At 58.7% G+C, this 56,522-nt stretch carries 53 protein-coding genes and 1 tRNA gene (2 of these 54 running past the window's edge); 37 read left to right on the top strand and 17 right to left on the bottom strand.

The features are described from left to right. Positions 1–1,434 carry the 5' end (the start) of a YdbH domain-containing protein gene (locus tag ACGHU1_RS11780; RefSeq protein WP_390587149.1) on the bottom strand. It extends 1,812 nt beyond the left edge of the window, so only the first 1,434 of its 3,246 coding nucleotides appear in the window; the start codon lies at positions 1,432–1,434; its stop codon lies off the left edge, out of view. 89 nt (positions 1,435–1,523) lie between these two features. Between ACGHU1_RS11780 and radC the strand changes: the two genes are divergently transcribed. The 10 genes from radC to ACGHU1_RS11830 all read left to right on the top strand — a co-directional run bounded on the left by radC (position 1,524) and on the right by ACGHU1_RS11830 (position 10,172). Then, complete coding sequence (radC, locus tag ACGHU1_RS11785; RefSeq protein WP_390587151.1) at positions 1,524–2,270, top strand: DNA repair protein RadC; 747 nt, start codon at positions 1,524–1,526, stop codon at positions 2,268–2,270. 115 nt (positions 2,271–2,385) lie between these two features. Further along, the gene (gene purB, locus ACGHU1_RS11790) at positions 2,386–3,696 is read left to right on the top strand and encodes an adenylosuccinate lyase (protein WP_390587153.1); all 1,311 of its coding nucleotides are present in this window, start codon (positions 2,386–2,388) and stop codon (positions 3,694–3,696) included. A 102-nt stretch (positions 3,697–3,798) separates the two neighbouring features. Beyond that, positions 3,799–4,188, top strand: coding sequence for a hypothetical protein (locus ACGHU1_RS11795; RefSeq protein ID WP_390587155.1), 390 nt, complete (start codon positions 3,799–3,801; stop codon positions 4,186–4,188). Further along, a complete protein-coding gene (gene pyrF, locus ACGHU1_RS11800; RefSeq protein WP_390587156.1) occupies positions 4,188–4,862 on the top strand; it encodes an orotidine-5'-phosphate decarboxylase in 675 nt (224 codons plus the stop codon). Before ACGHU1_RS11795 ends, pyrF begins: the two co-directional genes overlap by 1 nt. A gap of 9 nt (positions 4,863–4,871) precedes the next feature. After that, entirely contained in the window at positions 4,872–5,504 is a 633-nt protein-coding gene (locus tag ACGHU1_RS11805; protein WP_390587157.1) for a phosphoribosylanthranilate isomerase, read from the top strand. Between the two features lie 22 nt (positions 5,505–5,526). Beyond that, complete coding sequence (gene trpB, locus ACGHU1_RS11810) at positions 5,527–6,738, top strand: tryptophan synthase subunit beta (protein WP_390587158.1); 1,212 nt, start codon at positions 5,527–5,529, stop codon at positions 6,736–6,738. A 15-nt stretch (positions 6,739–6,753) separates the two neighbouring features. Then, on the top strand, positions 6,754–7,218 hold the full coding sequence (locus ACGHU1_RS11815) for a hypothetical protein (protein ID WP_390587160.1): 465 nt from the start codon (positions 6,754–6,756) through the stop codon (positions 7,216–7,218). 2 nt (positions 7,219–7,220) lie between these two features. Further along, positions 7,221–8,003 (top strand): tryptophan synthase subunit alpha, encoded by a 783-nt coding sequence (trpA, locus tag ACGHU1_RS11820; RefSeq protein WP_390587162.1) that lies wholly within the window; start codon positions 7,221–7,223, stop codon positions 8,001–8,003. 13 nt (positions 8,004–8,016) lie between these two features. After that, complete coding sequence (gene accD / locus ACGHU1_RS11825) at positions 8,017–8,868, top strand: acetyl-CoA carboxylase, carboxyltransferase subunit beta (RefSeq protein WP_390587164.1); 852 nt, start codon at positions 8,017–8,019, stop codon at positions 8,866–8,868. Positions 8,869–8,873: 5 nt separating this feature from the next. Continuing rightward, entirely contained in the window at positions 8,874–10,172 is a 1,299-nt protein-coding gene (locus ACGHU1_RS11830) for a bifunctional folylpolyglutamate synthase/dihydrofolate synthase (protein ID WP_390587166.1), read from the top strand. A gap of 12 nt (positions 10,173–10,184) precedes the next feature. Here ACGHU1_RS11830 and ACGHU1_RS11835 read toward each other — a convergent pair whose 3' ends face one another. Next, entirely contained in the window at positions 10,185–11,996 is a 1,812-nt protein-coding gene (locus tag ACGHU1_RS11835; protein ID WP_390587167.1) for an AmpG family muropeptide MFS transporter, read from the bottom strand. 68 nt (positions 11,997–12,064) lie between these two features. Here ACGHU1_RS11835 and ACGHU1_RS11840 point away from each other — a divergent pair, with 68 nt between their 5' ends. Genes ACGHU1_RS11840 through rsmD form a run of 3 tightly spaced genes read left to right on the top strand, consistent with a single transcriptional unit; the run spans position 12,065 to position 14,609 of the window. Continuing rightward, complete coding sequence (locus ACGHU1_RS11840) at positions 12,065–13,249, top strand: aromatic ring-hydroxylating dioxygenase subunit alpha (protein WP_390587169.1); 1,185 nt, start codon at positions 12,065–12,067, stop codon at positions 13,247–13,249. A gap of 20 nt (positions 13,250–13,269) precedes the next feature. Next, a complete protein-coding gene (locus ACGHU1_RS11845; RefSeq protein ID WP_390587170.1) occupies positions 13,270–14,049 on the top strand; it encodes a pseudouridine synthase in 780 nt (259 codons plus the stop codon). Further along, a complete protein-coding gene (rsmD, locus tag ACGHU1_RS11850) occupies positions 14,046–14,609 on the top strand; it encodes a 16S rRNA (guanine(966)-N(2))-methyltransferase RsmD (protein WP_390587172.1) in 564 nt (187 codons plus the stop codon). Before ACGHU1_RS11845 ends, rsmD begins: the two co-directional genes overlap by 4 nt. Before the next feature lie 34 nt (positions 14,610–14,643). On the opposite strand, the gene ACGHU1_RS11855 is transcribed toward rsmD, so the two are convergent. Continuing rightward, entirely contained in the window at positions 14,644–15,057 is a 414-nt protein-coding gene (locus ACGHU1_RS11855; RefSeq protein WP_390587174.1) for a hypothetical protein, read from the bottom strand. Positions 15,058–15,318: 261 nt separating this feature from the next. Continuing rightward, positions 15,319–15,624 (bottom strand): hypothetical protein, encoded by a 306-nt coding sequence (locus ACGHU1_RS11860; RefSeq protein WP_390587176.1) that lies wholly within the window; start codon positions 15,622–15,624, stop codon positions 15,319–15,321. Between the two features lie 171 nt (positions 15,625–15,795). Here ACGHU1_RS11860 and ACGHU1_RS11865 point away from each other — a divergent pair, with 171 nt between their 5' ends. Together ACGHU1_RS11865 and ACGHU1_RS11870 are read left to right on the top strand one after the other, a co-directional pair. Beyond that, positions 15,796–18,114: an ATP-dependent helicase gene (locus tag ACGHU1_RS11865; RefSeq protein ID WP_390587178.1), complete on the top strand. Its 2,319-nt coding sequence runs from the start codon at positions 15,796–15,798 to the stop codon at positions 18,112–18,114. An 83-nt stretch (positions 18,115–18,197) separates the two neighbouring features. Next, a complete protein-coding gene (locus tag ACGHU1_RS11870) occupies positions 18,198–18,371 on the top strand; it encodes a hypothetical protein (protein WP_390587180.1) in 174 nt (57 codons plus the stop codon). Between the two features lie 44 nt (positions 18,372–18,415). Here the strand turns inward: ACGHU1_RS11870 and ACGHU1_RS11875 are convergent, their stop codons facing one another. Both ACGHU1_RS11875 and ACGHU1_RS11880 read right to left on the bottom strand, forming a co-directional pair. Beyond that, the gene (locus ACGHU1_RS11875; RefSeq protein ID WP_390587182.1) at positions 18,416–19,858 is read right to left on the bottom strand and encodes a DEAD/DEAH box helicase; all 1,443 of its coding nucleotides are present in this window, start codon (positions 19,856–19,858) and stop codon (positions 18,416–18,418) included. Between the two features lie 188 nt (positions 19,859–20,046). Then, positions 20,047–20,667: a hypothetical protein gene (locus ACGHU1_RS11880; protein WP_390587184.1), complete on the bottom strand. Its 621-nt coding sequence runs from the start codon at positions 20,665–20,667 to the stop codon at positions 20,047–20,049. Between the two features lie 160 nt (positions 20,668–20,827). Here ACGHU1_RS11880 and ACGHU1_RS11885 point away from each other — a divergent pair, with 160 nt between their 5' ends. Continuing rightward, positions 20,828–22,270, top strand: coding sequence for an FAD-binding oxidoreductase (locus ACGHU1_RS11885; RefSeq protein ID WP_390587185.1), 1,443 nt, complete (start codon positions 20,828–20,830; stop codon positions 22,268–22,270). Positions 22,271–22,429: 159 nt separating this feature from the next. Next, on the top strand, positions 22,430–23,206 hold the full coding sequence (locus ACGHU1_RS11890) for a SapC family protein (RefSeq protein WP_390587187.1): 777 nt from the start codon (positions 22,430–22,432) through the stop codon (positions 23,204–23,206). 251 nt (positions 23,207–23,457) lie between these two features. Here ACGHU1_RS11890 and ACGHU1_RS11895 read toward each other — a convergent pair whose 3' ends face one another. Continuing rightward, a complete protein-coding gene (locus ACGHU1_RS11895; protein ID WP_390587188.1) occupies positions 23,458–24,468 on the bottom strand; it encodes an N-formylglutamate amidohydrolase in 1,011 nt (336 codons plus the stop codon). 165 nt (positions 24,469–24,633) lie between these two features. Between ACGHU1_RS11895 and cpdR the strand changes: the two genes are divergently transcribed. The 7 genes from cpdR to ACGHU1_RS11930 all read left to right on the top strand — a co-directional run bounded on the left by cpdR (position 24,634) and on the right by ACGHU1_RS11930 (position 31,197). Then, positions 24,634–25,023 carry a cell cycle two-component system response regulator CpdR gene (gene cpdR, locus ACGHU1_RS11900; RefSeq protein WP_390587190.1) on the top strand — a complete coding sequence of 130 codons (390 nt, stop codon included), beginning with the start codon at positions 24,634–24,636 and terminating at the stop codon, positions 25,021–25,023. Positions 25,024–25,127: 104 nt separating this feature from the next. Beyond that, positions 25,128–25,202, top strand: a tRNA-Val gene (locus tag ACGHU1_RS11905). A 115-nt stretch (positions 25,203–25,317) separates the two neighbouring features. Next, positions 25,318–26,013 (top strand): SDR family oxidoreductase, encoded by a 696-nt coding sequence (locus ACGHU1_RS11910; RefSeq protein ID WP_390587192.1) that lies wholly within the window; start codon positions 25,318–25,320, stop codon positions 26,011–26,013. A 143-nt stretch (positions 26,014–26,156) separates the two neighbouring features. After that, positions 26,157–27,377, top strand: a complete 1,221-nt coding sequence (locus ACGHU1_RS11915; protein WP_390587194.1) for an NADP-dependent isocitrate dehydrogenase — start codon at positions 26,157–26,159, stop codon at positions 27,375–27,377. 107 nt (positions 27,378–27,484) lie between these two features. Further along, positions 27,485–29,149 (top strand): GNAT family N-acetyltransferase, encoded by a 1,665-nt coding sequence (locus ACGHU1_RS11920; protein WP_390587196.1) that lies wholly within the window; start codon positions 27,485–27,487, stop codon positions 29,147–29,149. A 32-nt stretch (positions 29,150–29,181) separates the two neighbouring features. Further along, complete coding sequence (locus ACGHU1_RS11925; RefSeq protein WP_390587198.1) at positions 29,182–30,951, top strand: cation:proton antiporter; 1,770 nt, start codon at positions 29,182–29,184, stop codon at positions 30,949–30,951. A gap of 69 nt (positions 30,952–31,020) precedes the next feature. Continuing rightward, a complete protein-coding gene (locus tag ACGHU1_RS11930; RefSeq protein ID WP_390587200.1) occupies positions 31,021–31,197 on the top strand; it encodes a hypothetical protein in 177 nt (58 codons plus the stop codon). A 14-nt stretch (positions 31,198–31,211) separates the two neighbouring features. On the opposite strand, the gene alaS is transcribed toward ACGHU1_RS11930, so the two are convergent. From alaS to smpB, 5 genes are all read right to left on the bottom strand, one after another. After that, positions 31,212–33,872 carry an alanine--tRNA ligase gene (alaS, locus tag ACGHU1_RS11935; protein ID WP_390587202.1) on the bottom strand — a complete coding sequence of 887 codons (2,661 nt, stop codon included), beginning with the start codon at positions 33,870–33,872 and terminating at the stop codon, positions 31,212–31,214. Positions 33,873–34,074: 202 nt separating this feature from the next. Continuing rightward, a complete protein-coding gene (gene recA / locus ACGHU1_RS11940) occupies positions 34,075–35,139 on the bottom strand; it encodes a recombinase RecA (protein ID WP_390587204.1) in 1,065 nt (354 codons plus the stop codon). A gap of 138 nt (positions 35,140–35,277) precedes the next feature. Continuing rightward, positions 35,278–37,761 carry a response regulator gene (locus ACGHU1_RS11945; protein ID WP_390587402.1) on the bottom strand — a complete coding sequence of 828 codons (2,484 nt, stop codon included), beginning with the start codon at positions 37,759–37,761 and terminating at the stop codon, positions 35,278–35,280. A gap of 56 nt (positions 37,762–37,817) precedes the next feature. Beyond that, a complete protein-coding gene (locus ACGHU1_RS11950; protein WP_390587205.1) occupies positions 37,818–38,366 on the bottom strand; it encodes a DUF2062 domain-containing protein in 549 nt (182 codons plus the stop codon). A 219-nt stretch (positions 38,367–38,585) separates the two neighbouring features. Then, positions 38,586–39,068 carry an SsrA-binding protein SmpB gene (gene smpB / locus ACGHU1_RS11955; RefSeq protein WP_390587207.1) on the bottom strand — a complete coding sequence of 161 codons (483 nt, stop codon included), beginning with the start codon at positions 39,066–39,068 and terminating at the stop codon, positions 38,586–38,588. Positions 39,069–39,219: 151 nt separating this feature from the next. On the opposite strand from smpB, the gene ACGHU1_RS11960 reads away from it, so the two are divergent. Beyond that, on the top strand, positions 39,220–41,175 hold the full coding sequence (locus ACGHU1_RS11960; protein ID WP_390587208.1) for an alpha/beta hydrolase family protein: 1,956 nt from the start codon (positions 39,220–39,222) through the stop codon (positions 41,173–41,175). A 21-nt stretch (positions 41,176–41,196) separates the two neighbouring features. Here ACGHU1_RS11960 and dapA read toward each other — a convergent pair whose 3' ends face one another. Further along, positions 41,197–42,078, bottom strand: coding sequence for a 4-hydroxy-tetrahydrodipicolinate synthase (dapA, locus tag ACGHU1_RS11965; RefSeq protein WP_390587210.1), 882 nt, complete (start codon positions 42,076–42,078; stop codon positions 41,197–41,199). A gap of 109 nt (positions 42,079–42,187) precedes the next feature. Here dapA and ACGHU1_RS11970 point away from each other — a divergent pair, with 109 nt between their 5' ends. Genes ACGHU1_RS11970 through ACGHU1_RS11980 form a run of 3 tightly spaced genes read left to right on the top strand, consistent with a single transcriptional unit; the run spans position 42,188 to position 45,089 of the window. Further along, positions 42,188–44,131 (top strand): transglycosylase SLT domain-containing protein, encoded by a 1,944-nt coding sequence (locus ACGHU1_RS11970; protein ID WP_390587212.1) that lies wholly within the window; start codon positions 42,188–42,190, stop codon positions 44,129–44,131. A 9-nt stretch (positions 44,132–44,140) separates the two neighbouring features. Beyond that, the gene (greB, locus tag ACGHU1_RS11975) at positions 44,141–44,623 is read left to right on the top strand and encodes a transcription elongation factor GreB (RefSeq protein WP_390587214.1); all 483 of its coding nucleotides are present in this window, start codon (positions 44,141–44,143) and stop codon (positions 44,621–44,623) included. After that, complete coding sequence (locus ACGHU1_RS11980; protein WP_390587216.1) at positions 44,616–45,089, top strand: invasion associated locus B family protein; 474 nt, start codon at positions 44,616–44,618, stop codon at positions 45,087–45,089. Before greB ends, ACGHU1_RS11980 begins: the two co-directional genes overlap by 8 nt. 69 nt (positions 45,090–45,158) lie before the next feature. On the opposite strand, the gene ACGHU1_RS11985 is transcribed toward ACGHU1_RS11980, so the two are convergent. Continuing rightward, positions 45,159–45,824: an outer membrane protein gene (locus ACGHU1_RS11985; RefSeq protein WP_390587217.1), complete on the bottom strand. Its 666-nt coding sequence runs from the start codon at positions 45,822–45,824 to the stop codon at positions 45,159–45,161. 292 nt (positions 45,825–46,116) lie between these two features. On the opposite strand from ACGHU1_RS11985, the gene rlmN reads away from it, so the two are divergent. The 7 genes from rlmN to ACGHU1_RS12020 all read left to right on the top strand — a co-directional run bounded on the left by rlmN (position 46,117) and on the right by ACGHU1_RS12020 (position 51,548). Further along, on the top strand, positions 46,117–47,355 hold the full coding sequence (rlmN, locus tag ACGHU1_RS11990) for a 23S rRNA (adenine(2503)-C(2))-methyltransferase RlmN (RefSeq protein WP_390587219.1): 1,239 nt from the start codon (positions 46,117–46,119) through the stop codon (positions 47,353–47,355). Beyond that, on the top strand, positions 47,352–47,954 hold the full coding sequence (locus ACGHU1_RS11995; protein ID WP_390587221.1) for a class I SAM-dependent methyltransferase: 603 nt from the start codon (positions 47,352–47,354) through the stop codon (positions 47,952–47,954). Before rlmN ends, ACGHU1_RS11995 begins: the two co-directional genes overlap by 4 nt. Further along, positions 47,951–48,601: an MOSC domain-containing protein gene (locus tag ACGHU1_RS12000; RefSeq protein ID WP_390587223.1), complete on the top strand. Its 651-nt coding sequence runs from the start codon at positions 47,951–47,953 to the stop codon at positions 48,599–48,601. Before ACGHU1_RS11995 ends, ACGHU1_RS12000 begins: the two co-directional genes overlap by 4 nt. Positions 48,602–48,741: 140 nt before the next feature. After that, a complete protein-coding gene (locus tag ACGHU1_RS12005; protein ID WP_390587224.1) occupies positions 48,742–49,206 on the top strand; it encodes a glycine zipper 2TM domain-containing protein in 465 nt (154 codons plus the stop codon). Between the two features lie 122 nt (positions 49,207–49,328). Beyond that, on the top strand, positions 49,329–50,120 hold the full coding sequence (locus tag ACGHU1_RS12010) for an SDR family oxidoreductase (RefSeq protein WP_390587225.1): 792 nt from the start codon (positions 49,329–49,331) through the stop codon (positions 50,118–50,120). Next, positions 50,120–50,806: a cytochrome b/b6 domain-containing protein gene (locus tag ACGHU1_RS12015; protein WP_390587227.1), complete on the top strand. Its 687-nt coding sequence runs from the start codon at positions 50,120–50,122 to the stop codon at positions 50,804–50,806. The genes ACGHU1_RS12010 and ACGHU1_RS12015 overlap by 1 nt, the downstream gene beginning before the upstream one ends. Then, positions 50,799–51,548: a molybdopterin-dependent oxidoreductase gene (locus tag ACGHU1_RS12020; RefSeq protein WP_390587229.1), complete on the top strand. Its 750-nt coding sequence runs from the start codon at positions 50,799–50,801 to the stop codon at positions 51,546–51,548. The genes ACGHU1_RS12015 and ACGHU1_RS12020 overlap by 8 nt, the downstream gene beginning before the upstream one ends. A gap of 8 nt (positions 51,549–51,556) precedes the next feature. Here ACGHU1_RS12020 and ACGHU1_RS12025 read toward each other — a convergent pair whose 3' ends face one another. Continuing rightward, positions 51,557–51,997 (bottom strand): DUF1801 domain-containing protein, encoded by a 441-nt coding sequence (locus tag ACGHU1_RS12025; protein WP_390587230.1) that lies wholly within the window; start codon positions 51,995–51,997, stop codon positions 51,557–51,559. A gap of 86 nt (positions 51,998–52,083) precedes the next feature. Here ACGHU1_RS12025 and ACGHU1_RS12030 point away from each other — a divergent pair, with 86 nt between their 5' ends. Continuing rightward, on the top strand, positions 52,084–53,331 hold the full coding sequence (locus tag ACGHU1_RS12030; RefSeq protein ID WP_390587232.1) for a class I SAM-dependent methyltransferase: 1,248 nt from the start codon (positions 52,084–52,086) through the stop codon (positions 53,329–53,331). On the opposite strand, the gene ACGHU1_RS12035 is transcribed toward ACGHU1_RS12030, so the two are convergent. Further along, the gene (locus tag ACGHU1_RS12035; RefSeq protein WP_390587234.1) at positions 53,320–54,687 is read right to left on the bottom strand and encodes an acyltransferase; all 1,368 of its coding nucleotides are present in this window, start codon (positions 54,685–54,687) and stop codon (positions 53,320–53,322) included. The genes ACGHU1_RS12030 and ACGHU1_RS12035 overlap by 12 nt on opposite strands. A gap of 181 nt (positions 54,688–54,868) precedes the next feature. Here ACGHU1_RS12035 and ACGHU1_RS12040 point away from each other — a divergent pair, with 181 nt between their 5' ends. Further along, on the top strand, positions 54,869–56,098 hold the full coding sequence (locus tag ACGHU1_RS12040; RefSeq protein WP_390587236.1) for an argininosuccinate synthase: 1,230 nt from the start codon (positions 54,869–54,871) through the stop codon (positions 56,096–56,098). On the opposite strand, the gene ACGHU1_RS12045 is transcribed toward ACGHU1_RS12040, so the two are convergent. Further along, on the bottom strand, positions 55,982–56,522 hold the 3' portion of the coding sequence (locus ACGHU1_RS12045; protein ID WP_390587238.1) for a hypothetical protein. 389 nt of this gene lie beyond the right edge of the window; 541 of the gene's 930 nt are visible here — the last part of the coding sequence; its start codon lies off the right edge, out of view — the gene reads right to left on this strand; it ends in the stop codon at positions 55,982–55,984. The two genes, ACGHU1_RS12040 and ACGHU1_RS12045, sit on opposite strands and share 117 nt — an antisense overlap.

Consider the following 56,522-nt stretch of genomic DNA (forward strand, 5'->3'; position numbering starts at 1 on the left):
GCTCTGCTCAATTTGCAGCCTTGGTATCGCCAGCCGGTCGGCGCCCGCTGCGTACGGTTCCATACCCATCCGCAGCACCAGTGCCCCGCCCGCCGACTGCTCCATGCGTCCGTTGATTTGGGGAAGGCCAGCGCCTCCGGTTACGAAATTGCCGCTTAGCTGGCGGCCAGTGTCGGCGCTCGTCCAGTTGAAACGGGAAAGGGCAGCCAGCGTTTCTCCAGCCGCGTTTGAAAGCTGCGCGTCGGGCACAATCAGCGCGATACCATCCGGGTTTTTGCGAATAGTAACGCTGCTTGCGAAAGCGCCGCCTGCCATCGCCTCTTTGAAATTGCGCTGAAATTTCGCGAGCAGCGGTGCGGCCAGCGTTCCTTGCGCCGCGGTCTGCGCCTCATCAAGCGTAGCTTCGAACCCGCCAGCAAGCGCAATATTCTGCCCTGAAAGATCGGCGTCCCATTCGATTCTCGTAAAATCCGCGCCGCTTCGCAGCGCCCCCTCCGCCGAAACCTTACCTAGTCTGCCATAGGCGGTAGCGACTTGCTCCCCATCGAGATCGTGCCGGAGGTTCAAACCGCCCTCGCCCCAACCGAGCCGTATGTCGCCGCCAAGGGCCGCGATCCGCTGACCCTCATATCGAAGGTCCGACATGGACAGCGCCAAATCGCCTGAAACGGAACCAAAGTCAGCAGGCGCTGTGAAATCCGCCCCGATGTCCGCATCTGCAATCTGCGCGCCTTCGCAAGATAGATTTCTGAAGCGCACAGGGCCGCTAAAAAAAATCTCGCCGCCATCGGTCGCCACGTCTCCGAACACTGTGGCTGTTTGAGCAGAGCAATCTTGCGTGCCGAAACCGGGAGCGGTCGCGGCCAATGTCCCGGCAAACCCGCTTTGCAATGAACCGGCACCGTCCAATTTCGCGGCGATTGCACCGAATTCGCTCTCGATCAAAGCTCTGCCGTCTGAAATGCCCAGATCGAAATCGGGGAGCCCCGCCTCTTCCTCGGCTTCGGCAAAAATGATTGGATCTAGCGAGCCAAAGCTCAGCTTGCCGTCCAGATATGTGCCGTAGAGCCGCGCGCCCACAATCTCGGCGCCTTCGACTGTCGGCGTACGAAACCCGTAGTCCAAATTGATGGTAACGCGATCTGCGGTGAAATCAGGCTGCGCTGGATCACCAATCACAAGGTTTTCGATGATCTGGCGCTGCGGGTCGATTGCGATGATATCGTAATCAGCCTCGACTTCGTAGCCGGCCAGCAAGTCATTTATCACGTTACCTGCGATCTGTTCGCGGCTGAACCACGCCCCGATAAGAACGAGCGCGAACAAGATCAGCACAGACAGACTGATGCGCCAACGCCAGCGGCGAGGCCAAAGGCCCCGTTTGTAGGGTTCGCTATCCCCAACAGGTTCAGAATGCTGATCGCCTTCGACCATCGTTCATCTCACTTGCGCGTATCGCTGCGTAAAGGCAATGAAGATAAACGGGAATTTGACGCCCGCCTTGATTACACGAAGAGGACAGCTTGCCAGCAACCGGAGACAGTTTCGATTTCGGATCAGAGAACGCTGCGCTCGCCCCTGAGCCATCCGATTCGGGCAAGCAGGCAGGGATCGGGCACCGTGCCCGGCTGCGCGAACGCCTGCTGAAAGGCGGCGCAGAGGCGCTCGCCGATTACGAGGTGCTGGAATACCTGCTGTTTGCTGGAATTCGCCAGGGCGATACCAAGCCTGCGGCAAAAGCTCTTCTCAAACATTTTGGCACCCTTTCCGCTGTCCTCAACGCCGACCCAAAGGCGCTACAACGGGTCAAAGGTGTCGGTGAAACAAGCGCAGCTGCCCTCAAAAGCGTCGCAATCGCCGCTCGCAGAATGGCCCGCAGCGAAGTCTCGCAAAAGCCGGTGCTATCAAGCTGGCACGCGCTGATCGACTATCTATCAATCGATATGGCGCATCTTACGGTTGAGCGCGTCCGCGTGCTTTACCTCGATACAAAGAACCGTTTGATCGACGATCACCATGTTGGCGACGGTTCGATTGACGAGGCATCAATCCATCCGCGCGAAGTCATCCGCCGCGCGCTTGATGTAGGCGCGAGCGCGCTGATCCTTGTGCACAACCACCCCAGCGGCAATCCGGAACCGAGCCGTGCGGACATCCAGATTACGAAGAAAATCGCCGAAGCCGGGCATTTGCTGGGCGTTACCGTCCACGACCATGTTATCATAGGGCGCGAGGGGCATGTAAGCCTGAGAGCCAAGGGCTTGATTTAAGCGCGGCGCGCAACTGGTTACAGAGCAGTGCCACACACTTGCCAATTGCCCGGCTTCGCAATAGCCGCGCCATGAACACATTTCACCGCGTCAATCATGCCCAAGGAAACCCACGATGGTCCCGCGTTACGCCCGCCCGCAAATGTCCGCTCTATGGGAGCCGGAAGCCAAGTTTCGCATCTGGTTCGAGATTGAAGCGCATGCGACCCAGAAGCTGGGCGAAATGGGCGTTGTTCCAGAGAGTGCCGGCAAGGCGCTTTGGGACTGGTGGGCGACCGATCCGGTCATCGACGTGGAAGCGATCGACGCGATCGAAGCGGTCACAAAACATGACGTGATCGCATTTCTCACTTGGGTGGCAGAACAAGTCGGCGACGAAGCCCGCTTCATGCATCAGGGCATGACCTCCAGCGATGTGCTCGACACGACGCTTTCTGTGCAGCTTGCGCGCGCTTCCGACCTCCTGCTGGCAGATCTGGACGGCCTGCTTGCGGCGATCAAGACGCGCGCGGAAGAACACAAATACACGCCGACCATCGGGCGCAGCCACGGCATTCACGCAGAGCCTGTTACGTTCGGGCTGAAATTGGCGCAGGCGTATGCGGAATTTGATCGGTGCCGCGAACGGCTGATCGCCGCGCGCAAGGAAATAGCAACCTGCGCGGTTTCGGGCGCGGTCGGGACGTTTGCGAATATCGACCCGCAGGTCGAGGCGTATGTGGCCGAGCAGCTTAGTCTGGAAATCGAGCCGGTTTCGACGCAGGTCATCCCGCGTGACCGGCACGCAATGTATTTCGCCACGCTGGCGGTCATAGCCGGCTCCATTGAACGCTTGGCTGTCGAAGTTCGGCATTTGCAGCGCACAGAAGTGCTCGAAGCGGAAGAATTTTTCTCCAAGGGGCAGAAGGGTTCGTCGGCGATGCCGCATAAGCGCAATCCGATCCTGACCGAAAATCTCACCGGACAGGCCCGCATGATCCGCGCCTACGCCCTCCCCGCGCTTGAGAATGTGGCGCTATGGCATGAGCGTGACATTTCGCATTCTTCGGTCGAACGATTCATCGGTCCCGATGCGACGATCACGCTCGATTTCGCCCTCGCCCGGCTTACCGGCGTGATTGAAAAACTGCTCATATACCCTGAGCGGATGCAGGCTAACCTCGATTCCATGGGCGGGCTGGTCCATTCGCAGCGTGTGCTGTTGGCGCTGACGCAGGCCGGTGTCAGCCGCGAGGATGCATATCGCCTGGTCCAGCGTAACGCGATGAAAGTATGGGAATCGAACGGCGCGCTATCGCTGCTCGAATTGCTCAAGGGCGATGACGAGGTCACGGCGGCGCTCTCTCACGAGCAACTCGAAGAAAAATTCGACCTTGGATACCACTTCAAACATGTCGATACGATCTTTGACCGCGTGTTTGGATAAGGGGAAAGGTCCGCCGCTTATCCGCGCTTGCTAGACTCGCGCGGCAAAAACCTTACCCTCGCAGGGGTAAGCACGCTCTTTTGTAAAAGGAACAGGCTGCATATGCAGATCGTTCGCACCATAATCTGGGTCCTGATCTTCGCGATGATCGTGATTTTCTCCGCGTTCAACTGGACCGGTACGGAAATCACACTCTGGGACGGGATTATCTGGGAAACCAAATTGCCCGCAGTGGTCGTGATATCATTCCTGCTGGGATTGCTCCCCATGTGGTTATATCACCGCAGCGTAAAATGGAGCCTCAACCGCCGGATCCGCAGCTTGGAAAATTCGGTCAAATCGAATGCGCTTTCTAGGCGGCACGATCCAGCCTCGTCATCGCAAGTCTCGGCCACTCCCGCTGCCTTTCCGGCTGTGGATAAACCGGTGGATAGTCCGGCAAAGACTGGTGATACACTCACGCCCGGCAGCAGCGAAACGACAGGCGCGTAATGACCAATCCCGTATTCCTCGCGCTCGACATTCCCCAGATCGAGCCTGCAAAGGCGCTGCTTGAAAAGGTGAAAGCGCATATCGGCGGCGTTAAGCTGGGTCTTGAATTCTTTTGCGCCCATGGCAGCCACGGAATGCACGAAATCGCGCATATGGGACTGCCGATTTTTCTCGACCTCAAATTCCACGACATCCCCAACACTGTCGCCGGCGCGATGCAGGCCATTCATGTCTATGAGCCTGCCATCGTGACAGTGCATGCAAGCGGCGGACTGGCCATGATGGAAGATGCGAAAGCCGCGGCGGCAGAGGGTTGCAAAGTTGTGGCGGTGACCATGCTGACCAGCCTCGATGAAAGCGACCTTGCGCGGGCCGGTGTCGGCGGAACTCCGCACGACCATGTGATGCGGCTTGCGGATCTTGCTCAGGAAGCCGGCTTGGACGGGATCGTGTGTTCGGGGCAGGAAGTCGGCGAAGTGCACAAACGCTGGAAAGATGGCTATTTCGTCGTCCCCGGCCTTCGCCCTTCAGGCAACACGGTTGGCGATCAAAAGCGTGTCGTCACACCGCGAAAAGCGCGCGATGATGGCGCGAGCGTCCTTGTCATTGGCCGCCCGATCAGCCGCGCAGATGATCCGCAGGCTGCGGCCCGAGCGATCGAAGCAACACTTTAGAGCGCAGCGATGGCAATCAACGTGAAGATTTGCGGGCTGTCCACGCCCGAAACACTAGCCGCTGCGATTGACGCAGGCGCGACTCATGTAGGCCTGGTTCATTTCGAACCAAGTCCGCGCCATGTCTCTATCGAAGCGGCTGCACAGCTTCGTTCCGATGTTCCCGCACATGTCAAAACGGTGGTGCTGCTGGTCAATGCCGATGTGCAGACGACCGGCAAAGTGATCGAAAAGATTAAGCCCGATGTGATCCAATTTCATGGCTCAGAGACGCCTGAATGGATCAATCTGGTGCGCGAAAAAACCGATATCGAAACGTGGAAAGCTCTCGGTGTGAAAAACGCAGAAACGCTCGCCAAATCGGTGCGGTATCGCGGGGCCGTGGACAGGCTGTTGTTTGATGCCCCCGCAAAGGCTTTACCCGGCGGCAATGGCGAAACGTTCAGGTGGGATGTGCTCAAGGATTTCGACCACACCATCCCGTGGGGTCTGGCGGGCGGGCTGACACCAGACAACGTCGGAGATGCAATCCGCGAAACCGGTACGGACCTTGTCGATACATCGTCCGGCATCGAAAGCGCGCCAGGCGTGAAGGACGTGGACAAGATCGCCGCCTTCTGCAAAGCCGCGCTCGACGCGTAACCCCCTTTTCGAAGCTCGAGATATGAACTCACCCAACTCTTTCCGCACGCAGCCAGATGATCGCGGCCATTTCGGCGATTACGGCGGGCGCTATGTCGCCGAAACGCTGATGCCGCTGATCCTGGACCTGGAGCGTGAATACCGCGCAGCGCAGGCCGATCCAGCGTTTGCCGCCGAATTCGACGACCTGCTGAAGCATTATGTCGGACGCCCTTCCCCGCTCTATTTTGCCGAACGGCTGACGGAGGCGCTGGGCGGTGCGCAGGTCTGGTTCAAGCGTGATGAGCTGAACCACACCGGCGCGCACAAGATCAACAATTGCATCGGGCAGATCTTGCTAGCCAAACGGATGGGCAAGACCCGCATTATCGCGGAAACTGGCGCGGGCCAGCACGGCGTTGCCACCGCGACCGTTTGCGCGCGATTTGGCCTGCCATGTGTGATTTACATGGGCGCAGAGGATGTGAAGCGGCAGTCACCCAACGTCTTCCGAATGAAGCTGCTTGGCGCAGAAGTCGTGCCCGTGACCAGCGGCGGCGCGACGCTCAAAGATGCCATGAACGAAGGGCTGCGCGACTGGGTCGCGAACGTCCATGACACGTTCTACATCATCGGCACGGCAGCAGGCCCGCACCCCTACCCTGAAATGGTGCGCAATTTCCAAAGCGTGATCGGCACCGAAGCGCGCGCGCAAATGCTTGACCGCACAGGCCGCCTGCCCGACCTGCTGATCGCCTGCATCGGCGGCGGATCGAACGCGCTTGGCCTGTTCCACCCTTTCCTTGACGATGCCGACGTGAAAATGCTCGGTGTCGAGGCGGCAGGGCATGGCCTCGACGGAGACGAACACGCGGCAAGCCTGCTTGGCGGTGTGCCCGGCGTTCTTCACGGCAACAAGACCTATCTGCTGCAGGACGAGGACGGACAGATAACCGAGGGGCACTCGATCAGCGCAGGGCTCGACTATCCCGGGATCGGCCCTGAACACGCTTGGCTTAAAGAGAGCGGACGGGTCGAATACACCGCCGTGACCGATGATGAGGCACTCGAAGGCTTCCAATTGCTCTGCCGCACCGAAGGCATTATCCCCGCGCTTGAACCGTCCCACGCAATTGCGGCCGTCGCTGATCGCGCAAAGCAAATGAGCGAGGACGAGATCATCCTGATGAACCTGTGCGGGCGCGGCGATAAGGACATTTTCACCGTGGCTGAAAAGCTGGGGGTGGAGATTTGATGAGGGAAAGAAGCAGTGATCTTTGAAATATCTTTAGGATTGGCGCTGCTCGTAAACGATGCGTCAGAGGTCACCGACTTGAACCTGACTTGCGTCGGCGGCGGAATTGCCAACGTCCAAACCGGCGGCTCTGCAAATGCTTACGATAATTATGGAAACACTGTGACCGTAACTAGTAGGCGCGCCAATGTGGTCGAATATCAAAGTACCACTGATTTCAGGATCGTTGAAGGAGCAGCTGAGATGAGGCTTCCCAGAGCGCTTCTGCCCGCGTTAAGGGGGGGCGATGACGGTTGGTTCAAAGTGAAGAAGTACTCTGTGGATGACACAACAATTTCCGGCAAAGCTTCAGTTAACTTTGTGAATAACCCCGAATTCTCGATCAATCGCATTACTGGCGTTCTTACCGTAAACTCTAAGAACGGATCGTTTGCTGGCGAATGCAAGGCTTTCGATGCAAACGCGCAGCGAAAGTTCTAAATTTGACCCGCCTCTCCAACGCATTCTCCAAGCCCCACCCGGCTTTCGTCGCCTTCATCACCGCTGGAGACGGCGACACGGCTGCCAATCTCGATGCGCTCGTCGCTGGCGGTGCGGACGTGATTGAGCTGGGCATGCCTTTCACCGATCCGATGGCCGATGGCCCGGCGATTCAGGCGGCGAATTTGCGCAGCCTTGGCGCAGGTACGACCACCGCCGATGTGCTGCAAATCGCCACCGACTTTCGCGCGCGGCATCCAGACATTCCGCTGGTCCTGATGGGCTATGCCAATCCGATGATCCGGCGCGGGCCGGAGTGGTTCGCGGGCGCCGCCAAAAACGCGGGCGTCGACGGGGTCATCTGCGTCGATATTCCGCCGGAGGAAGACGATGCTCTTGGCCCTGCCCTGCGCGCTGAGGGCATTGCGCCCATCCGCCTCGCCACGCCCACGACGGACGCCGCGCGCCTGCCGCAGGTGCTCGCCGGGTCGGAGGGGTTTGTCTATTACGTCTCCGTCGCGGGGATCACGGGCAAACAGCAAGCCGCCATCGCGTCTATCGAGGACAACGTGGCCCGCATCAAGCAATCGACAGACCTGCCCGTCGCGGTCGGCTTTGGCGTTCGCACACCCCAACAGGCCGCCGAGATTGCCAAGGTCGCAGACGGCGTCGTAGTAGGCTCTGCCTTCATCGATCTGGTCGAGGAATTTGGCAGTAATGCCCCGGCCAAGCTACAAGAGCTGACAGCAGCAATGGTCGCCGCGATCAAAGACGCGCGCTCCTAAGGAAAATTGACGAATGAACTGGTTCACCCGCGTCCGCAATTCGCTCGGCTTCAATTCGGAAAAGAACAGCACCGAAAAAGACCTCTGGATCAAATGCAAATCCTGTCAGGAAATGCTGTTTGTTCAGGAATACGAGGACAATCTGCACGTTTGCCCGCGCTGCGAGCACCATGGGCGCATCAGTGCCGACAAACGGCTCGCGCTGCTGCTCGATGAAGGGTTTGAACTGTTACCGCAGCCGCAGGTGACTGAGGACCCGCTGAAATTCAAAGACAGCAAGAAATACACCGACCGGTTGAAAACCGCGCGCGCCAATAATCCGCACGATGATGCTTTCAGTGTGGGATCGGGCGCGATTGACGGACGACCGGCTGTTGTTGGCGTGCAGGATTTCAGCTTCATGGGCGGATCGATGGGCATGGCGGTCGGCATGGCGTTCTGCGCCGGAGCAGAGCGCGCGCTTACCCGCAATTGTCCGTATATCGTCGTGACCGCTGCGGGCGGTGCGCGGATGCAGGAGGGCATACTGTCCCTCATGCAAATGCCCCGCGCGACCGTGATGACACGGCGGCTTAAAAACGCAGGGCTGCCCTATATCGTCGTCTTGACTGATCCGACCACGGGCGGCGTCACTGCGAGTTATGCCATGCTGGGCGATGTGCAGATTGCCGAACCGGGTGCGCTGATCGGCTTTGCCGGGCAGCGCGTGATCCAAGATACCATCCGCGAACAGCTTCCCGAAGGATTCCAGCGCGCCGAATACCTGCACAAGCACGGGATGGTCGATATGGTCGTGCCGCGTCACGAGCTGAAAGACACGCTTGCGAATGTCATCGATTACCTGCAACCGCAGGCCGCAGCCTAACCCTTATGCGTGATCTTGGTCGGTCCGACGACCCCCGCGTCCAGGCGCAGCTGGACCGGCTTGGCAGTCTGAGCATTCAGCGCGATACGCTGGGTTTGGATGCAGTACGGACATTGCTGGCGCGGCTGGGCGATCCGCACAAGCGCCTGCCGCCGGTGTTTCACGTCGCGGGGACCAACGGCAAAGGCTCCACCTGCGCGTTCCTGCGCGCCATTCTGGAGGCGCAAGGATACACCGTCCACGTCACCACCTCGCCGCATCTGGTGCGATACAATGAGCGGTTTCGCATCGCTGGCACGCTGATCGAAGACGCGCGGCTGGCCGAATTGCTGGAGCAGGTCTTCGACGCAGCAGAGGGGCTCGGCTGCAGCTTTTTCGAGATTACCATTGCCGCAGCCTTCGTTGAATTTGCGCGTGTTCCGGCCGATGCCTGCGTCGTTGAAGTGGGATTGGGCGGCAGGCTGGATGCGACCAATGTGTTGGAGCCGGACGTGCTTGCAGCGTGCGGGATCGCGGCGCTCGGCATCGACCACGAACGCTTCCTGCTCGCGCCCGAAGACGGTGTGCCCGAAGAACCGATGGCGCGGATCGCATTTGAAAAGGCCGGAATTGCAAAGGCCGGAGTGCCGTTGGTGACCATGGGAAATGCCTATGCGCCCGAAGCGCAAGCGGCGATCAAATCGGTTGCTGCAGTCAATCAGGCAATTCTTTTTGAGGATTTCGTCAACTTCTACATCGACGATGCAAATTGCTACTACGTTGATCATCACAGCGATGAGACACAGCTCGCTCCTGCGTTAAACGGCGAACATCAATTCAAGAACGCGGGCCTCGCAATTGCGATGGTGCTGAATCAGGAAAAGCTGGCAATCTGCAAGCCGGCTATCGTCGAAGGGATCAATTCGGCAAGCTGGCCTGCACGATTGCAGCGTCTTTCCGAAGGTTCGCTTACAAAAATGGTGCCCGGCAAAAACGTCTGGCTTGATGGAGGCCATAATCCAAGCGCGGGCCGAGCCATCGCAGACGAGATCGGTTCCACCCACCTGATCCTCGGAATGCTTGACAACAAAGACCCGCGCGCCTTGCTCGATCCGCTTGGCGAGAAAGTCCGCAGCCTCACGATTGTTCCTGTCCCTGGGCACGATGCGCATCCAGCCAAAGCGTTCGGCCCCGATGCGAAAGCCGCAGCCGATCTCGAGGAGGCGCTGCTCAACCTGCCATCCGACGATTACCCCGTGCTGATCGCCGGTTCGCTTTACCTTGCAGGCGAAGCGTTAAGGCTCAACGATGAGATCCCGGTTTAGTCAGCGGCGGCCTCATTCTGCGGGCTGCGCTGCGACCTCAGGTGTAACCACGCCAGAGTTTGCTCCGGCTCGAGTCTGGCGGAACCACTCTGCAAGGCAAAGAACAACTGCAACCAGTCCGATAAACGTCGTCAGGACGAAGACGTCAAAATACCCCTGGTTCTGAATCATCTCGCCCAGCGCGCCGCGCCCTAATGTGCCGATCAGAAGCGTGAGCGATGATAGCAGCGCATATTGCACGGCAGCGTATTTTTTCGATACGATGGAGGACAGCCAAGCAATATAGGCCGCACCCGCAATGCCGATGGCGAGATTTTCAAACATGATCGTGAACGTCAGACGCGGCAATCCTTCCGATCCGAAAGGAGCGATGGTGCTGATAAACCAGCTAAACCCGACAACGTCACTCGCGGCTTGCATATACAGGCCCCCGATTGCGAGGTCGGCGTAAAGCAGATTGGTCAACGCCGCCAGCAATGCGCCGATGGTCAGCGTCAGCATCCGGCCCATCACCGTCAGCATATACCCGCCAAGTGCCAGCCCGGCGATAATCGCGCCGACGCCGAAAAACTTGGATGCAAACGCAACTTCATCGTTCGTGTATTCCAGCTCACCTAGATAAAACGGGTATGCAAACGTGCCCCAGATCGCGTCGCAAATCCGGTAGGTCAGCACCAGTGCCAGGATCAGGACAAGGCTCCAGCCGAGCCTTCCGACAAACTCCACCAACGGCACCAAAAGCGCGCGGTACAGGTGGTCGAGAGCGCCAAAGCTCATTGCGCTGGTGTCTTCGCCGACAGCGATGACATCGCGGCCATCGGCTTTGCGTTTGTACAGCCGGGCAGCGATGATTGCAGGCAGGACGATAGTGGCGAGAATGATCAGCGGCCCCATCTTGGCAGTGAATTCGGTCGGGTCTGGACGGCCCTCTGCGCCGAGCGGGAACATGCCGAGCATCCAGTTCAGATCGATCACCCGGTCGCTTCCCATCACGGCGAACTCATAGACCGGAAACATCGGCACGAAGCCGCCGAGTGCACGAACCATAAAAATGCCGAGGATCAGCAGCGCCCAGCCCCACAGCGCGATGACCTGCCAAAGATAGCGGTTGCGCACCGCAGAGCGCACTTCGCCTGCTTTGTAAAACTCGGCGAAATCTTCGGCGCTGGGTCCGATCGTGCCCGCTTCCTCGCGCTGTGCGTCAGGGGCAAACAACCCAACCGCACCAATCGCAAGCAGAATTGCGCCCATGAGCATATAGGTTTCCGGCCAACCGATGCGCGCGGCAATAATCAGGCCGAACGCACCGCCAACCAGCGCGGCAAGGCGGTATCCCATCTGGTAAACCGTAGAGAGAATATCGAGCGTCGCCTTTTCATCCGCGACATCGATCCGCCACGCATTGATGGCGATATCCTGAGTGGCGCTGGCCAAAGCGCCGATCCCGGCGAGCAGCGAGAACCATCCGAGCTGTGATCGCGGTTCCAAAACGCTAAGGGTGACGAGGATCGCGCCCAGGATCAGCTGCATCGGCACGATCCATTGCTTGCGTTTTCCCAGCCTGCGGAAGGCGGGAATATCGACCTTGTCCACCAGTGGCGACCAAATGAACTGAAATGCGTAGGCAAGCCCGATCAGCGAGAAGACGCCCATCGTTTCCAGATCGACCTCAGCCTCACTCAACCAGGCATAAAGCGTGCCTAGAAAGAGAGAGAACGGCAGACCGCTGGCAAAGCCGAACAGAGCCATAAAGCCCGTCTTGCGCTGGCCCATTGCCTTGGCAACGTCTGCCCAGCCGGGTTTTTCTGCTTTCGCCTGCGACATTCACGACCTTTCAGCGCAAAGAAATTTCTGCAACACTAGCTGCGGATAAGAGGAATAGGAACGCTGCGATGAACGCGCCCACAACGCCATCAACAGATACGGGCATCGAAAGTGCCGAAATTCTGCGCCCGACGGACGGTCAGCTGGCCTTGGCGGAGAATATCCGCGCAGGCACCGTCCGTGTAACGGATCGGATAGAGACGGTTCCTGCCAGCCGTTACACCGATCCTGCGCATTTCAAAGCGGAGCAAGAGGGGCTGTTTGAACGATTGCCGCAGGTGCTGTGTCCGTCTGCCCTACTGCCGGAGCCGGGTATGGCGGTGCCGCACGATGGCACGGGCCGTCCGCTGTTAATCACGCGTGACAAGGCAGGCGAGGTCCGCGTGTTCCTCAACGTATGCCAGCACCGCGGAACCAGGCTGGTCGAAGGCGATGATGTGCACTGCGCCAGCAAACTCGTTTGCCCCTATCATGCGTGGACATATGATCTTTCCGGCAAGCTGGTCGGGTTGCCCCGCCCCGAAACATTTCCGGACCTCGACAAAAGCGCGTTCGGTCTGAAACAGCTGCCGTCCTGCGAAGCGGGCGGATTGATCTGGTTTGCTCCAGAACAGGGTGCAGATTTCAGCCATGCAATGCGGCTTGGCGAGGATTTCAGCGCGTTTGGTGTTGATCGCAGCCATCTGTTCAGGCGCAAAACGCACACGGTAAAAGGCAATTGGAAGCTCATCATGGATGCCTTCCTCGAAAGTTACCATGTAACCCGCCTTCACGCCGGAACCATCGGTCCGTTTTTCAAGGATGGCATAACCAACGGCGACAATGTCGGCCCGCATATGCGCTCTGCAGTGGGTAGGCTTGAAGAGGTTGAAAATGTCGATTTCACCGATATGGACGCGTTGAGGCGGGTGGTAACTTTCGCCTATCAACTGCTCCCCGCGACGATCATCGTCCCCTCCCCCGATTACGTAAACGTCATGGTGCTGATGCCGCAGGCGCACGACCTCACGCTGGTCGAGGATTTCATGCTCATTCCCGAAGCGCCAGCCAGCGACAAAGCGCGCGATCATTGGGAGCGTAGCTGGACGCTGCTGGATGGGGGCGTTTTTGCAAGCGAGGATTTCCGCGCTGCCGAGCTTGGCCAGCAAGGTCTGGAAAGCGGGGCTGTGAGCGAAATTACGCTGGGCACTCTCGAAGGCGGGATCGCGCGTTTTGATGCGGCGGTGCAGGAATTCTTGCGGGCTGCGCGCTGAACGCCTAGGCGGCGCACATAATGCCAACCAACCCTAAACAGTCCGAAGATCGCCCAGAGGGTGATCGCATCGCCAAACTGCTCGCCCGGGCAGGGATCGCCAGCCGCCGCGAGATTGAGCGGATGATCACAGACGGGCGCATCACCTTGAACGGAAAACCGGTTGAAACACCCGCAACGTTCCTCACCAGCCTGAACGGTGTGAGCGTCGATGGGAAACCAGTCGCCGGTCCAGAGCCGACGCAGCTTTACTGTTTTCACAAACCGACCGGCCTCATCACGGCGGAAAGCGACATGGCGGGCCGTGCGACGATTTATTCCGCACTGGTCAATGCCATGCCCAAAGATGCGCCGCGTGTGATGCCAATCGGCCGGCTTGACCTCAACACAGAAGGGCTGCTGCTGCTGACCAATGATGGCGGTCTGAAACGCCTGATGGAGCTTCCTTCAAGCGGGGTGCCCCGCACTTACCGCGCCCGCGCATTCGGTGAAGTGACACAAGATGATCTGGAGTCCCTGAGCGAAGGGGTCGAGATTGACGGCATGCGCTACGGCTCCATCGATGCCAACATGGAAAGAGCGTCGGGCCGCAACCAGTGGATCGAAATGACGATTACCGAGGGGAAGAACCGCGAAGTTCGCAGGGTGCTGGAATATCTCGGCCTGAAAGTGAACCGCCTGATCCGCACCGCTTACGGCCCATTCCAGCTTGGCGATTTGCCGCGCGGGCAGGTTTCGCGGATTCGCAAGGGCGATCTCGACCGGTTCGTCAGCACGCTGAAGAAAACGGGCCGTAAATGAGGATCATTGCTGGCGAATGGCGCGGGCGAAAGCTTTCCTCTCCCAAAGGGGACGCAACCCGCCCTACCGCAGATCGCGCGCGTGAAACGCTGTTTTCAATGCTCGCCAGCAGGCTCGGCAATTTTGAGGAATTGCGCGTGGCTGATCTGTTCGCGGGATCGGGCGCGCTTGGGCTCGAGGCGCTTTCGCGCGGCGCAGCGCATTGCCTGTTCGTTGAACAGGACCGCGCGGCCATCGACACGATCCGCGCCAACATCGCCGCATTCGATGCACGCAGCCGCAGCACGGTGGAAGCTGTTTCCGTGATGCACCTTAGGGCTGCGCGCGAACCGTATGACTTATTGCTGCTCGACCCGCCTTATCAAACCGGGGCCGGTTCGGTGGCGCTGGACCGGTTGAAACGGCTGGGCTGGATTGGCCCTGCGACATGGATGGCCACCGAAACCGCGCGGGACGAGACGATTGACGTTGATGGCCTGTCCATCGACGCGGAACGCCGGGTCGGCAAAGGCAAGTTGACCTTGCTTCGCTTGACCGACCCGGACGCTACCGCCGGTTGAGCTCCTGTCACCGGCAGCAATCTGCGTGCGCCTGTTACCGCTGGGGCGGTGGCGGAGGCATTTCGTCAGCGGCATCGCCGCTTCCGCTTGCGCGACCCTCAAGGCTCTCCCACGCAGATTCGCGTTCTGGGCCAGTCATCGCTGTCAGGGATATCTTGTCCTCGTCAGTCAGACGCCAGAACAGGGACTGCCGCTCTGGCGGAAGGCTCCAGTAGTATTCCTGAGTGGATGAGGGCCACATATCGTAGGCCGCCTTTTGATCGGGCGGCCACGTGTCATATTCACCTTGAAATTCGGGCGGTACGGCGCCGGTATCGGATGGCGACACTTCATCTATAGGCGCTGTGCCGGGAGGCGGCGCGCCCTCTTGGGCGGTAGCTGGTGCGCCTAGAACGAAGCCAGCGGTTACAACTGCAATACCGGCAAGATAGATGTGTGATTTTCGCATGGGTTTCTCCTCAAAAAAAGACCCAAGCGAGACGAACTCCGCTGATTTAGCGGTATCAGTGCGGGTTGTCCCCTTCCGCGATGACCATTCCGGTATGGGCAAAAGCCGATGGAATTTATAGTGTTACACAGACCGGATGCCCGATAGGGCAAACGCCCGGTCGCCAATTGGTGCAAAAATAAGGCGGGCCGAAACCGCATCGCGCTTTCAACGAAAAAGGGCGGCACCGGGCCGCCCTTGTTCTTCGATTTTTAAGATGGATTACTTCATCTTGCTGGCGGGTTTGCCCGGCCAGTAATCCAGCGGGCGGTTGCCCCAGTTAAGCCCGGCCGCACGCGGGTTGATGCAGCCATCCTGATCGTCCTTCATGCAGACGTCATAAACCTTGCCGGAAACGCGCACCTTGGTCGCTTTGCCATTACTGTTGCGTTCCACAACCACGGGTGTTTCAGCCTTGGTCGAGTTGTCTGCGGTCGTCGCGTGATCATCCTTCGCGAGCGCCGGAGCGGTCGCGGCGAGTGCAGCGAGAGACAGTGTAGTGATGCCGGTTGCGATAAAGTTCTTCATGGTTTCAGCCTGTTGTCTAATGTGTGTTTGCGTAACCAATGATGGCACCCCGGCTTAGGTTCCGAAGTAATTTGAAAGCCCGGTTCCGGTGTCCGGATTTCAGGATGGCTGAAAACCGATTTATGGCGGTTGCGGGAATGATATTCGTTCCCTACCTGTTCGGGTGTATCCATGACCGATTTCGCTGCCCCGACGCCCGCAGATGGCGACAATGTTCCGGCTTCTGTTCCCGCGTACGCGGCCAGGCTGAACGATCCGCAACAACAGGCTGTCCTGACGACGGAGGGGCCGGTGCTGATGCTGGCCGGAGCAGGCACGGGTAAAACCGCCGCTCTCACCGCAAGGCTGGCGCATCTCGTTGCCACACGCCGGGCGTATCCCAGCCAGATCCTGTGCGTGACCTTCACGAACAAGGCCGCGCGCGAAATGCGGGAACGTGTCGCAGGGCACCTTGGCCCTCAGTCAGAGGGGATACCGTGGCTCGGCACGTTCCATTCGATCTGCGCGAAAATGCTGCGCCGCCATGCCGAGCTGGTCGGGCTGCAAAGCAATTACACGATCATCGACACCGACGATCAGCTGCGACTGCTCAAACAGCTGATTGCCGATAATGATCTGGACGAGAAACGCTGGCCCGCTCGCCAGCTCGCAGGATTGATCGACCGCTGGAAGAACCGGGGGCTAAATCCCGAAGACCTCGATGCGATCGAGAATGAAAGTTATGCCAATGGCCGTGGTCAGGCGATGTATCGGCTTTATCAGGACCGGATGAAGGCGCTGAATGCCTGCGATTTCGGCGATCTGTTGCTGCATATGCTGAACATTTTTCGCAAGCACACAGACGTGCTCGAAGATTACCAGCGCCGCTATCGCTACATCCTCGTTGACGAATATCAGGACACGAATGCAGTCCAGTATCTTTGGCTTCGTCTGCTGGCGCAGAGCCACAAGAATATCTGCGTTGTCGGCGATGATGACCAGTCGATCTATTCATGGCGCGGCGCAGAGGTCGCCAATATTTTGCGCTTTGAAAAGGACTTCCCTGGCGCGCATGTCGTTCGGCTCGAACAGAATTACCGTTCTACTCCGCACATTCTGGGCGCGGCGTCGGGCCTGATCCGCGCCAATAGCGAGCGGCATGAAAAGTCGCTTTGGACAGAGGCCAATGGCGGAGACAAGGTAAAGGTCATCGGCGTTTGGGACGGCCCCGAAGAAGCGCGCAGGGTCGGCGAGGAGATAGAGCGGCTGGAGCGCGAAGGGGCCAATCTCGATCAGGTCGCAATATTGGTCAGGGCGCAATACCAGACCCGAGAATTTGAAGACCGCTTCATCCAGATCGGCGTCAATTACCGGATCATCGGCGGCTTTCGTTTTTACGAGCGCGCCGAAATTCGCGACGCCCTCGCTTATTTGCGGGTCATCGCGCAGCCGCAGGACGATCTCGCTTTCGAACGTATCTACAACCAGCCCAAGCGCGGACTTGGCGCGAAAACGCTTGAGAAAATGCACCAGCACGCGCGCCGCACCGGTCAACCGCTCGCTGCCGCATCGCTGCAACTTGCCGATAGCGATGAACTGCCGAAACGCGCCGCCAACACCATAGGCGGCTTGATGCGGCAATTCCTTGCATGGCGGGACGTGGCCGAGACGGTCAGCCCATCCGACCTGCTGCGCCGGGTGCTGGAGGAAACCGGCTATAACGACATGCTGGCCAATGACCGGAGCGCGGAAAGCGCAGGCCGCGCGGAAAACCTGTCAGAACTCGCCCGAGCGATGGAAGAATACGAAACGCTCGGCGATTTTCTGGAACATGTAAGCCTAGTCATGGACAACGACCGCGGCGATCAGGAAGAAACCGTCACGATCATGACAATCCATGCCGCGAAGGGGCTGGAATTCGACAACGTTTTCTGTGTCGGCTGGGAAGAAGGGGTGTTCCCGTCCCAGCGCGCCATTGATGAAGGCGGTTTGGCCTCTTTGGAGGAGGAACGCCGGCTAGCCTACGTCGCGATCACCCGCGCAAAACGGCAATGCACGATCCTGCACGCGGCCAATCGCCGGATTTACGGTCAATGGACCAGCTCCATCCCCTCGCGCTTTATCGAAGAGCTGCCGGAGGAGCACATTGATCAGGAAACCACCATGACCGGAGGCGCGAGCCTGTGGCGGGCGAACTGGTCGGAGAACGATGATCCTTTCGCGCATGTCGCACGCGACCGCCCCGAACGGGCAACCACGCGCGGTCCCGGTTGGCAGCGCGCAGTGGCGAGCGGCTATGAGACCAAGCAGACACGCCTGCGAGAACCGGGGCGCTCAGCCGCAAGCTTTGCCGCCAAACCCCGCAGCGACATCGCCATCGGCGCGATGGTGCAGCACGACAAATTCGGCACCGGCTGCGTTGTCGATCAGGAAGGCAACAAGCTCGAAATCGAATTCGAGGACCACGGCACAAAACGTGTGATCGACAGCTTTGTGAAAGTGATTGAGTGATTTTGGCGCCCGTGCTTCGGGACAATAATTAACCTTCCGCGCGCACAACGCCCCTGCGCAATTCGCGCAAGGGAGCCATGTTCATGAAATTTGTTAAGCTCGAATCGCGCGGCGGCGACTATCTGGTTGTTGCCAACAACATTGCATGGCTGCGCACCGGTGAAAATGGCCAGACCAATGTCGGCATGGTGGGCGGTAGCCCGCTGCTCGTTACCGGCACAATTGAAGAAGTCGCGGCCAAAATTTCGGCTGACTGATTAACCTTACGCGGGTCTGCGCCCGCGCTGCTTGGCGCGCAGACCTACCCTTTGAAACCGACGTCGAGAAAACCCGGCTTGGGCCCGTTCCATTCGCCCGGCGCAACCGGCTCATCATCTTCGTCGCGGCGGCGCGAGCGCGGCTTGCTCTCACGCTTGGGCTGATCTTCGCCCTTGCTCCGGCGCGGGGCGCGCTCCGTCTTCGGAGCCTCGGACTGCTCGCTGCGCTCTTCGACAGGTTCGTCTTGCGGTTTCTTGCGGCGGCTCCGGCTCTTTTTCTCTTCAGCCGGTTTTTCGTCGGCGGACTTGTCTTCGGCAGGTTTCTTATCAGCCGTCTTGCCCTGCGATCCATCGGCAAGCTCGACGCGTACGTCCTCTTTGCCAAAGACCTTGATCTTGCTGCCGGTGAGTTTTTCGACGTTTGCAATCGCCTCTGCGTCTTCATCCGCGACAAAGGTGAAGGCACGCCCTTTCGCCCCTGCACGGCCAGTGCGGCCAATCCGGTGCACGTAATCGTCCGGGTGCCATGGTGTGTCAAAATTGAAGACGTGCGAGACGCCCTTTACGTCCAGCCCGCGGGCGGCAACATCGCTGGCGACAAGGATATTTACATCGCCCGACTTGAACCGTTCAAGTTCGGCGAGGCGCGATGACTGGTCCATGTCGCCATGGATCTCGCTGCTGCGAAATCCATCGCGTTGCAAGTATTTGTTGAGCTCGCGCACGGTGGTCTTTCGGTTTGAAAAGACAATCGCGGTTTCAACCTGATCGTTTTGCAGCAACCACTTCAGCGTTTCACGTTTCTGACGGGATTTCACCGGCACTTTAAACGCAGTGATATCGGCATTGGTCGATGCTGCGCGCGTGGTTTCGATCCGCTTGGGATTGCTCAGGAATTTCTTCGCCAGCTTCTCAATCGGAGGCGGCATGGTTGCCGAGAACAGCATGGTCTGGCGGGTGTCGGGCAATTTGTCGCAGATGAATTCGATATCGGGAATAAAGCCCATGTCGAGCATACGGTCCGCTTCGTCGATGACGAGCAATTCGCAGCCATTGAGCAGGATCTTTCCGCGCTCAAAAAGGTCCATCAAACGGCCCGGGGTTGCGATCAGAACATCGACACCTTCGTTAAGCGTCTTGAGCTGGTCACCCATCTGTACACCGCCAATGAGCAGTGCCATTTTCAGATCGTGGTTCTTGCCATACTTTTCGAAATTTTCCGCAACCTGTGCGGCCAATTCCCGCGTCGGCTCAAGGATGAGCGAGCGCGGCATCAAAGCGCGCCGGCGCCCGGAAGCCATCACATCGATCATGGGAAGGACGAAGCTGGCCGTTTTACCCGTGCCTGTCTGAGCGATCCCGATGAGGTCTTTCATCATCAGGACTGCGGGAATGGCTTCAGCCTGGATGGCGGTCGGCTCGGTATAGCCCGCATCGTCTACGGCTTTAAGCAATTCAGGCGAGAGGCCGAGATCGGCAAAGGTCATGCGTAAGGTAATGTCCGGATAGGGGCAGCGCGAAACTGCCCGGGTTTTTCCGCCATGCGCGAATTATATCGCCGCAGGCGCTGCGCCTCTGCGGAAAATTGGCGATAAAGTCAAGAAATCTGCGCATCTCCAAGAGGTACAGGCAGTATATGCAGCGGGGTAAGCAAAAACGGTGTCAGCACCGCGGCCTAGTTTTCGATCGCTACCAGATGGCGCATCCGCTCTACCTCGCACTTGGCACCGCTGCGCGATTGCAGTTTGTCACGGTCCACGCACAATTGCCCGTCCTCATTTTTCTCAACATAAAAGCCTGAGTAAAAATCGCGCGCACGGCATGCTTTTTCAAGATTTACGGAGATGATGCGCGCATCGCGCAGGAACAACAGCAGTCGGCTGCCGCTGCCGGTCTGAACGCCAGCGATCCGGCCAACCGGCAGGCATTTTTCCATTTCGCGCTCTTCGTATCGCGTGTTCAGCGCCCGCTGCGGCAACTGCGCGAGAAGTTCATTGGAGTTGCGCGATCTTTGAGGGGAAATCCGCACAATAACGCGCTGTTCGATGCGAATTTGCCGGGTCACCTGCTGTTCGCGAAAACTGTCGAGCGGCGCTGGCGAGACGGCGGGCTGCGCAGGATAGCGCGCTGGCAGCGTCACGCCCTTATGCTCGGCAGTGCGCGGAGACATATCCTGCTCAGCAGGGGCAGTGACGCTTTCCTTGATCAGGGCTGACCCTGCCGCCAGCTCACTGCCCTGCCCCAGTAAGGGCAAGAGCATCGCAAGCGGCGTTGCAAGGGCAAGCAGGCTGGGCATCAAAAAAACGGTCCTCCTGATCGGCATGTCACGATGAAAATGCGATCATGCGAGATCAAGGCCTCATCTAGCGGAAACGATTGAACGCTGGCTTAACTGCGGGCGCCGCGCGCCGCAATTGACTGGCGCAATAGTCCTGCATTGTGGCATAGGGGCAACAATGAACCGCCCCGTTTCCAACAAAGACACATTCCTGGCCAAAGCCGCCGACCTATTAGGCGATAAAGGGCTCAGCTGCGACGCATCCGACCTTGAACCGTGGGTGACCGATTGGCGTGGCAGATACACAGGACGCGCGCTTGCGCTCGCCTCTCCGGCATCGACATCAGAAGTTTCGAACCTGATGAAACTGTGCGCGCAGCACGGCATTCCCATCGTGCCTCAGGGCGGCAACAGCGGCATGGCGGGCGGCGCAACACCCGATGATAGCGGGACCGCCATCATACTATCGCTTCGCCGCATGAACCAGATCCGCAGCATGGATGCTGCATCCGGTCAGTGCGTGTGCGAGGCTGGGGTCATCCTCCAAACGCTTCACGATGCGGCGGAGGCGCAGGACATGCGCTTCCCCCTCACTCTCGGCGGGAAGGGGTCCGCCACAATCGGCGGGCTTGTCTCCACCAATGCAGGCGGAACACAGGTGCTTCGCCATGGCACGATGCGCGCGCAGGTTCTGGGGATCGAGGCGGTGCTGGCTGACGGGAGCGTGTTCGACAGCCTTACAGCATTAAAGAAAGACAATCGCGGGTTTGACCTCAAACAATTGCTGATCGGGTCAGAGGGCACTTTGGGCATTGTCACTGCGGCGACCCTGCGCCTGCTTCCCGCCACTTCAGCCAGAGCGACCGCGTGGGCCGGTTTGGGCTCGATTGGTATCGCCCGGTCATTGCTGCGGCACGTTGAGCGGAAGATGGGAGACACGCTTGAGGGCTTTGAGGTCGTCCCTGACCATTGCCTAGGCAGTGTGCTTTCGCATTTGCCGGATGCAAGGCCTCCATTGGGGGGGCATCATGCTTGGAATGCGCTGATCGAATGCGTTTCTGCCGAAGGGGACAGCGCCGCGCTGCGTGATCGGCTGGAACGGGCGCTTGGCGATGCGATGGAAGATGGTCTGCTGGAGGATGCCGCCCTCGCCTCCAATGAGACGCAGGCCGAGCAATTCTGGCTGCTGCGGGATTCGATCTCGGCTGCGGAACGCGCGCTCGGCCCGGCGATGCAGCATGATATCTCTGTCCCGGTCGACAAGATGCCGGAGTTTATCGAAATAGCGATCCTGCAGATTGAGCGTGATTTTCCCGGCACACGGGGCGCTGCGTTCGGCCATTTGGGCGACGGCAATGTCCATTTCCACATTCTCGCACCACAAGGGGCGGTTCCCGGAGAGTGGGAGGAGAACGAGGGAAAATCGGTCAGCACGCAGGTCTATGACCTCATTACACAGTGGGGCGGATCAATCAGTGCAGAGCATGGGATCGGGCAGATGAAAGTCGGCGAGCTTGGCCGGTTGGGCGATCCTGTCGCCCTGGCGATGATGCGCAGCGTAAAGCACGCATTGGACCCTGACGGACTGCTCAATCCCGGCAAACTTGTGCCGCAACCATAGACGCACCTCGCGTGCGGCAAAGCAGTCTGGGCACACCATAACGCCCATACCTTGCGCGGCGCGGCGTGGTCGCCTAAAGCGCGGCTCGAACGGCCGGATGGGGATCCTGGAGGGCCGGACCGCAGAACTTCAATCTTATTATATTTCCGGAGACTATTCATGGCCAGCGCGCCGCAGCCACAACTTCCGCTGTTTTACAACGATCTGCTTCCGCTCAACAGCCGCGATCACGCCGATTGGAAAGTCGGCGCATTTGAAAATGCAGATTTCCTCGCCAATACGCACGCGATCCCGCTGACCGTCGACGAATTCGTCGATGCACAGCGCAGCTATCCGATCGTCTTCACTGCTGGTGACAACCCGCTGCCGATCGCGCTGATGGGCCTTAACGAAGGCGTGAACACCTTCATCGGCGACGATGGCAAGCTGATTGAGCGCGTATACGTGCCCGCCTACATCCGCCGTTATCCGTTCCTGCTCGCAAAATTGCAGAAGGACAGCGAAGACATGTCGCTTTGCTTCGATCCGAGCGCCGGTGTCGTTGGCAAACGTGACGATGGCAACCAGCTTTTCGAAAACGGCGACGAGCCAACCGAATACACTAAAAGCGTGCTCGAATTCTGCCGCAAATTCGAAGAATCGGGCCAGCGCACCAAATCCTTCCTCGATGAGCTGAAGAAGCTGGACCTGCTGATGGACGGCGAAATCGCCATCACCCGCGCAGATACGCCGGACACACCATTCGTTTACCGCGGTTTCCGCATGGTCGATGAGAAGAAGCTGCGCGAACTGCCGGCAGACACCGTCGATGCGCTGAACAAAAATGGCATGGGCATGCTGATCCACGCTCACCTGTTCTCGCTCAATCTGATGCGCACCGTGTTTGAGCGTCAGTCTGCGCTAGGCAAGGTGCCCGCCCCGGCAGCTGCAAACTAATCAAACCAGACGACGCCCGATATTCGGGCATTCTGATACATTTTGATACGGCGGATCGGTCTTGAAACCGATCCGCCGTATTATTATTTTTACAGTGCAGGCGGTTACCCCCCCTCATAGACCGTCTGCAACTGCGCCTTCATGAGCGCAGACCTCCCTGAACCTTGGCCACCTCGTACGGGATTAACCCGTGCGGGGTGGTTTTTTTAGGGAACTGCTAGAGCGAGGACGCGGCTCCGCAAACGCGAAGCCTATTCGGCAGCTTGTGCCGTTTGGTCGCGGCTTCCGATGCGCGCTGCCTCTGCGCCCAATTCGCGCACCAGCCCGCACAGCATCATGGCAAGTGGCTCCAGCGCGGCGCTCGGCTCGGAAAGGGCATCGTCCAGATAGGTGGAGCGGCAAATTTCCAGTTGGATGGCATGTATACCGCGCGATGGCGAAGCATGGCGATCGAGCACATATCCGCCAGAATAGGGGCGATTATGTGCGGTCGCGCAGCCTCGCTCTTCCAGATAGCGGAACGACCGAGCGATAAAACTGCTCTGACACGAAGCACCAAAGCGGTCGCCCAAAACAACTCTCGGCGCGGGCTGCCCCGGACCCGGCTCCCTAAGGGGCGGCATCGAATGCAAATCGATAAGCAATGCAGCGCCCCAATTGTCTCGGATGCGATCCAGCTCGCTTGCAAGAAACGTGTGGTAGGGGCGGTGGATGCAGTCGACGCGCCGGTCCAGTTCATCCCGGTTCAGTTTTTCCCGCCAAATCTCGCCGAAACCCGGCAGCCGCCTTGGCACCAGGCCAAGGCCGCTTCTGGCCCGGTGGTTGGAGCCTGTCAGCACCGGCGCAGGTTTGCTTTTCCTGCGCCCTGGCCCCGCTATCATTTCCCAGTCGACATCATCGTGCGCCCGGTTCAGGTCGAGCATGGCGCGCGGCGCATGTGCGACCAGCAGACCGGTGCCTGTTGCCTTGGCGATCTCTACGCCCAATCGGTCGACAAACCTGTCTTCGAGCCGCAGTTGGCTTAGGTCCACATCGCGCAATTGTGCCAGCGTTTCGGATGGATAGACCCTACCCGCATGCGGAACCGCGATAAGGACGGGTAGCGGCATCGGTTGAGGTGCAACGTGCGTAAATGCAGGTCCGAATAACCCTTCGGCCGTGTGTCCGGCGACCGCACCGCCCTGCGTTCGCCGCATCGGCCTCCTGCCAGCATCGGAGGCAGCAGGGCCGCGCAGCCCCTTTGGTGATGAAGGATCACTCATGAATTGAAGTGCTGCCCGTTTTGCTCTCTTGAGTCAAAGCCTGCGATGGCGGCAAGGCGCGCGCTTTTGGCGGATTTGATTAATCCATCAGGCAATGCGTCTCAAATCCGGGCAACCTGTCGCAAAAGAAAGATTTCTTAAGTCTCGCTTGCTATCAGCCACGTCATGACATCGAATGCAAATCCGCGAATCCTCCTTGCCGAGGACGACGAAGCCATGCGCGTATATCTGGAACGCGCCCTGACGAAGGCCGGCTATGACGTAAGCGTCGTTGATCGCGGCACAGCGGCGGTCCCCATGCTGGAGGCAGAGCATTTCGACCTGCTTCTTTCGGACATTGTAATGCCAGAAATGGACGGGATCGAACTCGCCCAGCGGTGTGCGGAAATTTCGCCTCGCACAAAGGTCATGTTCATCACGGGCTTCGCGGCCGTTTCCCTCCGGGCAAGCCGTGAACAGCCCCACGCGAAAGTTCTGTCCAAGCCGTTCCACTTGCGCGATCTCGTGCTGGAAGTGGAGCGCGTGTTCGAGGACCAGCGCGAGGCGAGCCTTTAACGGCGCACTATTCGAAAAACCGCACTGTTAACGCTTGCACTGCAAACGTGCCCGCGTTAATGGGCCGCTCCCGTTCCGCAAATGAACGGCTCAACCGATGGCTGGGGCGTATAGCTCAGTGGTAGAGCACTGTATTGACATTGCAGGGGTCGGAAGTTCAACTCTTCCTACGCCCACCATCGTTTTCCTTTGATATCAGACCGCAACGCTGTTCGCCGCGGCAAATGCACTCGGCGTGGTGAAATTTGCATCCGGTTTCTCGGCACTTATGCCCTGCTTGTCCGTTATTGCGGCATGACTTCATCGATATTACTATTCGGAGCGACCGGCGATACCGGGCGCAGTGTGCTGGATCAGGCGCTTGAACGCGGATGCAAGGTCCGCGCTGCGGAACGCGATTTTCCAGAGAACTTTTGCAACCATCCCGACTTTGAAAAGCGCGAGGCGGATTTGCTCGACGGCGGACTCGCTGATCTTATGGACGGCGTGGATTGCGTTATCTCAGCCGTTGGTTTGCCGCGCGACCCGCAGACGCTGATCAATCCTCCTCCGCTCTATACAGAGGGCGCGGTCAGCATCATTCAGGCGATGCGAAAGACAAAGGTAAAACGCTTCGTCACGATCTCTGCAGCTTTTGCAGACCCGGACGCGGCGGTGCCATTCTGGTTCAAGACCGCCACTGCACCGCTTGACCGTATTTTCCGCCAGATGGGCGAGATGGAGCGGGTGCTGCGCGTATGCGACGATATCGATTGGACCGCAGTGCGTCCTGGCTGGCTGCTGAACCGGCCTCACACGGGTGATTTCGAGGTTTCCCTGGATGACATGCCCAAAGGCAAGCTGCGCACCCGGCGCCCTGATCTGGCGCAATTCATGCTCGATTGCGCGCTCGATTCAAAACATGTGCACGAGCGTCCTTTTATCGCGCGCGCAGAGAGCACCTTTCTGGAATCACCAGCGGCTCTCGTCGAAGAACTGCTGCCTTTCTGAAAGAGCCGGAAAGATTAGCGTGCCCCCGATGATTTCGGGCATGCCAACCTTGAAAGCCAGCGCACCTCTGCTAGAGCGCGCGTGAGGGATCAATACAGACATCCTATCGAACACACGTAGTCCAAAAGGATGAGGCGCTAGCCATGCAAAAAATCAAAGTACAAAACCCGGTCGTCGAGCTTGACGGCGATGAGATGACCAAGATCATTTGGCAGTGGATCCGCGAACGCCTGATCCTGCCTTATCTTGATGTGGACCTGAAGTATTACGACCTCTCGATCGAAAAGCGCGATGAAACCGATGATCAGATCACGGTGGACGCAGCGAACGCGATCAAGGAACACGGCGTCGGCGTAAAGTGCGCCACAATCACGCCTGACGAAGCCCGCGTCGAGGAATTCGACCTCAAAAAGATGTGGCGATCGCCCAATGGCACGATCCGCAACATCCTTGGCGGGGTGGTTTTTCGTGAGCCGATCGTGATCGACAACGTGCCGCGCCTTGTACCTGGGTGGACCGATCCGATTGTCGTCGGCCGTCACGCATTCGGTGACCAGTACCGCGCGACCGACACCCTGATCCCCGGCCCCGGTAAACTGCGCCTCGTATTCGAAGGGGAAGACGGCGAGAAAATCGACCTCGACGTGTTTGAATTTGAAAGCTCCGGCGTGGCGATGGCCATGTACAACCTCGACGATTCGATCCGTGCGTTTGCGCGCGCGTCGATGAACTATGGTCTGGACCGCAAATGGCCGGTCTACCTCTCGACCAAAAACACCATCATGAAAAAGTATGATGGCCGTTTCAAAGATTTGTTCGAAGAGATTTACGAGGCAGAATTTGCCGACAAGTTCAAAGAGGCCGGCATTACCTACGAACACCGCCTGATCGATGACATGGTTGCATCCGCGCTCAAGTGGAGCGGCAAGTTCGTTTGGGCTTGTAAGAACTATGACGGCGATGTGCAGTCGGACACGGTCGCACAGGGCTTTGGCTCGCTCGGACTGATGACTTCGGTCCTGATGACGCCCGATGGCAAGACTATCGAAGCCGAAGCGGCACACGGCACCGTCACCCGCCACTTCCGCCAGCACGAACAGGGCAAGGCAACATCGACCAACCCGATTGCGTCGATCTTCGCATGGACGCGCGGCCTGATGTATCGCGGCAAGTTCGATGGCACGCCCGATGTTGTCAAATTCGCTGAAACGCTGGAGCGCGTCTGCATCGAGACCGTCGAAAAAGGCCAGATGACGAAAGATCTCGCGCTGCTGATCGGCCCGGGCCAGAACTGGCTCACGACCGAACAGTTTTTTGAAGCGATCGTCACCAATCTCGAAGCAGAAATGCAAAACTGGGGCTGATCAGCCTCAACGAACAACGGAACCCGTGCCTGCGCACGGCGTAGAGAAAGGGCGGCTGTTCAATCGAACGTGCCGCCCTTTGCCTTTCCCATCAGGAACACTGCCCGATGCCCAAAGCCCCAGCCAAGACCCGGCTACCCAAAGCGCGTCTCGAAATCCGTCAGGCCATGCTGAAGGATGTGCGGGCCATCGGCGATCTTGTCCGCCGCGCCTATGCCGATCTACCCGCCTATACGCAGGGCGAGATCAGGGGGCAGATCAACAATTATTCTGACGGCTGCTTCATCGCAAAACTGGATGGGAAAATTGTTGGCTACTGCGCCAGCATGCGTCTGGATGAGGATGTTGCGCTGGCCGATCACACCTGGGACGAGGTGACGGGCAATGGATTTGGATCGCGGCACGATCCGACCGGCGACTGGCTTTATGGTTATGAAATGTGTGTCGATCCCGGCGTTCGCGGCACCAGGTTGGGACGCAGGCTTTACGAAGAACGGCGCGCGCTGGCGGAACGGCTGGATCTGAAAGGCATAGTCTTTGGCGGCCGGATGCCGGGACTGGCAAAGGCCATGCGGCGCAAAACGAACCGCGCGGAGACCCCCGAAGAATATCTGCAAAAGGTCATCGACACCAAGATCCACGATCCCGTGCTGCGATTCCAGCTTGCCAATGGGTTCGAACCGCACGGCGTCCTTCGCGATTATCTGCCAGAGGATAAGCAGTCGAAAGCCAACGCCGTCCGCATGGTCTGGCGCAACCCATATGTCGATATCGATTCCCCGCCCAAGCACCGCCTGCCGCGCGACGTGGAAAGCGTGCGCATCGCCACCTGCCAGCTGCAGGCGCGCGCGGTCGCGGATTTCGACGAATTCATGAAGCAGGTCGAATACTTCGTCGATGTCGCAGCCGATTATGAAAGCGATTTCATCGTCTTTCCCGAACTGTTCACGCTCATGCTGCTGAGCGCCGAAGACGAAGAGTTAAGCCCGCTTGAATCGATCGAGCTGCTGAGCAAATATACACCCAAAATCCGCCAGCGCCTCTCTCAAATGGCGCTGTCTTACAACATCAACATAATCGGCGGTTCGCACCCGACGCGCATGCCGGACGGTGACATTCACAACGTCGCCTATGTTTGCCTGCGCGATGGATCGATCCACGCGCAGGAGAAAATCCACCCCACACCGAACGAGGCATATTGGTGGAATATCAAAGGGGGCGACAGCATTGACGCCATCCCCACCGATTGCGGCCCCATCGGCGTACTCATCTGCTATGATAGCGAATTCCCGGAACTGGCCCGCCGCCTTGTCGATGAAGGCGCCCGGATCATCTTCGTCCCGTTCTGCACAGATAGCCGTCAGGGTTACATGCGCGTGCGATATTGCGCCCAAGCCCGCGCCATCGAAAACCAGTGCTACGTCGTTATGAGCGGCAATGTCGGCAACCTGCCCAATGTCGCCAATATGGACATTCAATACGCGCAAAGCTGTATCCTGACCCCTTGCGATTTCCCATTTGCGCGAGACGGAATCGCGGCTGAGGCGAGTGAAAATGTCGAAACGCTCACCATCAGCGATGTGAACCTTGCCGACCTCAGCTGGGCCCGCGCAGAGGGAACAGTGCAGAACCTGCATGATCGCCGGTTCGATCTTTACCGGATCGAATGGGACAAGCGGGTGGGCAATATCTCCGATCCCTTGGGCCTGCCCAATGAGGGTCAGGATGCTGCGGCCAAACCAATCGGCCCTTCCACCGCAGGCGGCGGATGACACGCTGACATTCTGCGGGTAAGCGATCAGACATGGCGGGCGAACTCACCCTTTCACCGATAATGTCGGACGCGCTGGTTATCCTCGGCGCGGCGGGCATTGTCATACCGGTGTTCGCCCGGTTTCGGATCACCCCGATCATCGGGTTCATCCTGATCGGCGTGCTGGTAGGACCATTTGGCCTAGGCACGCTGGTCCAGCAGATACCTTGGCTGAATTATGTCACAATATCTGACCCGGAACGATTACAGCCCTTTGCCGATTTTGGCATCATCCTGCTGCTGTTCGCCATCGGTCTTGAGCTGTCGTTCAACCGTCTTTGGCAGCTGCGAAAGCTGGTATTTGGCCTCGGCTCGTTAGAGCTGCTGATCATCGGAAGCATTTCAGCAGGGTTCTTTGGCTATGCCAGCGGGATGGAGACGACCTCGGCGTTGGCGCTGGGGTTTGCGCTCGCTTTCTCCTCTACCGCCATTGTGTTGCCGATTTCGGGCACAAAGTCCCCTGTTGGCCGCGCCGCACTTTCCATGCTGTTGTTCGAGGACATCATGATCGTCCCGATCATCTTCATCCTCGGCGCGCTGGCGCCCAATGCCGATGGCGATGGCTGGACCGCGCTTACCGAAACTCTGTGGCAAGGTGCACTTGTCATCCTGCTTCTGCTGGTGCTTGGCCGGTTCGCCCTGCCCCGGCTGTTTTCGCAGGCTGCGCGCACCAAGAGTCCCGAACTGTTTCTTGCCGCATCGCTGCTGGTGGTTATCGGGGCCAGCCTTGCCACGGCAGCCACCGGCCTTTCACCCATTGTCGGCGCGCTGATCGCAGGCCTGCTCATTGCTGAGACCGAATATCACAACGAGGTCGAAACGATCATGGAGCCTTTTAAAGGGCTCGCACTGGGTGTGTTCCTGATCACCATCGGGATGAGCATCAATATCCTAACCGTGATCGAAAACTGGAGCGAGATCGCGCTGGCCGTTGTCGGCGTGCTGACGTTCAAGGCTGTCGTCACAGGCTCTCTGCTGAAAATGATGGGCGCGCGGCGCAGCACTGCGGCTGAGACAGGCGTGCTCATGGCCAGCCCCAGCGAAACGACGCTGATCGTCTTGGCGGCCGCAACCAGTGCCCTCGTCATCGACACGGAAACCGCGCAATTCTGGCAAATTGTCACCGCGATCGGCCTCACCGTCACGCCGCTTCTCGCAAAACTGGGGCGCAGCATTGCACGGCGTGTTGAGACAGTTCCCGAACTTCCCGAGGAAGATACAGGCGAGGCGCGCACAATCATTATCGGCGGCGGACGTGTGGGCAGGCTGATTGCGGATATGCTGGTGACGCACGATCAGGCATATGTCCTTCTCGATTCCGATCCGGACATAATCGACCGGGCAAAACGCTTGGGGTACCGCGCAACATTTGGCGACGCGGCCCGCGGCGACGCGCTGGATCATCTCGGCATCGAAAATGCGCCAGCAGTGGTGCTTACTATGGACGAGCCGGTACTGGCACAGCGGCTCGTATCGAAACTTCGGAAGGAATATGCCGACCTGCTCATCGTGGCGCGTGCGAGAGATACCGACCACGCTGCGGAACTGTACCGTGCCGGGGCAAGCCATGCAGTGCCGGAAAACCTCGAAAGTTCGCTGCAACTTTCAGAAGCAGTGCTCGTCGATATTGGCGTTGCGATGGGCCCTGTCATTGCCTCGATCCACGAGAAGCGCGATGAATACCGGATCATACTTGAACGGGACGGTCAGCTGTCGGAACCGCCGAAACTGCGCACATCGACAACCGCGTCAGACACATAAATTGGGCTTCGGCAAGAAATCCTGAACCTTTTCAAAGGCCACGCGTTGGTTTGGTAGAAGGAGATAACGATGACCGATCCAACCAAACCAATCCCGAACGATCAAAAATTCAAACCGCAGAACGTGAAAGGCCCGCTGAAAGATAAGGCGCCGACATCTGATGATCGCGGACAGCCGGGCGATACCGGCGGCAATGACCTTTCCCAAGGAAGCGACGGTGTGACCAAGAAGACGCCCGACGCCTGATCGGCAGCTGCTGTTCAGCCCTGCAAAACGGCCTTTACAGCAGCAATCGCTTCATCGGCCTTATCGCCGTCCGGACCGCCGCCTTGCGCCATGTCCGGGCGGCCACCGCCGCCTTTTCCGCCAAGGGCTTCTACGCCGGCGCGGACCAGATCGACGGCGCTGAATTTGCTCGTCAAATCGTCTGTTACCGCCGACGCAATGCTCGCTTTGCCGTCATTGACCGCAATGATCGCCGCAACGCCTGATCCCAATCGCTGCTTTGTTTCATCCAGCAATGGGCGCAATTCTTTCGGGCTCAGGCCGTTTAGGATCTGACCGCTAAACTTGATCCCGCCGACTTCCTCATCAGCATTTGGCGCTCCACCCTCACCAGCGTCACCGCCGCCCAGAGCAAGGGCTTTCTTGGCCTGCGCCAATTCTTTTTCGAGCTTCTTGCGCTCTTCGAGCAATTGCCCGACACGGGCGGGAACGTCTTCCGGGGCCGCACGGATCACGCTTGCTGCGGCTTTCAAGGCTTCCTCGCGTTCCACCAGCCATTTGCGCGCCGGTTCACCCGTCAATGCCTCGATACGCCGAACACCGGAGGACACCGCGCTTTCCGAGATGATGCGGAACAGGCCGATATCGCCAGTGGCATTGACGTGCGTCCCGCCGCATAGCTCGACCGAATAATTGCGGCCTCCATCGCTGGCGCGACCCATTGAGAGGACGCGGACCTCATCACCGTATTTTTCACCGAACAGCGCAAGCGCACCTGCTTCAACTGCCTCATCCGGGCTCATAAGGCGTGTGGCAACCGGTTCGTTCGCGCGGATCTCTGAGTTCACTTCGGCCTCAACCGCGCTGATATCTTCTGGGCTCAGGCCTTTTGGATGCGAAAAGTCGAAGCGCAAACGATCCTCAGCCACCAATGAGCCTTTTTGAGTGACATGGCCGCCAAGCTGGTTGCGCAGTGCAGCATGGACAAGGTGCGTTGCAGAATGGTTCGCGCGAATCTGGCTGCGGCGTTCCTCATCGACATCAAGCTGCACATTATCGCCGATTTCGACCTTGCCGGCCTTGATAATAGCGTGATGTGCATGGAGCCTGCCCAGAGGTTTGCTCGTATCGCTCACTTCAGCCTTGAAACCTTCGATTGAAGTTATGGTGCCGGCATCACCGGTCTGGCCGCCGCTTTCGCCGTAAAAAGGGGTTTGGTTGGTCAAGATGACAGCCTCATCACCCTCGCTAGCGCTTTCGACTTCCGCCCCGTCCTTGACGATTGCGACCACGATACCTTCGCCCGATGTCGCGGCGTAGCCGGTGAATTCACTCGCACCTTCGCGTTCAGCGATGTCGAACCATACTTCGCCTGATGCCGCCTCCCCTGAGCCCTTCCATGCGGCGCGCGCTGCGGCTTTCTGCCGGTCCATCGCGGCGTCGAATCCAGCGCGGTCCACCCCGATACCGCGAGCGCGCAGCGCGTCTTCGGTGAGGTCGTAAGGAAATCCGAATGTGTCGTAGAGCTTGAACGCGGTTTCGCCGTCCAATTCGCCGCCGCTGCCGATATCTACGGTCGCTTCGTCGAGCAGCTTCAAACCTTTATCAAGTGTCTTGCGAAATTGTGTTTCTTCGCGCTCCAACACCTCTTCGATCAGCGCCTGACCGCGAACAAGCTCGGGATATGCCTGGCCCATTTCCGACACCAGGCTGGGCACAAGCCGGTGCATCAACGGCTCGCTCGCACCAAGCAGGTGTGCATGACGCATAGCGCGGCGCATGATGCGCCGCAGGACATAGCCGCGCCCCTCATTGGAAGGCAGCACGCCGTCTGCCATCAGAAAGCTGGTCGATCGCAGATGATCGGCAATCACACGGTGGCTCGCGAGGCGATCGTCCGTGCTCGCATCACCGGCAAGCTGGATCGATGCTTCGATCAATTCCTTAAACGTGTCGGTGTCGTAATTGTTGTGCACGCCCTGCATGACGGCGGCGATGCGTTCCAGACCCATTCCAGTGTCAATTGACGGGCGCGGCAAATCGCGGCGCGTCCCGTCTGCCTGCTGGTCGAATTGCATGAAGACGAGGTTCCAGATTTCGACAAAGCGATCGCCGTCTTCATCCGGGCTTCCCGGAGGACCGCCGGGAATGTGATCGCCGTGATCGAAGAATATCTCGGAGCAAGGCCCGCATGGCCCCGTCTCGCCCATTGACCAGAAGTTGTCGCTGGTTGCGATGCGGATAATCCGCTCTTCGGGAAGGCCTGAAATCTTGCGCCAGAGGTCGAACGCCTCATCATCCGTATGGTAGACAGTCGCCGTCAGTTTTTCAGCGGGCAATCCCCATTCGCGCGTGAGCAATGTCCACGCATTCTCGATCGCCTGTTCCTTGAAATAATCGCCGAATGAAAAATTTCCAAGCATTTCAAAGAACGTGTGGTGGCGCGCGGTGTATCCGACATTGTCGAGATCGTTGTGCTTACCCCCCGCCCGCACACATTTCTGCGAAGAAGCAGCACGCGGTCCCGGAGGCGTTTCCAGGCCGGTAAACGCGTTCTTGAACGGCACCATCCCGGCGTTCACGAACATCAAGGTTGGATCGTTGTAGGGAACCAGCGGCGCGCTGGGCACGGTCACATGATCGGCCTGGCCGAAAAAGTCGAGAAACGAGCGGCGGATATCGTTGGTGGACGTCATGAGCTGGCAGTTAGGCAATGCGCACGCCGGGGACAAGACACCCTGTGCATTGTCTCGGATCAAACGTGTCGATCAGTGTGATTGACCGTCCAGCTCGGCAACAGAAAAACCGGCGCCGCCAGCACCCGGATTATGGGCTGGCATGCGCCGGTTTCCCGGTCTTTCGGGCGCTGCAGCGATCGCAGACTTGCCCGCTTGAGGATCAGTCGTCAGGCTTCGCGTCCGGGCCCGCCATCATTTCCTCGGCAACCTCGTCGGTGCGGCCGCGAATAGCGGCTTCCAACCGGTCGCAAACTTCAGGATTTTCCTTGAGATAGGTTTTCGCATTCTCACGACCCTGGCCGATCCGAACGCTGTCATAGGAATACCAGCTACCCGATTTCTCCACGATATCGGCTTTCACACCCAGATCGAGGATTTCACCGATTTTCGAGATGCCTTCGCCATACATGATGTCAAATTCGACCTGCTTGAACGGCGGTGCGACTTTGTTCTTTACCACTTTGACACGGGTCGAGTTGCCGATCACCTCATCGCGGTCCTTGATCTGGCCAGTGCGCCGGATGTCGAGACGAACGGAAGCGTAGAATTTCAGCGCATTGCCGCCGGTCGTGGTTTCGGGATTGCCGTACATCACGCCGATTTTCATGCGGAGCTGGTTGATGAAGATCACCATGCACTTTGAACGGTTGATAGAACCGGTCAGCTTTCGCAGTGATTGGGACATGAGCCGCGCCTGAAGGCCAACGTGGGAATCGCCCATCTCGCCTTCGATTTCAGCGCGGGGGACGAGCGCCGCGACCGAATCGACCACCAATACATCGATCGCATTCGAGCGAACCAGCGTATCGACAATTTCGAGCGCCTGTTCACCGGTGTCAGGCTGCGAGATAATCAGTTCATCAATGTCGACGCCCAGTTTTCTGGCATAGACCGGGTCCAATGCGTGTTCGGCATCGACAAAAGCGACGGTCCCGCCATTCTTTTGTGCCTCTGCCAGAACATGCAGCGCCAAAGTTGTCTTACCCGAGCTTTCAGGCCCGTACACTTCGATGACGCGGCCTTTGGGCAGGCCGCCTATTCCAAGGGCGATATCCAGGCCGAGCGATCCGGTCGAAATCGATTCGACCTCCATCGCTTCTTTGGAGCCCAGCTTCATCGCCGAGCCTTTGCCGAATGCGCGATCAATTTGCGCGAGTGCGGCGTCGAGCGCCTTTTGACGGTCCACGTCTTTTTCCTTCTCTACCAGCTTGAGATTAGTAGCCATCGCACGCTCTCCTTCGCTTGCCTAGATGCGATCAGGAATTATCGACCGCCCCTTGTGGAGAGATTATGTATCGGATTTGTTCTCATAGAACAAGAGTGGAACAAAACTTTTTTAGAGCTCAGTTCAAAGACGCGGCGGTTAGCCCGTTGCTGCTTCCGCTTTTTGCTTGGCCGATTGCATCACTCCGCCAACCTTGTCGCTGATCGAGGATACGCTGAACGGTTTTGCGATGAAGTGCATATCCGGGATGTCGATATCCTTGCGCAGCTGTTCCTCGGCATATCCCGACATGAACAGGACCGGCATGTCAGGATGCAGCTTACGGATTTCCCGTACCATGGCGGGGCCGTCCATGCCTGGCATGACCACATCGGAAACGACGAGATCGAAGCTGCCACCTTGCTCTATCGCTTCAAGGCCCTCTTCTCCGCCGGGACACGCCGTCACGTCGTAGCCCGCCCGTGACAAAGCGCGTTCGGCGACGGCGCGCACCATGTCTTCATCTTCGACCAGCAGAACCCGGCCTCCGACCGACCAATCGGAGGAGACAGGTTCCGGCGCGGCGCGGCGTTTCGGCGCTTCGCCGCGATGGATCGGGAAATAGATCGTGAAGCGGGCGCCGGTCATCGTGCCGGACGAATCGGTAACGTTGTCGGCAAAGATAAATCCGCCCGACTGTTTGACGATACCGTAAGCCGTCGAGAGGCCCAGACCCGTGCCCTTGCCCTGCTCCTTCGTTGTGAAAAACGGTTCGAACAGCTTGGGAAGCACCTGCTGCGGGACACCGCCGCCTGTATCTTGGACAATGAGCACGGTGTAATCGGCAGTCGGCAAGATTTCCGAGCCGAGCTTTTGAACATCCTTTGCCTGAATGCTGCGGGTCAGGAGCGAAATCCGCCCTGGCCCGCGGCCATTCGACTGGATCGCATCGCGGGCATTCACCGCGAGGTTCATGATGACCTGTTCCAATTGCTGCGGATCGGCACGCACCGGGCCAAGGTCACGGTCATGCTGGACGAAATAGGTGATCTTCTCACCCAGCAGGCGCTTGATAAGGGGGCCGACTTCGCTGACGACATCGGGCAATTGCAGAATTTCGGGGCGCAAGGTCTGTTGCCGCGAAAAGGCGAGCAATTGCCGCGTCAGCGATGCTGCCCGGTTGGAATTCGCGCGGATCTGCTGGATATCATCGTAATCGCTATCGCCCGGCGTATGGCGCAGCAGCATCAGATCGCATGTGCCGATTATCGCGGTGAGCACGTTATTGAAATCGTGCGCCACACCGCCAGCGAGCTGGCCGACCGCCTGCATCTTCGTCGCCTGAGCGACTTGCCGCTTGAGCTGGTTTTCCTCGCTGGAATCGTTGAGGCTGAGCAGCACGGCCGCATCGCCAAGCCCTCTGACCCCGGCCAGCCCAAGAGACACCGGCTCATCAGGCTGCGAAGACAAACGCACGGCCATATTGCCGCTGGTGGCCGGGCCGCGTCCGTGGCGCCGCACCGCGTCGGACAAAGCGGCCTTGTCTTCGCGTACTGCCAGATCGGTCGGGAAAGCAGGCAGTCCGCGCCCCTCACGCTCGACAGATCGCAAAAACGCCTCATTGCCAAACAGGAAACGGCCATCGCGGTCGGTCATGGCGAGCCCCAGAGGAAGCTGCCCGAGCAGAGCCTCCAACTGGGCAACCCCCGCCTGCGAGGTTCCGTCCCAGCCCCCGCCAATGCCCACGCCGCTGTCGATCATCAGCATCAAGGTCGCGCTATCATCAGGGGACGACGCGCCAGCCATGGCGGGGTCCATCAAAGGCACATCGACGAGAGTCTGCGGAGTGCCCCCTCTACCCTCGCGCGCAAAATATATGCGGTCACGGTCATCGGATCGCAGGAAGGAGACGAAATCCTGCCCCACCAGAGTTGCGGTGGCGTCACCCGCGGCGCGCTCTGCGAAGCCTGCACTTACCGAACGCACTACGCCGGCCGCTGTCGTCAACGCGGTCTCAATGCCGGCACGCGTCAGCATACGCCCGAACGGCCCGGACAGATCGAGATCGTCCAGAACGTCGGCATCTTCGAGCGCAACGATGGAGAAACGCCAGATAAGGTGGTCCTCACCCCGCCCTGCCCTTACCGCTGAAACAGACCAGTTTGCGCCAGCCGAGCCGCTTTGCACGCTGTCTATTTCCGCCGAACCATCGCGCCATGCCTCCCGTGCGAGCCGGGTCATCGCTTCGAGGCCGGTGCGCTCAAAAGGGAGCGAAGGCGGCGCGCTGCTCGCCCCGAATGCCTTGATAAAGGCCGAGTTCGCACAGACGAGGCGATTGGCCCTGTCAGTAATCGCCACAGCCTGGGGGTTTTCGCCCGAAGTCTCTATCGCGGCGAGCGTCACTGACCAGTCTGGTGCGGAAAGCGCAGCCTCCTCAGGCTCTGCCTGCATCCGTTCAAACGCAAACAGGCCGCCTAGCAGCACCGAAACGCCAAGCCCGAATGTGAGCGCAAGCACCAGACTGGAAGTGGCAAGAAACAGCAGAAGGGCGCTGACAAAGACTGCACCGAACAATGCGCCAACGAATAGCGGCCCGCCAGAAGTCGGCGGCCCAGCCCCGTCCTCTATTGCGGCGAGCTGCATTTCAGTCAGACGTTTCAAGCGAACACAATCCCGGTTCTGGTTATTGCTCGCAGGCTTTAATTCGCCTTGAGCCGTTGGTCGAGACGCGCTTCCATCCGTTTCAGACGTTTTGCCCGGCGGCGCGCAATGATCACTCTCCACACCGCGCTGGAAAGAAGATATCCCACTGCGGCAGACAGGACCGCCAACACGATGAAGCCGAATGCTGTGACCCCGGCAAGCTCGAAAAAATCCGAAAGCCAGCTCCATGCCCCGCTTTCCAGCTGTTCGTTGGCATAACCGGAGGTCGCGGCATCAATCTGCAGCGTGAACGCCCCGACCCGGTTGGCGACCACTACCCAGACGGGCAGAGTAAACGGGTTCGTGACAAACGTGACCAGCGCGGCAAGCGGCATATTCGCCCGCGAGGGGAGTGCAAGAAATGCCGCCAGAAAAATCTGCCCGATCGGGATGATAAACGCGGAAAACAGACCGAGAGCCACTCCGCGCGGGACCGACCGGCGGGTAAATCGCCACAATTCAGGGGTGAGGAAACGGTGCGCGATGGGCGCCAGAAACCGGTTTCGCGCCATTTCTTCGCGCGTGGGCATATATTTTCGGATCATGTCCGATGCCCAGGTTTTCCTGCGCGGTGAGGCGGGGCGTTTCTGTGTCATGACGGCCCGCAGCCTGTGCGCCTCGTCTTGCTGCAAAGCAAGCGGTTAACATCAAGATACAGGTGTGCGGGCATGCGTGATCATATGGGTAGCGTAGCGCGTCTGACCAGTGCCTTAATCGCCAGTGCTGCCTAAAAATTTTAGGCCGGTGCTGGCGCGGCGGCTGGGTCAGCTGCGCTCGCGCATCACGCGGGCTTTATCGCGTTTCCAATCGCGTTCCTTGACGGAGGCGCGCTTGTCATGCGCCTGCTTACCCTTGGCCAGTGCAAGCTCCACTTTGGCGCGACCTTGCGCGTTGAAGTAAACCGACAGCGGCACGAGTGTCATGCCCTTGCGCTCAACCGCGCCGAACAGCTTTCCGATCTCGCGCGAATTCAGCAACAATTTGCGCGGACGGCGCGGTTCGTGGTTCAGCCGATTGCCGTGGCTGTATTCGGGGATATTGGAATTGATCAGCCAAACCTCGCCGTCTTTTACCTCGGCATAGCTTTCCGCAATTGTCGCCTCGCCAGCGCGCAAGGCCTTTACCTCGGTTCCCTGCAGGGCAAGGCCCGCCTCGAATTTATCCTCGATATGGTAGTCGAACCGCGCGCGGCGGTTTTCCGCCACGGTTTTCTGCTTGTCGAAAGTCTTGGGTTTGGGCCGTGCCATAATTCTGTTGCCTGTACGCGCAAGAACGACAGATGAAAACCCATGAAGCCGTTTGCATGAAAGCCAGACAAAGCTGTTGTTCTGTATAAGGAGTTGCGCCATTGTCGCCTCTAGTTAAGGGAATTGGGGCGGGGTCGTAACCATGCACAATGTGCGCAAGTTTTTTTCCATTTTTTCAGCAATTGCGGCTGGCTTGCTGGCAGCTGGCGTTCCCGCTGCGGCACTGGCCGACGATATTCCGCCGCTGTCTGCATATGGCGAACTGCCTGCAATCGAGAGAGCGGCGCTGTCTCCTTCTGGAGGCCGCATCGCAGCACTGGTTACGGTTCAGGGCAAACGATTGCTCGTCGCGTTTGATGAAAATTTGAACGTCGTTTCGTCGACCAATGTCGACACGATGAAAGTGCGCACTTTCGATTGGATCGGCGAAGATCAACTTTTGCTGACCTACGAAATCACCGAAGATCTCGGCTATAATTTTGCCGCTGACAAATACGACTTTGCCATCGCGGTCACGATCCCCATCGGAAATTCCGAAGCTGGCGAGACGGTCTTCTCCAGCCGCCGCGATCTGGTCGATTCCGTTTTCGGCAATTACGGCGTCCGGCAAATCGGCGGCAAATGGTACGGATTTTTCGGAGCTATCGAGCTGGTGCGCGGCACCCGCAATGAAATGAATTTTCGCCATGGCCGCCCCTACCTCTACCGCGTTGATTTGCAGGACCACTCCACCAAACGGATCGCGCTGGCCGCTGACAGCGATCACGATAATGACTGGTTGATCGACGCCAACGGCGATGTGGCTGCGACATATGATATCAATCTAAACAGCGGGCGCTGGACCATCCGCAATGCCAGCCGCAAGGTCATCGCAGAAGGACGAACCGAAGCTGGCCGCAGCGGCCTCATCGGACTGGGCAAGGGCGGCCAATCCGTCATTTACTACGAATACGACGATCAGAACCGGTCGCGCCGTTTCGAAGTGCCTCTGTCAGGCGGAACGCCGGAACGTTTTTTGCAGGGTGTCGATGTCGACCAGCTCTTTTTCGACGCACGCACAGGCTACATGACCGGTTACACCAAAGAAGATGATGCCAGCGATCCGGTGTTCGACGATCCCGCGCGCGCCGATGCTGTGCGGAAAATCCAGAACGCTTTTTCGGCATACAGCATGAGCATGATCGACTGGAGCGACAATCTGAACCACGTGATCGTCCGGACGACCGGACAGCAGGACAGCGGCAGGTGGTTCACCGTAGATGTCGCCAATCTCAGCGCTAAAGCTTTCGCCTATGAACGCTCAGCAATCGGTCCGCAGCATGTCGGCCCGTTTTCCACGTTCGAATACACCGCATCCGACGGCACCGAGATGGACGGCATACTTACCCTTCCGCCGGGCCGTGAGGCGAAAAATCTGCCGCTGGTCATGCTGCCCCATGGCGGACCGCACAGCTACGATAGCGAGCGGTTCGACTGGTGGGCACAGGCCTTTGCCTCACGCGGATACGCAGTGTTCCAGCCGAATTTTCGGGGATCAACCCATCGGGGAGGAGAGTTTCGCCGCGCGGGTTACGGCGAATGGGGCCGAAAAATGCAAACTGACAAATCCGACGGGCTGAAAGCTTTGGCAGATGCCGGCATCGTGGACCCTGATCGCGCCTGCATCGTCGGGGCAAGCTATGGCGGCTACGCTGCTCTTGCCGGGGTAACCTTGCAGAACGGCATTTATCGCTGCGCCGTGGCTGTGGCCCCCGTTACGGACATCCGCCGCATGTACCGTGAAGATTACACCGCCAGCGGCCAGACGCGCGTCACCCGGCAGGCGCTGCGCGAACAATTGGGCGAACCGGACCTGTGGAACGCGGTGTCACCGGAACGCTTTGCTGAAAACGCTGATGCGCCGATCCTGCTGATCCATGGGAAGGATGACACGGTTGTTCCCTACGTCCACTCGTCCAAAATGGCTGACGCTCTAAAAGACAAAGGCAAGCCGTATCAGCTGATCACGCTGGACGGAGAAGACCACTACCTGTCACTGTCGAAAACCCGTCAGCAGATGCTCAACGCCTCGGTCGAATTCGTTAAGAAACACAACCCCGCCGATTGAGGGTGGACTGATCCTTTGGGGTCAGATCAGACCTGCATGGTCGAGCGCCGCGTCCACCGCTTTGCGTGATGACGCGCTTGCACTTGTGATCGGTAGGCGAACGTCCGGCTCAAACCAGTCATGCACCTGGCTAAGGGCGTATTTGACTGGCGCGGGCGACGCGTCGGAGAACATCGCATAATGCAGCGGAAACAACCGGTCATTCAGCTCGCGGGCCTTTGCCAGGTCATTGGCTGCGATGGCTGCATGAAATTCCGAACACAGCGCGGGCGCGACATTGGCCGTGACCGAAATCGCGCCCTTCCCGCCTGCTGCGGCGTGCGGCAGCCACAATTCGTCATTTCCCGAAAGCTGGCAGAAATCGTGGCTTAAGCCCATGCGGTGATCCGCCACCCTTGAAAGATCGCCGCTTGCATCCTTGATCGCGATGATCTGTTCGGGATATTTTTTGACGAGTGCCACCACAGTATCATCCTCGATATCGGTGACAGTCCGGCTCGGCACATTATACAGCACGATCGGCAATTCGCAGTTTTCCGCAAGGTAACTGAAATGCGCGAGCAATCCTTCCTGGCTCGGCCGGTTGTAATACGGCGCGACGCACAGCCCGGCAGACGCCCCCGCCTTTTTTGCAAACGTCATGTGCAGGACCGCGTTCATCGTATCATTGCTGCCGCAGCCCGCGATCACAGGCACGCGGCCAGCGGCCTGTTCGATGCATACTTCGATTACGCGGTGATGTTCAGCGTTAGAAAGCGTCGATGCCTCCCCCGTCGTGCCGCATGGCACAAGAGCAGCGCTGCCGTTTTCGATCTGCCATTCGACAAGCTGTCTGAAAGCGGACTCATCGAACGATCCACCCCGAAAAGGAGTCGCCAGAGCCGGAATTGAGCCGCTGAACATTGTTTATTTTCCTGACTATACCAAGTAATCGAAGATATCGGGGCCTTATCGCTATTGCGGTGCCCTTTGTTAAGCGCCTGATAAGGAGACGATCGGCAAGATGTCCAGCATGGCCTTCAAATTCACTTCCTCCCCCCTCGCCCTCGCCGCTGTTGCAGCGGCTGCTCTCATCACGGTTTCCGCCCCTGCATCGGCGCAGTCACAAGGCAGCAACCTTGTCGCGCAGCAGCCGAGCGAAGTGAACGCAGCCATTGCAAAATGGGAAAGATTGCAAGCCAGCAGTGAACTTGGCTTTAGCGATTATGCAGGCTTTGTCCTCGCCTATCCCGATTATCCGCGCACTGAAATTCTCCGCATCCGCGCTGAAAACCAGCTGACAGACGAAGCCCCAGCGCAATCCGAGATCTTGCGGTTTTTCGATGCTCATCCCCCGCTGACCAACGCGGGGCGCGCGCGTTATGCTTTGGCATTGGCAGGCGTCCAGCGTCCCGAGGCATTGGAAGTTGCGCGCGAAGCATGGCGCAGCGGCACGATGAGCGATCCGTCCGAGGTGTATTTGCTGGGCCTGTTCGGCTCGCAATTCACGGACGCTGACCACATCGCACGTATGGACGCGCTGCTGTGGAAGGAAAATGCCGAGGCTGCGGTCCGGCAATTGGTCAACATTCCCGCCAGCGCACGCGACATGGCGTTGGCGCGTCTGGCACTGGTGCGCGGCACTACGCCCAGCGCCTCTGGTCTGCCGATCCCCGCAGATGCAATGCGCGATGCAGGCTATGTCCATAACCTTGTGAACTATTACCGGTCCAAACGGCAATTGCCGCAGGCTGTCCAGCTGTTGGTCAATCGTCCAACCGCGACCGCGCCTGCCTTGGAAAGCGAGGCAATGCTGGGCGATATCCTTGCAGTGGCGAAGTCTGCAAACGCTGCCGATACGGTCTGGATCGCGAGCAAGATTGATGACCTGTTTGAGCCGGGTCAGGACATTTCGCTTGGCTCTTTCCGCCTGCGTGATCGCTACACCGACCTGATGTGGATGGGCGGCACCAATGCCCTGTGGCGCCTGAATGACGGTTCGCGCGCTGCCCCTCTGTTTGAACGGTATGGCAAGGCGGCTCGCACCCCTCTCACCCGGTCAAAAGGTTTTTACTGGGCCGGACGCGCGGCGCGGCAGGCCGGACAGCAGGCTGAGGCGACACGCTATTTCGAAATGGCTGCCGCTTTCCCGCATTATTATTACGGCCAGCTCGCGCTCGGTGCGATGGGTAAGCCGATGCCCGACTTTAACGCGCTGCCCTCGCTCGCGATCGATGCATCCGCGCGCGCCGAATTTGAGAACAAGCCGCTGGTTAAAGCGATCAGGGCGATGGCAGAGAACCGCCGCGACTGGCGGACAGAGCGGCGTTTCTTCGAGGCAATCGGCGCAGATGCCGAAACGCCCGAAGAATTGATGCTGGTGCACAACCTTGCGCTGGAGACCGGGCTGGAAGAGATGGCCGTTGTTGTCGGGATGGAATCTGGCGAAAATGGTCTCGTCGGATTTGAGCGTGTCGGCTTCCCCACGGTCAATGTGCCGACCGTCAATGACTGGACAATGGTTCATGCCATCAGCCGGCAGGAAAGCGAATTTGACCGTTTCCGTGTCAGTCACGCCGGTGCGCGCGGGGTCATGCAATTGATGCCCGGCACTGCGCGGGAACAGGCGGGCAAACTGGGTATCCAGTATATGTCGGCAAATCTGATCGGGTCACCAAGCTATAATATCCGTCTGGGCGATGCCTATTTCGCGCGGATGATGAATTATTACGGCGGCGCCTACCCGCTTGCCGTGGGCGCTTACAATGCCGGTCCGGGCCGGGTGAACCAGTGGCTTCGCCTCAACGGTGATCCGCGCAAGGGCGAGATTGACTGGGTGACGTGGGTTGAGAAAATCCCCGCCAATTTCGAAACGCGCTATTACATCATGCGCGTGATCGGCAATGCGGTGAGCTATTCTCACATGTATCCCGAAGAAGCCGGTCTTCCGCGCACGGTCGATACGTTCCTGCCATAAAGCACGCTCATGGCGACAAAACCCGGACCACCGATAACGCCGCAAGGGATGGCGGCGCTAAAGGCGCGCTATGACCATTTGCTTGGCAAAGAGCGGCCGGAAATCGTGGAAATCGTCAGCTGGGCGGCAGGAAACGGTGATCGCAGCGAAAACGGCGATTACCTTTATGGCCGCAAACGAATGCGGGAGATCGACCGAGAATTGGCCTATCTGGCACGCCGGATGAAAGCCCTGCGCGTGGTCGATCCCTCCAACCAACCGGACAAGGGCCGGGTATTTTTCGGTGCACACGTTGAACTTGCTGATGAAGACGACGAACGCATCCACGTAACACTGGTCGGTGATGACGAGCAGGATGCCAGCAAAGGTCGGATAGGCTGGAAATCGCCGATGGCCCATGCTTTAAAAGGCGCATCTGTCGGGGATTTGCGCACCGTAAGGCTTCCCGGCGGGGTCAAGGAATGGGAAGTCATGGCAATTGATTATGCGTAAGATCGCCTGCCTTGTCGCCTTGATGGCCCTATCCTCCCCGCTTTCGGCGCAGGAAAGTCTCGGTGTCTATGTAGACTGGGCTGCATTCCGCGATGCCGATGGAACGCGTTGCTACGCCATCTCCAAACCTGTCGGAGATGGATCGAACGGCGCCTATGCCAGCGTCGCCAATTGGCCAAAGCGGGGCATTCGCGGGCAATTCCATATCAGACTTCCCGCCGCGCCTCGCGCCGCATCCGTGCGCCTTAGGATCGGCGGCAGGAATTTCAGCCTCGTCACGCGCGGACGCGACGCTTGGGCCAAGGACCGGCAGATGGACGCGGCAATCGTGGCGGCTTTGCGATCCGCACAGCGTATGACCGTATCAGGGCGCGACAAAAATGGACGGCGCTTTACAGCCCAGTACGACCTTGTCGGGATTGCGACGGCGATTGATGCCTCGATAGTGGGCTGCACCTCCGCCTGACCTTAGCGAGACGAAAAAAGGCCGGGCATCGCAGTGCGAGCCCGGCCCTCTTTTTGCGGCAAGTCTCGCTTAGAAGCGGAAGCCAAAGCCTGCGACGACCTGGTGACGATCAGTATCGATATCACCCAGTTCGATGTCGGGTGCATCGCCTTCGAAATCGATCTCGGCATCGCTGTAGTTTGAATAGCGATATTCGAGTTTTGCGAAGGTGTTGGTGCCAAACGCATATTCGACGCCTGCACCCAGACGGTAACCGTCGGTGTCGATCCGCTCATTGAATTCTTCACCGTCAAATGATGAATTCAGGTTGTAACGGGCGTTGGTGTAACCGCCCTTGGCGTAGACCATAGCCTGCGGGCTTACGAGTGCACCGACGCGCGCACCAAGATAGATGTCACGCCCAGTTTCAACGTCGCCGAGACCGAAACCTTCGAAATCACCGTCGTCGAATTCCGTCTCTGCGGTTGAATCTGTCAGTTCCGCCTCGACACCCAGGATGATACCGCCAGCGTTGTAATCGTAACCGACCGCTGCGCCGTAAACGAGACCGTCGATCGACTGGTCGTCATTCTCATTGAGTTCGTTATCGACGCTGCTTCCTGCGCGTGACGCATCGAAGCCTGCTACGACTTCAACACGGGGACCGGTGAAGGGATCGTCCGCACTCTGCGCCATTGCGGGCGCAGAAAAGGCGAAAATGGATCCTGCGATTAGAAGGGCTGCTGTTTTTTGCATTGTTTTCTCCGTTGTAGAATTCCCGGCTCGTTGACCGGTATGATAGTCTTAACGAAAGAAAGTGTCGTTTGGTTTCATGAATATTACACAACAAGGGGGTGTTGCAGATAGAGCACGGAAATGGCGATAAACGGTTGAAACCCGTCGATGAATTGCGTGTTCGCGTATGAATCGACGAGGCGAAGGCACAGTCGGGCGAGTCGCAGGAACGCATTCTTGACAGCGGCATTAGCGCGCGGGCCTGCGCACGCTTTGATTTATGCCGCCCCCACGCTTATATGACGGGACAATCATGTCAGACACCGAACTCATGCCGATCCCCGGACAGGTGGATCCCGTCCCCATCACACGCGAAATCACGCCTCGCGCCGATGGCCGCGTCGATCTGATCGGCCTGCCCAAGGCGCGCATACAGGAACTGTTCCTCGACGCCGGGCTGGACGCAAAACAGGCCAAGCTGCGGTCCAAACAGGTTTACCACTGGCTCTATCACCGCGGCGCAACCGAATTTGAAGCGATGACGGATATCGCCAAAACCATGCGGCCATGGCTGGCGGAACGCTTTGTCATCGGGCGGCCTCATATTGTCGAGGCGCAGCATTCCAATGACGGCACGCGCAAATGGCTGCTGCAAACCGACGACGGGCACGATTTCGAGATGGTTTTCATCCCGGATGCGGATCGCGGGACATTGTGCATTTCCAGCCAGGTTGGCTGCACCCTCAATTGCACGTTCTGCCATACCGGTACAATGCGCCTGGTGCGCAACCTGACCCCGGGGGAGATCGTGGGCCAGGTCATGCTGGCGCGTGACGCGCTGGGCGAATGGCCCAAAGGCCGGATGGACGGGCTGGAAGACAATGAAGACACCGGCCACTACACCGCTGATGGCCGCCTGCTGACCAACATCGTGCTGATGGGCATGGGCGAACCGCTCTACAATTTCGACAATGTTCGCGATTCCATGAAACTTGTGATGGACGGTGACGGTCTCGCCCTTTCAAAGCGGCGCATCACCCTCTCCACCAGCGGCGTTGTGCCGATGATGGAAAGGTGTAGCGAGGAAATTGGCGTCAATCTGGCAATCAGCCTGCATGCCGTGACGAAGTCAGTGCGCGATGAGATCGTCCCGCTCAACCGCAAATACGGTATCGAGGAATTGCTGCAGGCCTGCGCCGACTATCCAAAGGCGTCCAATGCCCGCCGCATTACGTTCGAGTACGTGATGCTGAAAGACAAGAATGACAGCGACGATGACGCGCGCGAACTTGTCCGCTTGCTCAAGCAGTATGATCTGCCTGCCAAGGTGAACCTCATTCCTTTCAACCCTTGGCCCGGCGCCGAATATGAGTGCTCCGACCCGGACCGGATCAGGGCTTTTTCAAATATCGTGTTCGAGGGCGGCATCAGCGCCCCTGTCCGCACCCCTCGCGGGCGCGACATCGATGCGGCATGCGGTCAGCTGAAAACGGCAGCGCAGAAAAAGAGCCGGGCCGAACGCGACCGAGAGGCCGCCGAAGCGGCGGAATGACTGACGACGCCACTCTCGCCTATTACGAGCGGGAAGCGCCGTTTTACAGGGTGAGCAGTTCGCAAGCTCCGAGCCGTCATTTGGCTCCGTTTCTCGCGATGCTGGAACCGCGATCGTCAATTCTGGAGCTTGGCTGCGGCGGCGGGCGCGATGCGGCCCACATGATCGAATGCGGTTTTCTGGTAGATGCAACCGATGGTACCGCTGCAATGGTCAAAAAGGCGAATGAGCGTCACGGTGTGAACGCTCGGCAAATGCGCTTTGACGAATTGTCCGCGACACACGCTTATGATGCGGTTTGGGCCCATGCCAGCTTGCTGCACCTGCCGCGCGCGGACCTGCCGCCGGTGCTGTTAGCGATCAGGCGGGCGCTGAAACCGGGCGGATGGCACTTTGCCAATTTCAAGCTGGGCGATGCCGAGCATCCTGATGAAGGGCGTGACCTGCTGGGCCGGTGGACGAACCTGCCTTCGCCGGAATGGCTCGAACAATCCTATCAAGCAGCGGGATTTTCAATCGACTCGATTGAACGCTACCGCGGCAACGGGTCCGATGGGACGCAGCGCGACTGGCTGGCTCTTACAGTGAGGGCATTATGAAACGAACAGTCTCCGCTATCTGCACCGGCACAGCGCGTCCGTACAACGGCGCAGAGACAAGCGCGATAGCTAAGCGCCCGCGCGAAGGGACCGTTCAAATCCTCACAGACGGCTTTGCGCCAGATGAACAGGCGGACCGCCGGGTTCACGGCGGCCCCGAAATGGCGGTGCATCTCTATCCACTCGACCATCACCATTACTGGCGGGAGCAACTCGGCGCTATCGCCTTGCTCGATGAACCCGGAGCATTCGGTTCAAACCTGGCAGTGAGCAATCTGAGCGAGCGCGACGTGCATATTGGCGACAAATTCCGTCTCGGCAGCGCGCTTTTGCAGATTAGCCAGCCGCGCCAGCCTTGCTGGAAGATCGAACACCGCTTTTCCGCGCAAACCGGAGCAGCAGGGATGGTTGCGCGTATCATCAAGACGGGCCGGTGCGGGTGGTATTTCCGTGTCATTGAAATCGGCGATACGATTGCAGGCGATACGCTGGAGCGGATTGAGAAGGGCGATGAAAACTGGAGCGTTCTCAGGGCTTTCAATGCTTTAATCGCAGGAAATGGCACGCAGATCGAGTTGGAGGAGCTCGCCGGATTGCCCGCCCTATCGCCCAAACTTCGCGAGCGCGCCAAGGCGAAACTGGCCTAGCGGATCGGCGCGCGCACGCAGTTCATCGCACACAATAATCGGTTCATCCGCTGGCCCGCCTTCCCAACGAGCCGTTCATCTAGCGTTCCACTAATCTGAACCAAATGGGGTGAAGTACTTCACGGGAAAGGCTTCGCAACATGAAAATACTCACTGCATTCGCTTCATTCGCTGCCCTCGCCGCCGTTTCGGCTCCGGCGCAGGCGGCTGAGATCGCTCCATCCACCATTGCGCCAGTAGAGATCGTTACCGGCTCGTCCTCCACGCAGCTCGCCAAGGATCCGCCGCCCCATGCGCGCGCCTATGGCCGCCGTGATCGGGACCGGTATTATGACCGCCGCGACCGCGTTTATGATCGCAACGGCTATTACGTCGAACCCCGCCGGGTCCGCCGCGGAGATCGCGTGTGGCAGGGCCGCGACGGCCGCTATTATTGCAAGCGTGACAACGGCACGACCGGCCTGATTATTGGCGCGGCGGGCGGCGCTTTGCTTGGCCGTTCCATCGACACGCGCGGCGACCGGACCATTGGCACGTTGCTGGGCGGTGCGCTGGGCGCAGTGCTGGGCCGCGAGATTGACCGCGGAAGCGCTCGCTGCCGTTAATTATCCCTGTCTTCAGGGTCGCAGGCGGCGCTGTCTCCCATATGGGCGGCAGCGCCGCTTTACGTTCAAACGGACACAGGCATGATTGAACCGCACTTCACGCGCTGATAAGCATACAGACAATGACCAAGCCAGCGGTATTGATAACAGGCGGTGCCACCCGCATCGGAGCCGAAATTGCCCGCGGATTTGCCGCAGCAGGCTGGCATGTGGTCATCCACTACAATTCTTCCGCTACCCCGGCAGAGCGATTGGCGGCGCAGCTGCCATCTGCGCAGATAATGCAATGCGACCTCAACGATGAGGGAGCCGGTTTCGCAATGATCCGCGATCTGGCGGGCACGCTGTCCGATTGGCGCTGCCTTATAAATTCCGCGTCGGTTTTTGATTACGACAGTGCAACCAAAATCAACTTTGCAACGAACCGGGTAGCGATGCAGGTTAACGCTCTCGCCCCCGCGCGCATGACGCAATCGTTTTTCGCTCACGCAAAAAGCGCAGGGCAGCGGTGTGTGATCCAGATCACCGATATGAAACTGGCCAATCCCAACCCCGATTTTTTCAGTTACACGATGTCGAAACACGCGCTCAGCGCGACCATCGGAATGCTCGCGAAAAGCGATCTGGGACCGGCGGGCCGTGTTTACGGGATCGCTCCGGGGGCCATTCTGGCCAGCCACGACCAAAGCGAGGATGAAACCGAAATATCGCACCGGCTCAACCTGCTAGGGCGCAAGACGGGCGCTGACGAGATCGTATCAGCGGCGCTTTACCTCGCATCAGGACAGCTCCGCAGCGGGCAGACGCTTTATATCGACAGCGGGCAGCACCTGCTGGATCAGGACCGTGATGTCATCTGGCTGGCCCGCGAAGAGGCGCGTCTGCGCCCTGCGCCGCAAAAGGAGACGAACTGATGGCGAAGAAACGGCACAGTCTGGCGGTGCGCCTGTGGCACTGGATCAATGCGGCGGCGCTGATCGTGCTGTTCATGTCCGGCCTCAATATCTCGAACGCGCACCGGTATCTTTACTGGGGCAATGCAGGCTTTGACCCGTCCGAAGCATGGACGAGCGTGATCCGTTTTCCCGGCTGGGCTACTCTGCCACAGAATTACAACCTGGCGGCAGCGCGTGACTGGCACAATCTTGCCGCGTGGCTGTTTGCCGTCGCCCTTCTCGCCATCTGGATCGCGATGATTGTGCGCGGGCATTTCTGGCGCGATATTGCGCTGAACAGGTCGGAATGGAGCGTGTCCGCCTTTGCCGCGGATATAAAGGCGCACCTTCGCGGAAAATTTGAACACGGCGATGCGAAATACAACGCCTTGCAAAAGATCGCCTACGGTCTGGTTTACGGGGTGATGCTGCCGATGATGGTGTTCACCGGCCTCGCCATCAGCCCCGGTTTCGAACCGGCGGCACCGTGGTTTGTAGACTTGCTGGGCGGCCGCCAGTCGGCGCGCAGCCTGCATTTCATATTTGCCTGGGCGGTGTTCGGATTTTTCGTAGTCCATATCGTCATGGTCCTGCTGTCAGGACCGATCCGGCAAATCACCTCGATGATTACCGGCAACCGCACAGAGGAGAGCGGACATGGCTGACCTGAAACGTCGGGGATTGCTGGCAGGGATCGCTGCGCTTGGCGCGGGTGCCTGCTCCAAGATTGCTGGCAGCGACACTGGGCAAAGCCTGTTCGACACCGCAGAAGAATGGCACCGCGCGGCGCATCGGACCCTTGCCGGGCGGCAGCGGCTCGCGCCTGAATTTTCGCGCGAAGACCTCTCGCCCAATTTCAAGGGCAACGGATCGCTCACAGTCGATAGCGACGCCTATCGCTCCGATCTGGCAAACGGGTTTGCGAACTGGCGTCTGGAAATTGGCGGACTGGTGGAGGCACCATTTAGCCTTTCGATGGAGGAAATCCGCTCCCTGTCCCAGCGAACCCAGATCACACGGCACGATTGTGTAGAAGGATGGAGCGCTATCGGGGAATGGACCGGCCCGCAGCTTTCAGACCTGCTGGACCGGGCCCGCGTCAGGCCAGAGGCGAACTTCATCGTGTTTCGCTGCGCTGACGTTCTGTATGAGCGCGAATATTACGAAAGCGTCGATATGGTTGATGCCTACCACCCGCAGACGATCATCGCCCATCTGCTGAACGGAGAGCCCATCCCAGAGAAAAATGGCGCTCCGCTCAGGATGCGTATCGAGCGGCAGCTGGGATACAAACACGCCAAGTATCTGACCGCTATCGAAGCGGTCGCCGATCTGGCGGACATTGGCGATGGCAAAGGCGGCTTTTGGGAAGATTACGGCAATTACCAATGGTATGCCGGCATCTGAAAACGGCACTAGTCCTTGGGATAGATGCGGTTCATCGCCGCCCAGTCTTTCGCAATCAGTTCCTCAAGCACGTCCAGATCAACATCGGCCAGCTTGTTGATGTAGAGACAACTTTTGCCGGTCTTGTATTTGCCGAGACGCGATAATGCCTCTTCACGCTCTTTCGCGGCTGCATCGTCGCAATAGCCGCCCATCAGATAGATCGAGTGCTTGGCTTTGCGCGGGCTGAAGCCGCTGCGCATCCAGTGAACATGGCGCCCGCTGTCATAGACGGTGCGGTAGTCGCCGTATCCAATCATGCTTGGCCCCCAAAGCTGCGGCTCGGTCCCAGTCACCCTGCGGAAAATCGCATTGAGCACGCGCGCTTCTTCGCGTTTCGCCTCTGGCTGCACCGCGTCGATAAACGCATCGACTGAGGCATTGGTCGGAATGGTTTTCGCGTTTGCCATGTTTCCGTAGTAAACCATCGTTGACAGCTAGAAAAGCGGCGGCATTCTTGATGCGGCCCCAGACACACCGATGATGAGGTTTTTCAATGAGTAAGGCTCTTCTGCAAAGATTTCTAAGCCGCGGCGTGACACGCGGACGGCTTGGCGTTGTGTTCGCCGATGGCAGCGCGAGCGTCTTTGGTGAACCGGCTGACGGCTTTCCCGAGGTTGTAATCCGCCTGACAGACGGCAAGGTGCCGCGCGATATCGTTATGGATCCGCGACTGGGCGCGGCAGAAGCGTTCATCGACGGACGGCTCTTGATCGAAGAGGGCGATGTCATGGACCTCGTCACACTGCTCCGCGCCAACAATCCGTGGGACAAAGGCGGCGAAATCGGCCCTCCAAAACTGCTGAGGCGCATCTTAAACCGCGCCAGCTACACCGCAGAGCGGGTCAACAACGCTGTAAGCTCCAAACAGAACGTCGCGCACCATTATGACATCGGAAACGATCTGTACGCGCTGATGCTGGATAGCGAGCATTGGCAGTATAGCTGCGCCTATTGGCCTTCGGACGATATGACACTGGGAGAGGCGCAAACAGCCAAGCTGGCGCATATCGCAGCGAAGCTGGCGATCGAGCCGGGTCAGCGCGTGCTGGACATCGGCTGCGGCTGGGGCGGAATGGCGATCTATCTTGCGCAGCATTACGACGTGCACGTCACCGGCATTACCCTATCCGAAGAGCAGGCGCAGCTTGCAAGGGAGCGCGTGAAAAAGGCAGGCGTCGAAGACAAGGTCAGCGTAGAACTCGTCGATTACCGCGACTTTGCCGCCGAAGGCCGGACATTTGACCGGATCGTGTCGGTGGGCATGTTCGAACATGTCGGCCAGCCGCAATTCGAAACGTTCTTTCAGGCCTGCGCCAACCTTCTCACCGATGATGGCGTCATGTTGCTCCATACAATCGGTCGCTTGGGCGGACCCGGTTCAACCGACGCTTTCACGCGCAAATACATCTTTCCCGGCGGATACATCCCGGCCCTGTCGGAAACTGTCGCCGCCTCGGAGAAATTTCGCCTGATCGCAACCGACGTCGAAACGCTCCGGCTGCATTATGGCAAGACGATCCGCCAATGGTATGCCAATTGCCTCGCCAACAAAGACGCAATTGTCGCGCTGTATGATGAGCGGTTTTACCGAATGTGGACGTTCTATCTGGCAGGCGCAGCCACCGTTTTTGAATATGGCAGCATGTGCAATTACCAGATCCAGTACGCCCGCAGCCGCCATGCCCTCCCAATTTCTCGAGAGTACATCGCGGCTGAGGAGAAGCGGCTTTTACGAAGCTGAACCGCTGGCCGGCTGCCGGTTCTTGATGAAGCGGTAGATCGGACCAAAACCCAGAAACGCTGCGCCAACAAACGGGAACGCGACGACCCACAGCCGGATACCCGATAGGCTTTCCGGGCTGGCAATGGAGATCGCGGCGGTCATCGCCAGACCGATGCAGATCAGCAGAACGCCGATTGCAACGCGTATCTTGGGCACGACCCGCCCTCCGCGAACCGGTCCGAATGACCGTTCATGCCGCGCAAAGATCGCAATCATGGGTAGCAGCGCGAGGATATAGAGCGCGAACCATACAGGACGGGTAAACCACCATTCGGCGGTCCCCGGAAACACATCAAGACCAACACCGCCAGCGGCCCATGCAAACACCATCACCAGCACAAACGCGGTCAGATGCCACAGATAAACGGTCATGATCATACCGTTCATCAGCACTGTTGCGGTCCAGATACCGACGTTCTCCAGCATCGCCCGGCCCGCAGGCTCAAGCGTGAGAACCAGGCCCGCCTGCATCACGCCAAGCGTCAACAGGGCGACAGTAGGCGGCATTGAATTGGTAATCTCTGCACCCGGCACGCCGATCATGGCGACCGGATACGGCCCAAAAACAGTAAGTGCGATCAAAACCGCAAGCGCGGCGGCAAACCACGCGGGCGCCCTTAATCGGCCCTCAAAAACGCCGTCATTCCATGCAAAGCCAAGCTGGTGAATGCCCACCCACACGAACAGGAAATTGATAAAGTTGATGTACGGGACATCCTGCGAAAGCGTCAGCCAGTCCACCAGCACCGCGCCCGCTGCCAAGGCAAAGAAACTTGCCAGACCAAACCGTTTCCACGCGCGGTGCGTGATCGGCGTCAGCGCGGTGACCAGCAGGTACACGGCAAGGAACCAGACCGGGATCAACGCCAGCTCTGTCGCCATGCGGACCTGCGATCGCTCCATCCCGGCCTGAGTCATGCCCACGGCCAGCGCTGCCCATAGGACGAGAACGGGGAAAACGGGCGTAATCAGGCGCTGCACACGGCTGGCGAACCAGTCGCGGTAAACGCCGCTGCGCCCCTTTTCCGCCTTGCGCAGTTGCGCCTGCCAGCTCACGCCGTTGGAATATCCGCCCACAAGGAAGAAGATCGGCATGACCTGAAATCCCCAGGTCAGCCACTGCGACCACGGCAGAATACCGAGCAAATGCCCGCCCTGAACATCGCCTTGGCCGTCAATATATGGGGCCGCGACCAGCCAGTGGCCGACAACCACTGCAAGGATGGAGAGCGCACGCAGGAAATCGACCCAGCGATTACGCTCTGGCGGGGCCAGCTGCGCCATCTCGCGCGCTTTGCTCCACATCGTCAGCATTGCATTCTCCCATCCCGTTCAAGGCGAATATCGGTGAGAGCGACTGCTACGGCAAGACCCTTGCCCTGCCGGCCCCGCAGCACCCCTGAATTACCAGCGCGACCATGCGCGCCAATTGGATGATTGCCTACAGCCTGACACGCTGGTAGCCGCCACCACGAAATCCCGGAGAAAACCGATAATGTCCGAAAGTAAACGTCAAGATATCAAACGCGTCGTTCTCGCTTATTCCGGCGGGCTGGACACCAGCGTTATCGCCAAATGGCTGACGGTCGAACGCGGGCTGGAAGTGGTGACCTTCACTGCCGATCTTGGCCAAGGCGAAGAGATTGAGCCCGCACGCGACAAGGCGCGATTGATGGGTATCCCTGACGAACACATCTATATCGAAGACCTGCGCGAAGAGTTTGTGCGCGACTATGTCTTCCCGATGATGCGCGCAAACGCCCGGTACGAAGGGGACTATCTGCTCGGCACATCAATTGCCCGGCCGCTCATTTCCAAGCGTCTGGTTGAAATCGCGCATGAAACCGGCGCCGACGCGATTGCGCACGGTGCAACGGGTAAGGGTAACGATCAGGTGCGTTTCGAGCTTTCAGCTTATGCACTCGATCCGAATATCGAGGTCATCGCCCCTTGGCGCGAGTGGGATCTGACCAGCAGAACGGCGCTGATCGCATGGGCCGAGGAGCATCAGATTGCTGTTCCGAAGGATAAACGCGGAGAGGCCCCGTTCTCTACCGACGCAAACCTTCTTCACACGTCGTCTGAGGGCAAAGTGCTCGAAGATCCATGGGAAGAGACGCCCGATTATGTCTATTCGCGCACTGATCATCCCGAGAATGCGCCCGATACACCCGAATATATCGAAATCGGCTTTGAACGCGGCGATGGCGTATCGCTCAATGGTGCTGCGATGAGCCCCGCCGCCCTGCTGGCGGCGCTCAATGATCTCGGACAGCGTCACGGTATCGGTCGGCTCGATCTGGTGGAGAACCGCTTCGTCGGCATGAAATCGCGCGGCATGTATGAAACGCCGGGCGGCGAAATCTATGCCCGGGCCCATCGCGGGATCGAACAGATCACGCTCGACGGCGGGGCAGCGCACCTCAAAGACGAGCTGATGCCCAAATATGCCGAGCTGATTTACAACGGATTCTGGTTCAGCCCCGAACGCGAGATGCTGCAGGCCGCGATAGACCTGAGCCAGGAGAAGGTATCAGGCACGGTCCGGCTTAAGCTTTACAAGGGCCAGGCCAGTGTCGTCGGGCGCAAAAGCGAGCATTCGTTGTATTCAGAGGCGCATGTCACTTTTGAAGATGATGCAGGCGCATACGATCAGCATGATGCAGAAGGCTTTATCAAATTGAACGCCCTGCGGCTCAAACTGCTCGCCAAACGGGATGCGTGATCGTTTTAAGGCGAGTCGCGCGTCCGATCGGGTTCCAATCAAGCCGATATTGCGCTGAAAACAGGCGCTGGGGCGACGTTTCTGGAAGCCAAAATCGGCGAATGCGACGAATTGATGACTTTTCCACTGCCGTCCACAAGTGATCTGGGCAAAAGTGGATAACTCGGCCTTGCAACTCTTGCGAAGTTGGAGATTCGGGCTCAATTTCAACTTGTCTTCGAAACGAGAAGGCTTCGAGAAACAGCCCGCAAGGTGCTGGATTTCAAAGACTTCAGAAGGTCGAAGATGCGTTGGCGACTGTCCACGCGCTGTATTAGAGACGATATGCAAAAGGCTTCGGCCAAAGGCAAATCGGATTGTTTGAGGACAGAGCGAAACGACGCCATCGGATAGACCGAAGATCTGGTCAGCGATTGAGGAAGCG

Origin of the sequence: Erythrobacter sp. MTPC3 (assembly GCF_042854385.1) — a bacterium.
Classification (GTDB): Bacteria; Pseudomonadota; Alphaproteobacteria; order Sphingomonadales; family Sphingomonadaceae; genus Erythrobacter.

Bases quoted from the DNA above. Each gene is read 5' to 3' on its own strand.
- ACGHU1_RS12030 (WP_390587232.1), top strand. From the start codon at position 52,084: ATGAGTAAGGCTCTTCTGCAAAGATTTCTAAGCCGCGGCGTGACACGC.
- alaS (WP_390587202.1), bottom strand. From the start codon at position 33,872: ATGACGTCCACCAACGATATCCGCCGCTCGTTTCTCGACTTTTTCGGC.
- ACGHU1_RS11930 (WP_390587200.1), top strand. From the start codon at position 31,021: ATGACCGATCCAACCAAACCAATCCCGAACGATCAAAAATTCAAACCG.
- ACGHU1_RS12005 (WP_390587224.1), top strand. From the start codon at position 48,742: ATGAAAATACTCACTGCATTCGCTTCATTCGCTGCCCTCGCCGCCGTT.
- ACGHU1_RS11985 (WP_390587217.1), bottom strand. From the start codon at position 45,824: ATGCAAAAAACAGCAGCCCTTCTAATCGCAGGATCCATTTTCGCCTTT.
- purB (WP_390587153.1), top strand. From the start codon at position 2,386: ATGGTCCCGCGTTACGCCCGCCCGCAAATGTCCGCTCTATGGGAGCCG.
- dapA (WP_390587210.1), bottom strand. From the start codon at position 42,078: ATGTTCAGCGGCTCAATTCCGGCTCTGGCGACTCCTTTTCGGGGTGGA.
- ACGHU1_RS11925 (WP_390587198.1), top strand. From the start codon at position 29,182: ATGGCGGGCGAACTCACCCTTTCACCGATAATGTCGGACGCGCTGGTT.
- ACGHU1_RS11995 (WP_390587221.1), top strand. From the start codon at position 47,352: ATGACTGACGACGCCACTCTCGCCTATTACGAGCGGGAAGCGCCGTTT.
- ACGHU1_RS12010 (WP_390587225.1), top strand. From the start codon at position 49,329: ATGACCAAGCCAGCGGTATTGATAACAGGCGGTGCCACCCGCATCGGA.
- ACGHU1_RS11795 (WP_390587155.1), top strand. From the start codon at position 3,799: ATGCAGATCGTTCGCACCATAATCTGGGTCCTGATCTTCGCGATGATC.
- accD (WP_390587164.1), top strand. From the start codon at position 8,017: ATGAACTGGTTCACCCGCGTCCGCAATTCGCTCGGCTTCAATTCGGAA.
- ACGHU1_RS11885 (WP_390587185.1), top strand. From the start codon at position 20,828: ATGAACCGCCCCGTTTCCAACAAAGACACATTCCTGGCCAAAGCCGCC.
- ACGHU1_RS11855 (WP_390587174.1), bottom strand. From the start codon at position 15,057: ATGCGAAAATCACACATCTATCTTGCCGGTATTGCAGTTGTAACCGCT.
- ACGHU1_RS11870 (WP_390587180.1), top strand. From the start codon at position 18,198: ATGAAATTTGTTAAGCTCGAATCGCGCGGCGGCGACTATCTGGTTGTT.
- ACGHU1_RS11865 (WP_390587178.1), top strand. From the start codon at position 15,796: ATGACCGATTTCGCTGCCCCGACGCCCGCAGATGGCGACAATGTTCCG.
- ACGHU1_RS11950 (WP_390587205.1), bottom strand. From the start codon at position 38,366: ATGATCCGAAAATATATGCCCACGCGCGAAGAAATGGCGCGAAACCGG.
- ACGHU1_RS11945 (WP_390587402.1), bottom strand. From the start codon at position 37,761: ATGCAGCTCGCCGCAATAGAGGACGGGGCTGGGCCGCCGACTTCTGGC.
- smpB (WP_390587207.1), bottom strand. From the start codon at position 39,068: ATGGCACGGCCCAAACCCAAGACTTTCGACAAGCAGAAAACCGTGGCG.
- ACGHU1_RS11840 (WP_390587169.1), top strand. From the start codon at position 12,065: ATGAACGCGCCCACAACGCCATCAACAGATACGGGCATCGAAAGTGCC.
- rlmN (WP_390587219.1), top strand. From the start codon at position 46,117: ATGTCAGACACCGAACTCATGCCGATCCCCGGACAGGTGGATCCCGTC.
- ACGHU1_RS11845 (WP_390587170.1), top strand. From the start codon at position 13,270: ATGCCAACCAACCCTAAACAGTCCGAAGATCGCCCAGAGGGTGATCGC.
- ACGHU1_RS11875 (WP_390587182.1), bottom strand. From the start codon at position 19,858: ATGACCTTTGCCGATCTCGGCCTCTCGCCTGAATTGCTTAAAGCCGTA.
- ACGHU1_RS11895 (WP_390587188.1), bottom strand. From the start codon at position 24,468: ATGAGTGATCCTTCATCACCAAAGGGGCTGCGCGGCCCTGCTGCCTCC.
- ACGHU1_RS12025 (WP_390587230.1), bottom strand. From the start codon at position 51,997: ATGGCAAACGCGAAAACCATTCCGACCAATGCCTCAGTCGATGCGTTT.
- greB (WP_390587214.1), top strand. From the start codon at position 44,141: ATGGCGACAAAACCCGGACCACCGATAACGCCGCAAGGGATGGCGGCG.
- ACGHU1_RS11920 (WP_390587196.1), top strand. From the start codon at position 27,485: ATGCCCAAAGCCCCAGCCAAGACCCGGCTACCCAAAGCGCGTCTCGAA.
- ACGHU1_RS12000 (WP_390587223.1), top strand. From the start codon at position 47,951: ATGAAACGAACAGTCTCCGCTATCTGCACCGGCACAGCGCGTCCGTAC.
- ACGHU1_RS11830 (WP_390587166.1), top strand. From the start codon at position 8,874: ATGCGTGATCTTGGTCGGTCCGACGACCCCCGCGTCCAGGCGCAGCTG.
- ACGHU1_RS12015 (WP_390587227.1), top strand. From the start codon at position 50,120: ATGGCGAAGAAACGGCACAGTCTGGCGGTGCGCCTGTGGCACTGGATC.
- ACGHU1_RS12020 (WP_390587229.1), top strand. From the start codon at position 50,799: ATGGCTGACCTGAAACGTCGGGGATTGCTGGCAGGGATCGCTGCGCTT.
- ACGHU1_RS11890 (WP_390587187.1), top strand. From the start codon at position 22,430: ATGGCCAGCGCGCCGCAGCCACAACTTCCGCTGTTTTACAACGATCTG.
- ACGHU1_RS11805 (WP_390587157.1), top strand. From the start codon at position 4,872: ATGGCAATCAACGTGAAGATTTGCGGGCTGTCCACGCCCGAAACACTA.
- rsmD (WP_390587172.1), top strand. From the start codon at position 14,046: ATGAGGATCATTGCTGGCGAATGGCGCGGGCGAAAGCTTTCCTCTCCC.
- ACGHU1_RS11970 (WP_390587212.1), top strand. From the start codon at position 42,188: ATGGCCTTCAAATTCACTTCCTCCCCCCTCGCCCTCGCCGCTGTTGCA.
- ACGHU1_RS11860 (WP_390587176.1), bottom strand. From the start codon at position 15,624: ATGAAGAACTTTATCGCAACCGGCATCACTACACTGTCTCTCGCTGCA.
- ACGHU1_RS12040 (WP_390587236.1), top strand. From the start codon at position 54,869: ATGTCCGAAAGTAAACGTCAAGATATCAAACGCGTCGTTCTCGCTTAT.
- ACGHU1_RS12035 (WP_390587234.1), bottom strand. From the start codon at position 54,687: ATGCTGACGATGTGGAGCAAAGCGCGCGAGATGGCGCAGCTGGCCCCG.
- ACGHU1_RS11980 (WP_390587216.1), top strand. From the start codon at position 44,616: ATGCGTAAGATCGCCTGCCTTGTCGCCTTGATGGCCCTATCCTCCCCG.
- cpdR (WP_390587190.1), top strand. From the start codon at position 24,634: ATGACATCGAATGCAAATCCGCGAATCCTCCTTGCCGAGGACGACGAA.
- trpB (WP_390587158.1), top strand. From the start codon at position 5,527: ATGAACTCACCCAACTCTTTCCGCACGCAGCCAGATGATCGCGGCCAT.
- recA (WP_390587204.1), bottom strand. From the start codon at position 35,139: ATGGCTACTAATCTCAAGCTGGTAGAGAAGGAAAAAGACGTGGACCGT.
- pyrF (WP_390587156.1), top strand. From the start codon at position 4,188: ATGACCAATCCCGTATTCCTCGCGCTCGACATTCCCCAGATCGAGCCT.
- ACGHU1_RS11915 (WP_390587194.1), top strand. From the start codon at position 26,157: ATGCAAAAAATCAAAGTACAAAACCCGGTCGTCGAGCTTGACGGCGAT.
- ACGHU1_RS11910 (WP_390587192.1), top strand. From the start codon at position 25,318: ATGACTTCATCGATATTACTATTCGGAGCGACCGGCGATACCGGGCGC.
- ACGHU1_RS11835 (WP_390587167.1), bottom strand. From the start codon at position 11,996: ATGTCGCAGGCGAAAGCAGAAAAACCCGGCTGGGCAGACGTTGCCAAG.
- ACGHU1_RS11880 (WP_390587184.1), bottom strand. From the start codon at position 20,667: ATGCCCAGCCTGCTTGCCCTTGCAACGCCGCTTGCGATGCTCTTGCCC.